Raw genomic sequence first — 57,671 nt, 5'->3', positions numbered from 1 at the left:
TTATCCTAATCCGGTAAATGATAACATAATATTAAATGCTCAAAAAGAGATTTCTAATGTGTCTGTTTATAATATGATTGGACAAGAGGTTTATAAAAACACACCTAACAGTGTTAATAACGCTGTAGATATGTCAAATTTAGAATCAGGAGCTTACTTTATTAAAGTAACTATTGATAATGTAACAGAAACTGTAAAAGTGATTAAGAATTAAGTTTACACTTTAATAGAATTAAAAGCCACCTTTTTAGGTGGCTTTTTTTATGTGATTAACTTACATTTGTTAAATGGAATTACGTTTTTCTTTTATTATCCCTGTTTATAATCGTCCCGTAGAGATTGAAGAGCTTTTAGAGAGTTTTTCAAAATTGAATGGCAACTTTACCTATGAAATTGTTATTGTAGAAGATGGGTCTTCTATTATATCAGAAGCCATTATAGATAAGTACAAGCAGCAGCTGGATATTGCTTATTATTTTAAACCAAATTCAGGACCAGGAGATTCTAGAAATTTTGGGATGCGTAAAGCAAAAGGTAATTATTTTATAATCTTAGATAGTGATTGCTTATTACCTAGTAATTATTTATTAGAAGTTAGTCAGCATTTGCAACACAACTATGTCGATTGTTTTGGTGGTCCAGATAAAGCACATCAATCTTTTACTAATCTGCAAAAAGCAATAGACTTTAGTATGACTTCTGTTATAACTACAGGAGGAATTAGGGGTAATAAAATAAGTTTAGATAAGTTTGAACCTAGAAGTTTTAATATGGGGCTATCAAAAAAGGCATTTGAAGCAACAAAAGGTTTTGGAAATATTCATCCTGGAGAAGATCCAGATTTGTCAATTCGGTTATGGGATTTAGGATTTAAAACAACACTTATCCCTGAAGCTTATGTATATCATAAGCGTCGTATTTCATGGTCTAAATTTTATAAACAAGTAAATAAATTTGGTTCAGTTAGACCTATTTTAAACACATGGCATCCACAAACTAAAAAAGTGACGTATTGGTTTCCTTCCTTATTTAGTCTTGGCGTTATTATTGCTTTGCTATTAGCCGCTTTTAAAATCTATTTACCTATATATCTGGTCTTGTTTTATTACAGTTTAGTTTTTATCTCTGCAGTACTTAAAACCAAAAATTTAGTTATTGCTTTTCAAACGTTGTTAGCTGTTTCTATTCAGTTTTTTGGATATGGCTATGGGTTCTTGAAATCTACACTATTATTAAGTGCAAAAAAGGATTCTCCAGAAAATATCTTTCCACATTTATTTTTTAAGACTAAATGATGCAAAATTTTAAATTAAAAATAATCGGTTTATTTAAAAGTAAAAAAATCAATGTTTTTTTATTGTTTTTTATACTGGCCTTTTCAATTTTGGTATTGACCAAATTATCAAAAGTGTATACTGCTACGCTGCCATTTGGTATTAATCCTATTAATGTAGATGATACTTATGTTATATTAAATAAGGATGATGCAAAGCTCAATATTACTATAGAAACTTATGGTTTTAACTGGCTTAGATATGCTATAAAACGACCTAAATTAGATATCGATTTTAATACAGATGTTGTAAAATTAGACTCGTTATTTATTTGGAGTATGTCAAGAGGTTATCCTAATATAAACAAACAATTTAGTAAACAAAAAAAAATAATTAGTATTAACCCGGATACGTTAGTATTTAAATACGATACTAACAATATTAAATATGTACCCATAGTATTGCATGCTAACATTCAATATGCTCAAGGTTTTAATACCTTGGATAATGTTAAAACAATACCGGATAGCATAAAATTAATAGGTCCAAGTTCTATTTTAAAAAACATTAAAAATGTAACTACGCAACAGTTAGATTTAGATCATGTAAAAACCAATGTCAATACTGTTTTGGAATTGGAATTGGACAGTTTAAGCAATAAGGTTAAGACCAATTTAAAACAAGTTAATTTATCGGTTAAGGTATCTAAATTTTCGGAAGGTGTGGTTAACCTTCCTATTGAAATTATAAATAGTCCGAAAGGAAAACTGATTAATTATTTTCCTAAACAGATTGCTATAAGTTATTCAACGAGTTTAGATAATTTTAATGCTATTTCCGCTAACGACTTCAAAGTAGTTTGTAATTATAAAGATGCTATTGATAATTCGTTTTTAACACCAGAGATCGTAAAACAACCTGATAATGTTAAAAATGTCAGAGTATTACAGCAAAAAATAGAGTTTATTATAAAAGAATGACACCAAAAATTATAGGATTAACCGGAGGTATAGGAAGTGGAAAGACAACAGTCGCTAATTTTTTTAAAGATTTAGGCGTACCTATATACATTGCAGATACAGAGGCTAAAGCTTTAATGAATCGCTCAAAAGTGATAAAACGAAAATTGTTAAAACTTTTTGGAGAACAAGCCTATGTTGATAATAAACTTAATAAACCATTTATAGCCAGTCAAATATTTAGTAATAAAGCATTGCTAAAACAGATGAATGCTATTGTGCATCCTAAAGTCGCTAAGCATTTTTCTAACTGGGTGGAGAAGCAAAAAGCAGCATATGTCATTAGTGAAGCCGCAATTATTTTTGAGAATGGAAGCTATAAAAAATACGATAATATCATTACAGTGGTGGCACCAGAGGAAATTAGACTTAATCGAGTTTTAAAACGGGATGAGTCATCCAAAGAGAAAGTCAAAGCTATCATGAAAAATCAGTGGACGGATAAACAAAAAACAGAGCTTTCTGATTTTGTGATTACAAATACAGACTTAGAAGATACAAAGCACCAAGTAGGAAAAATCCATAAACAACTCTTAAAAATAGCGGCAAATCATTAAAATTTAACGTTTTTGTTAATGTAAGGTTAAATGGGAGGAATGCTAAATGTTAAAATATTAATTTTGACCGGTGAATAAGAGAATTTTCCTAGTCTTAGTAGTTTTAATGAGTTGTTCCTTAATAGGAATAATCTTAGTACAGGCGTATTATATTAATAACTCACTTGAGAATGCTGAAAAGCAATTTAACTTTAATGTTAAAAAAGCACTGAGTTATGTGTCTAAAACTATTGAAAATGAAGAACGCTCAGATCATTATTACAAAATTTCAAAATTAATTAAGGAAGGTGAGACAAAGCCGGACTCCAACGCTATTTTAAATTTTTATATTAAACAAGATAATCCTAATAGTAATCAATCTATAATTTATAGAAATGGGATACTTGAAGAAAATTTTAAAGTATCATCATCGCTCTTTGACATAGGTTTAGATAGCTTGAATGTCAAACGTATTTTAAGCGAACGCGAAACAAAAATCATTGAGAATAGCACATTAGATGGGACACAAAATCTAACATCTATGTTGTCAGAGATTGGTGTAACAAGTGTTAACGAGTTTTTTCTAGAAACGTCCTATTTAGATTATGCGTTTAGAAAACCAATACATAAAAGAGTAGATGTCAATCAAATTGAACGACTGTTAGACTTAAAGTTAATAGAAGACGATATTACTATTGATTATGAGTTTGGGATTTATAGTAATGGTTTAGCCACAAAGGTTAAAACTGAGAGCTTTCAATTAGCACATAATGAGTCGTCAACCTTTAGTGTGCCTTTTTTTTACAACGAAAATGATACTAGTAATTATAGGTTATTAGTTAATTTTCCAGAACGCCAAAAATTTATTTTATCATCGGTTTTAACAATGCTTATTTTGTCTATTGTTTTTACATTAATTATAATCATTGCCTATTCTAGTGCATTGTATCAATTAATAAGACAGAGGCAGATTTCTGAAATAAAAACAGATTTTATTAATAATATGACACACGAATTTAAAACGCCAATTGCAACAATTAATTTGGCTTTAGATTCCATAAGAAACCCCAAGGTAATTGACGACAAAGAGAAAGTGTTGCGTTACTTGGGAATGATAAAAGAAGAAAATAAAAGGATGCATGCTCAGGTAGAGAATGTGTTAAGAATATCTAAACTTGAAAAAAATGAACTAAATATTAGTAAGGAACCACTAGAGTTAAACGACTTAGTAGAAGACGCTATAACACATGTGGAATTAATTGTAGAAGATAGAGGCGGTAGTATTGAAACACACCTTAATGCAGAACAGTCTTCTGTCCTTGTCAACGATACACATTTTACTAATGTTTTAGTCAATATTTTGGATAATGCTATTAAGTATTCTCCAGAAGCGCCAAAAATTATTGTTACTACAGAGTTAGCAGGTAATAATATATTGGTACATATCAAAGACCACGGAAGTGGAATGAGTAAAGTGGCTCAAAAGCGTGTGTTTGAAAAGTTTTATAGAGAACATACAGGAAATATACATAACGTTAAAGGTCATGGTTTAGGCTTGGCTTACGTTAAAAGAATAGTAGAGGATCATCATGGTCATATCTCAGTAGAAAGTGAAAAAGAAAAAGGAAGTACTTTTACAGTAAGGCTTCCGTTAATCTCGTAATATTATGGAAGAACAATTAAAAAGAATATTATTAGTCGAGGACGATCCAAATTTTGGAACCGTTTTAAAAGATTATTTAGCAATGAACGATTACGAAGTAACACACGCCAAAAACGGTATGGAAGGCTTCGAAAAGTTTAAACGTGGTGATTTTGACCTATGTATTTTAGATGTCATGATGCCGTATAAAGATGGTTTTACTCTAGCTAAAGAAATTAGAGAAAAAAATACAGACGTGCCAATTGTTTTTTTAACTGCAAAAGCCATGAAAGAGGATGTGCTTAAAGGTTATAAAGTTGGGGCTGACGATTATCTTAATAAACCCTTCGATAGCGAAGTCTTATTAATGAAGATTAAAGCAATCATGCAGCGTAAAGCGAATGATACTGTTGCTGATAGTAAACAATTTGAATTTAAAATTGGAGGTTTTGATTTAAACTCTAAACTTAGATTTTTAACTTATAATGGAGGGGATCAAGTTAAATTGTCTCCAAAAGAAAATGAATTGCTACGTATGTTAGCTTTACATGAAAACGATTTAATGCCTCGTGAATTAGCGTTGACAAAAATATGGAGAGATGATAATTATTTCACCTCAAGAAGTATGGATGTTTACATTGCTAAACTTAGAAAGTATTTAAAATTAGACCCAACAGTTGAAATTTTAAATATTCATGGAGAAGGCTTTAGATTAGTCGTTAATCAGAACTCGTAACAAAGTTTTTCTATAAAAAAAAATCCAGCGCTAAGCTGGATTTTTTTTGTTTAATATAGTTTCAATTTTAGAAGTAATAGTTTCAATGGGTGAGAGGTAATCAAACCAAATGGTACTAGGATCTCTTCTAAACCAGGTTAATTGTCGTTTTGCAAATCGTCTAGAATTTTTTTGTATTTCAGAAATCGCAAAATCTAAGGTCCAAGTATTATCTAGGTAATTAAAAATCTCTTTATAGCCAACGGTATTCAAACTATTTAAATGTTTAAAAGGGACCAAGGCTTTAACTTCATTAATTAAACCATTATCAACCATAATTTCCACCCGTTTATTAATTCTGTCGTAAATAATGGCACGATCGGCCTCTAAGCCTATTGTTATCGTTTTAAAAGGGCGTTTGTTTTTGTCTTTGTTTAAAAATGAAGCGTAAGGTTGACCACTACCAATACAAATTTCCAATGCACGAATCACACGTTGTGGGTTATCAATCTTTATCGTATTGTAGGACACTTCATCAAGTAATTTCAGCTTAAGCTGAAGCGCCTCCAGGCCCTCCGTTTCTAATTGCGAATTTAGTTGTGCTCTTATTGATTTATCTACTTCAGGAAAATAATCTAATCCTTTGGTTACAGCATCTACGTATAGTCCAGAGCCACCAACCATAATAACAACGTCCTTAGTTTTATGAAGTTCTTGAAGGCAGCTAATAGCTTCCTTTTCAAAAGTGCCGACATTATAAGCCTCTGTAATGGATCTGTTATGTATAAAGTGATGTTTTGCGGCAGCTAGTTCTTCTGTTGTTGGAGCAGCTGTACCAATGGTCATTTCTTTAAAAAACTGTCTAGAATCGGCAGATATGATTTCTGTGTTGAAGTAATTAGCAAGCTTAATACTAAGTGCCGTTTTTCCAATAGCAGTTGGTCCAATAATGGATATGAGATACTTATTAGTGTCTTTCACTTTAATTAGTATTTAAATATAAAATTAATGTAGTGTATGTCCGCAAGCTTTGCAAAAACGTGCATCATCGTCATGATATTCTTCATGGCAATTAGAACAACGTTGTGTATTTAAATTCAGCTTTTTCTGTGGGGCATTATTTTTTTCGTCATCAGACTTTTTCATACTTCTAGAATATTCAGCAGAGACAATACCTGTTGGAACAGCTATAATACCATATCCTAAAATCATGATTATTGTAGTGATAAACTGGCCTAAGGCTGTTTGTGGTGCAATGTCACCAAAGCCGACAGTAGTTAAGGTTACGATACACCAATAAACACTTTTAGGGATGTTTGTAAAGCCATTATCTTCACCTTCTACAAGGTACATGATGGTTCCAAAAATGACGGATGATATTAATACGGCAAATAAAAACACAAATATTTTGACACGACTAGCTATAATCGAATCTTTTAATTGATTAGATGCACCTAAGTATCTTGCTAATTTTAAAATCCTAAAAACTCTTAATAATCGTAAAGCTCTTAATGTTACTAATGCGTGAGACCCTGCAAAAACAAAAGAGATGTACATGGGTAAGGTTGATAGTAAATCTAAGATACCGTAGAAACTAAAGATATATTTGAAGGGTTTATTAACTGTAATGATGCGTAGGATGTATTCGATACTGAAAAATATAGTAATAATCCATTCACCAACGTACAAGGCTTCGTGGTATTTAGCGTCAATATGATTGACACTTTCTAGCATGACTAATAAGATACTGGCTAAAATTAAAATAAGTAAAACAACATCAAATAATTTACCAGCAGGTGTATCTGCTTCATAAATAATTTCATGAAGTTTATCTTTCCAACTTAAAGTTTCTTTTGTTGTACTCATGTGGTAAAAATACTAAATAAAGATTAGTTATTTTTTTCTAAAACAATTACAATGTTATTTTGTATTTTAACAAGTTCATTATAAAAAGATTTTAGTTCAGAATAATAATTTGCCGAGTATATTGTATTATAAAAATGTACTCTAAATGATAACTCTATAATATTATCAAGATGTGCATGTTTAAAAACGAGTAAACCAGAATTATCAGATAATTTAAATGATTTTTCTTCTGGTGTTTCTATGATTTTATAATTGTCGCTAGTTTCAATTTTAATATTGTAAACAAAATTATTTTTATAACCAAAGTCAATAGGGTAAGTCCTTTTGTTTAGTTTTAATGGGTTTTCTGTGAAAATTTTAAAAATAAAAGGATCTAAGTAAACCTTGTTGCCTATTGTTGTTAATGGTCCAGAGATAGACAAAGTTTCAGTAAATACTGATTTACTATTTTTATTTATTTCGACTTCAATATCTTCAAAAGTATAATCAGGATATTTTGAGTTATATTGTTTTAAATTATCTTGATTATTTCTGGTGTAAGTCTGCCTAGCTTTTAAGGCATTATATCCTGTTTTACTAGTTGTTAAGGTTCCTGTAAAGGTGCCGTCATCATTAATTTTTACAATAACCTTTTGTTGTATTGAAGAGTTTGTTTTTGGATTTATATTAACCCATCGACTACCGTTTTTAAAATCAATTTCTCTTCCATATTGATTTAAACATCTAAACGGTATCTCTCCAAATATAAGTGAAGGGTCTGTTGCGTCCAAAAAATAGGATTCTCCATTAATTTCTGCTCTTAAAATTATGTAGTTAAATTCTGAAATAACAGGATAAAGTTTAGTGATAAATCCATTGTCTCTGGTTGACAATAGTACAGGATAAATCTGGATACCATGTTTTTTTAATAGGTTATAAAGAAGTAGATTAATCTCTGCGACATTACCTGATTTTTCTTCAATGACCTCTTTAATAGATACATCTTTAAATATACGGTAATAATTATTCCAATTGTAATTGCTTTTAACAAAATCAAAAATGTAATTCGCTTTTTCTAATTCGCTTTTTTGATTTAGTAATTCAGGATCAATTAGTTTTTTTATAAGACTTTCCTTTTTTAACTGTTTCCCAAAATTGGAATCTGTCCTTAATTCTTTATCTGTAGTCTCCCAATTTTTAGTAATGTTATTTACAGTACCATCAAATCCTTTGACAACTTTTAATTCATATTCAATTCTTGATAAATAATTTTTAGCAGAAGTCATATAATCCTCCTCAATAAAAGCAGGAATATCTTTCATGGTATATTTACCAACTGTACAGTCCGCACGAGCCCCGTTGTTCCTTTCTATACAGGATTTTTTTATAGTACTTTCGTTTGCATCTAATTTCAGTTCTCCAACAAGTTTAATGTTATAGTCATAATTACCTGGGATGCTTGTGTTGTATTCGCTATAAAGTTTTGGAATCTCTTCTTGAAAGCGCCACGTGTTAAATTTATATATAAACGGACTTTCAAAAGTGTAACTATAAGTTATAACGGAACCTTCTTTTATATTTGGAAGTATAAATTTGAATATTGTGTGATTCTCGTCCGCTTTTTCTTCAAATATTTGAGAAGCATCAAGATTTATTCTATTGACCTTACCATCCTCTATATTTGTCGTGGTAGCTATTAAATTTGTTATTTTTTCTTTATTACCTCCTGAATTATATAAATAAATTTTAACGTCAGCTTGATCAAAGCCATTTCGGTTTAAAATTTTAATTTTTTTCTTGTAGTTTAATACTAAATTGAAGCTTTTTTCGTCAATTTTGGCATTGCCATATTCATATAAAACAAGAGCATTGGCAGTTGTGTCTTGCTTAAATTTATTTAATTCTAGGTCTGTTCTAGTAGTCGTTAAATCCTTAGTATTAAACTGGTTTTGTGAGACTAAAAAATTGGTAAATAAGAGGGCGATTACGACTAGTATTCTCATTCTAAATTAAGTGTTTTTATACGTTTATTTTTACGTAAATAGCTTTGTATAATATGTTGTTGGTCTCTATTGTTTTCCATAGGAGTAATAATAGATTCCAAAATCTCAAGATTATTGATTTGATAATTTAGATTGTAAAACCCTAGTCCTTTAAACACTCCGTTTTGTATTAAAATAGCGCTACGCTCATCAATCTCACGTCCTTTATCTACAATAACCATGTTTTTGTTTTTGTAGTTGTACTTATCTAGTAGTTGTTGGACACGTGCATTATAGCTTTCTGGAGTTTCCTTTTGGATACAAGCGCCTTCGCATTTTTTTACTTCGTATTGGAAACAACTTGTTTTAGTTTTATATAGCCCACATAGTTTTTGACACAATTCAAATTGGTCTACCATTTTCTCTAAAAAATGTTTACCACTTTGTCTAGTGCTAAAAGTCGTGATATGTGGTTTTCGGCCATCCGCTTTATCGATTGTTAGGTTTATGTAACCATTGTTATCTTTAAAACTGTATAAAGCATGTGTAAAAATACTGCGTCGTAATGCTCTATTCAGTATCGGTTTATTGCGTTTAATTTCTTCACTTTCTTTTAATAACGCCACTAACTCACTTCCTGTAGCTTCATAAGTAACGGTAAGCACTTGCGTTTGTATTTTTTTGGATTTAGTGGTTGTGCCCGTAAAATGTTGGTTAACTCTATTTTTTATGTTTTTACTTTTACCAATATATATAATTTCTCCATCTGCTTTGTGCATATAATACACTCCTGTTTTAGACGGTAAATTTTCTATTATATCGATTAATCGCGGTTCCATTTGGAATTTTGGTTCTTTCCTAATAGATTCTTTAATAATAGTTTTATTGGTGTCTTTACTTAATAATAATTTGAATAGTTTTACAGTAGCTAAAGCATCTCCAGACGCACGATGTCTGTCTGTAACAGGTATACCAAGCGATCTAACTAGCTTTCCTAAACTATAACTTGGTAAATCTGGAATTAAATCTTTTGATAACTCTACAGTGCATAACGTCTCACGCTCAAACGGAAACCCAAGGCGTTTAAATTCTGTTTTTAAAATGCGGTAATCAAACTTGGCATTATGAGCCACCAAAATAGTGCCTTCTGTAATTTCTACAATACGCTTAGCTACCTCATAAAATTTAGGAGCATTACGTAACATTTTGCTATTTATTCCAGTAAGATTAACTACAAAGGGTTGAATCTCACGTTCTGGATTGACTAAGCTAATAAATTGGTCTACAACTTCATGGCCATCATATTTGTATATAGCTATTTCAGTTATTCCTTCTTCGTTAAACTTACCACCAGTGGTTTCTATGTCGACTATTGTGTACAATACAGTTAAAAGTGAAAAATTAAAAATTAATAGTTGGTTGATTTTGATTTCATAGTATTTATTGTAGCTACTAACATTTTAATTAATTCCTTATTTTGAGAAGTTAAACTCAAAAATAAGTCGCGGTTTAAGTATAAGGAATCATGAAGTAAAGCAATCCAATATTCTGTTTCATTGGCTTCTTTAAGAGCAATGCTCATTTTACTAATAAAATCTTTATTAGATTGAGCAAACTCGGCTTCTCTTATATTGGCACCAACAGAAGTTCCACTTCTTAGAAGTTGTCTAGATAGTGTATATTCCTTATCATTTTTCACAATCAATTGGTAAGACTTAATAATTTGCAGGGCAAAATTGTAACTTTTAGTCTTTAAAATTGATTCTTTCATTATTTAATTAAAACTTTTAGTTATTACTTTTTAACTATTAGTTACGTTTTCCAAAGATACTACTTCCAACCCGAACCATTGTGCTACCGCAGTCAATTGCTAATTGGTAATCACCACTCATACCCATTGATATGGTTTCTAAATCTAAATGTACAGTTTTAAGTGAATCAAATGTTGTTTTTAACACACCAAATTCCTGTTTAATTTGGTCTTGGTTTTCTGTAAAAGTGGCCATTCCCATGACACCAATGACTTTAATGTTTTTTAATGTTGAAAAGTCTTCAGACTGAAGTAATGTTGAAGCATCTTCCGGTGACATTCCAAATTTAGAATCTTCCGAAGCTATTTTAATTTGAAGTAAACAATCGATAATTCTATCGTGCTTTTTGGCTTGTTTATTAATTTCTTTTAACAATTTGAAACTTTCGACACCATGTATTAAATCGACAAACTCAGCCATATATTTGACTTTGTTGGTTTGTACGTGGCCAATCATGTGCCATTTAATATCTTTTGGCATCTCTTGGTGTTTGTCTGCCATTTCTTGGATTTTATTTTCTCCAAAAATGCGTTGACCAGTCTCATAAGCTTCCATTAAGTCACTAACTGGTTTTGTTTTAGAAACAGCAACAAGTGTGACGTGATCAGGAAGGGATTGTTTTATTGTATTAAGGTTTTGTTTGATTGACATGTGCTTTTTTATTTTCTATTCTTATATGAATTATACAATATTGCTTTTAAATTGTAGATTCTTCGCTTTGCTCTCAATAACAAACCAAAATACAACATAGTATGTAAATTAGCGCTTATCTTTAATGCCTTTTTACTTCTGCTTTATTTTAAAACTCATAAATAGTAACGCCACTTCTAATTTTAGGTTCTATGTATGTGCTTTTTGGAGGCATTGTTAATCCGTCGTCAGCAATTTGTTTCATTTGATTAATGGTCGCAGGAACCATGCCAAAACCAACCGTAAATTCTTGACTATCTACTTTGCTTTTAAGGGTTACAATGTCCTTTTTTCCACTAATGTAATGTATGCGGGTATCGTTGCGTAAGTCGGTGATTCCTAAAATAGGTTCTAGAATTGTTTTAAAAAGAACTTGCGCATCTAATTCGTCTAAAGACGTATCAAATGTATATTCTGTTTTTCTAAGGTATAACGAGTAAAATTCGCCATCCAAATACATACTAAAATGATGTGATTTTGAGGGTTGATATGGTATTAATCCTCTGTTTTCAATACGATAGACAGTATCTAATTGTATTAAAAATTCTTCTTTAGTTAATCCGTTTAAATCTTGTACTAATCGGTTAAATTCGTGAATGCGTAATTCCGATTCGGCAATCAAATAACTCATAAAAAAGTTATACGTTTCTTTTCCCGTATGTTTTTTATTTTCATTTTTTAAATCCTCACAAAGTAATTGAGAAGAAGCCGAGCGGTGGTGTCCATCTGCGATATACAGCGTTGGCATATTACTAAATGTAGCTGTAATTGTATCTATGTCTGATTGGTCTTCAATTAACCATAAATAATGCGTGTCTCTATACGTCGTTGTAAACTCAAACTCAGCGCGTTCTTTTTGTTTTTTTTCTATAATTTTAGAAATAGCATCGTTGTCTGGATAAGTTAAAAGTACTGGTTCTGCATTAAAACCTACTGTTTTTAGGTAGTCTTTAAATACGGTTTCGCGAGAAGCGATAGTATCTTCATGTTTTTTTATAATGTTGTTGGTGTAGTCGTCTACGCTTGCTGCTGCAACAATACCATTAAATACCTGATTATCTCTATCTACGATTTTGTAGATGTAAAAACAAGGCTTTTGGTCTTGCATAAAAACACTGTCTTCCTTAAACTCGGAATACCGGTTTCTAACTAGTTTATAACGCGCTTCTCCAGAGATTTCTTTAGCATATTTGTAACCAGGATTTACAATATGTAAAAACGAAAAAGGATTATGATCTAAACGCGCTTCTCTTTCTGCTTGCGTGTAACTTTGATAAGACCGTGACGCCACTAAGCTAACTTTGTCTCTAGTTGGTCTTACAGCTTTAAAGGGGAGTATTTGAGTCATTTTTTTGGGTAATGAGAAGTCTTTTTTAGGCAAAAGGCAAAAGAGGAAAATAGTAAATAAAAAAAGGTATAAGTTTTTAGCGTTATTAACACTACTAACGTATACCTTTTTACTTTAAATTATATAAATTGCTTAGACACTTTTTCTGCCTTTCTACTTTCTGAATAATCGTAAAAACCTTCTCCAGATTTAACACCAAGTTTACCAGCATTTACCATATTAACTAATAATGGGCAAGGGGCATATTTCGGGTTTTTAAATCCGTCGTACATCACGTTTAAAATAGATAAACAAACGTCTAATCCAATAAAATCGGCTAGTTGTAATGGTCCCATTGGATGTGCCATACCAAGTTTCATTACGGTATCAATTTCTTCAACACCTGCAACACCGTTGTATAATGTTTCAATAGACTCGTTAAGCATTGGCATTAATATACGGTTGGCAACAAAACCAGGGTAATCGTTAACCTCCGTAGGTGTTTTACCTAATTGCTTCGATAAATCCATGATGGTTTTAGTCACGTCGTCATTGGTGCTATATCCACGAATAATCTCTACCAATTTCATGATTGGCACAGGATTCATAAAATGCATTCCAATAACCTTTTCAGGTCTTGAAGTAACAGCACCAATTTGTGTAATAGAAATAGAAGAGGTGTTTGTTGCAAGGATAGTATCTTCGCCACAAGCCTCATCTAATTGTTTGAAAATCTTTAATTTTAAATCTAAATTTTCTGTTGCAGCTTCTACTACTAAACCAGCGTATTCCACACCAGCTTCAATATTAGTGTAGGTTGTTATATTACTTAAAGTTTCCGCTTTGTCAGCTTCTGTAATTTTTTCTTTAGCTACCATACGGTCTAAATTTTTGGTAATGGTATCCATTCCTTTTTTTAGAGATGCTTCGCTAATATCTATTAATTGTACTTTAAATCCTGATTGTGCAAAAGTATGAGCAATACCATTACCCATTGTTCCTGCACCTATAACTGCGATGTTTTTCATTTGTATGTTATTCTAAAATTGATCAATTATCATTGTGGCAACACGTAACGCTTCTGTACCATCATGTAGTGTTACAATAGGCGTTGTGTTATTATTTATGGCATCTGCAAAAGATTCTAACTCGTCTAAAATAGCATTGTTAGCAGAGATTTCAGGGTTATCAAAATAGATCTGCTTTTTAACACCTTCTGCATTTTGTAAAACCATATCAAAATCTCCAGGGGTTTCTGGTGCATCTTTCATTTTTACAACCTCACATTTTTTCTCTAAAAAGTCAACAGAGATATAAGCATCACGTTGGAAAAAGCGAGTTTTACGCATGTTTTTTAACGAAATTCTACTGGCTGTTAAATTAGCCACACAACCGTTAACAAACTCGATACGCGCATTGGCAATATCGGGTGTATCACTTATAACAGAAACTCCGCTGGCAGATACGTTTTTAACTTTAGACTTTACAACGCTTAAAATAACGTCAATATCGTGTATCATTAAATCTAAAACGACTGGTACATCTGTCCCACGTGGATTAAACTCGGCTAAACGATGTGCTTCAATAAACATCGGACTATCTAATTGTTCTTTTACTGCGATAAAAGCAGGATTAAAACGCTCTACATGTCCAACCTGTCCTTTAACACCATATTCTGCAACCAAAGCACGTAAACCTTCTGCTTCTTGAACGGTATTAGTAATCGGTTTTTCGACAAATATATGTTTCCCTTTAGATATGGCTTGTCTAGCACAATCAAAATGCGATAGGGTAGGTGTGACAATATCAACAACATCTACAGCTTCAATTAGGCCTTCAATAGTTTTAAAATATTTGTAACCAAATTCGGCTTCAACCTTTTTACCGTTGTCCGCATCCGCATCATAAAATCCAACTAATTCGAATTTTTCTGATTGATTTAATAGTCTAAGATGAATTTTTCCAAGGTGACCAGCACCTAATACACCAGCTTTTAGCATAGTTTGTTCTGTTTTCAACAAAAATAAGTTTTTTTGCACAGTATTTAATATCAATTTGATAATTATATAAGTGATTTAAGACAAAATTATAAATTGATAGAAAATCCTTTTCAGGGTTATATTTTTGAAGTAATTTTATGCTCTAAACTAACGACTACCATTGAAAGATACTTTTAAACATAAAGGCTTACGTCAGCAGCTTGTTGCTGTTTTAAAGAAAAAAGGAATAACTAACGACGCCGTTTTGGGAGCTATTGGCAAGATACCGAGACATTTATTTATGGATTCTAGCTTTTTAGACCATGCTTACCAAGATAAAGCCTTTCCGATTGCAGCGGATCAAACCATTTCTCAACCGTATACTGTGGCGTTTCAAACTGAATTGATGCAGGTTAAAAGGGGCGATAAAGTTTTGGAAATTGGTACAGGTAGTGGCTATCAAACAGCCGTTTTGTGCGAGATTGGTGCTAAAGTATATAGTATTGAAAGACAACAAGAGTTGTTTAAGATTACGAGTCGCTTTTTGCCGAAACTAGGCTACAGAGCTAAAAGTTTAATTTTTGGTGATGGTTATAAAGGGATGAAGGAAGAAGCACCTTTTAACAGTATTATTGTAACAGCGGGTGCACCTTTTGTTCCAAATCCATTGTTAGCACAATTGGCAATTGGAGGACGTTTGGTAATTCCGGTTGGAGAAAATGTGCAAATCATGACGCTTTTTGTGAGAAAAGGACAGAAAGATTTTGAAAAAACAGAATTTGGTGAATTTAGATTTGTGCCGCTTTTAGAGGATAAGAATTGATGTTTGGTTGATTTTGGTTGGGGATAGTCTCGGAATTAGTCTCTAGTAAGAATAAACCAAATGTTAGGGGGATTCGGAGAATTTGTCTGTTCAATTAATTATATGCCGTGCTGTTATCGGTTATTTTATCAAACTTTTGGATCGTTCAAATTCTAAAACGCATTCTTTTAAATTGTTAAAATCCATATCATAACAATAATGCGTATTATTTAATTTGAAATATCGGACGAATTTATACCGATCATCTTCGAAATACAAATATCCGGAATCGTCATGTTCAATTAATTTATAAGTCCAACTTGGTTTATAAATATTAGAGTCAATAAATTTATCAATAATTTCTTCAATAGTACAACTTATGTTTTTATGTTCTAAAACATTTAATACGCCATTAGCTTTATCATTTTCTTCATCAAATTCAACATATAATGTATCTTTTATTTGATATTGAATAAGGTTTTCATCATAAATATCAAAACTAAGAGTATTACACAATGATATGCTGTAATAATCACTAAGTTTTTTATTTATAACTTGGTATTGAGCAGGGAGATTTATGCTAATATTACTGCTAAGATTTAAGGCAGTAACATTATTTTTATTATTTGTAGATCTTATTTCTTTTAGTATAGGTAAAAACTCTTCATTATATGCAATTTCTTTTTTTGAATCTATTTCCTGTAGCACAAATTCGTTTAAGGTTCCATTTAAAGACTTTAATTGCTTTAAGCACTCCTGAAGGTCTCTAATTTCTGTATCATATTGAGATACAACTTTATCTGGGTAAACATAATTAGTTCCATTTGCTAATTCTATTCTGCTAGGCGTTATTTTTACACGTAAATCAAAATCATTTAAATTATATATTGGAGATTCCGCTTGTTCTATTTGTTTTACAAAGCGCTTACTTTTTCTAGTTAATAACGTTAAAGTTCTTGATAATGTAGTGAAATAGTCATCAATTCCTTTAGATATTCCAGCAAGATTAGAATATCCAAGACCAATAGATTCAATGATTCTATCTTGAGATATCGAATATATTTCAATGTCAAACATAAAGGAAGTTATACCTCCTAGGTTACCCTTATTTACAATTTTAACTATAAGCGAAGGGGCATCTAATTTATATTTCTTTATATAAATTTTATTAGGTTTAAAATCATTGAGTATGGTAATTATTGAATCCGCGTTTTTCCTATTTAATTGTAATTCTAAAATTGTATTCTCAATTTTAAGTATTGCTTCTTCATTCTCTTTTTTGATAAAATCTTCGGCAAATTTTATAAGTTTGTCGTAAGTTTTATTGTCAAGAGTATTAAGTTTTATTTTATTTGTTGATGTATCCCAATAAGTACCATAATGATCATTTTTCTCCTGTATGGAATACTTAGTAAGCACACGCAGTGCAATCTCTAAATTTTCTTGCTTATCAATTGATAACTCCTTTAATATTTCGATTTTAGATGTTTGAAATTGTTCTTCAGAGCCACCAACAAATTTAGTTTTGCAACTAATAAGACTCATTGTTGTAAGACAAAATAAGTAAATTTTAAGATTCATTTTTTAAATTGATTACAACGTTTAAAGAATATAATTCCCTTTTAATGAATGACATTCAGAGTTAAACGAAGTTAGTCAAAAAAAACAACAAAGTGAAGGGGTGTCTTTGTACAGAAATAGAATTCCATTCAAATTGTATAAGGGCGACAATGCTTACTGTTGTTGTAAAAAGTTGTTTTTCCTTTTGAACTATTTGAGTAATCAATTCTTTTTTTTTTTTAGGTCATGCTTAGTAGACAAAAGGTAACGATTGTATAGCGGTTTCTTGGTAAGATATAAAAAAGTAAACCAGTTATAATTAATAAAATTACAATTGGTTTTATTCTTTTCTGAAAGTTAATTAAACCTATTAAAAATCTGTTTTTAATAGGTGTGTTCTACACGCATAATCTTAAAGTCTTTTGATAATTTTAAAGGTTTAAAGGCCTCTTTGTTTTGCAACTCTTGCAGTACTGCGTCCATTGCAACAGCATAAGTACTATCCTTTTGTTTATTGGAAGATAGATTGTAATGCGCGTCATAATAATGCTTAATAAACCCTTTGTTAAAAGACGAAAAACCTTGATATTTAAAGTCTCCAGTATTAAATTTTAAATTAATAAGACGTTCTTCGGACGGTATATTTTCATATTCTTTAAGCGTGTTTTTAAGTGCTTTTTCTGAATTTAAGCATAATAATGCACCATCAATAGCAAAGACATAAAAGACGTCGTCTTGATGCGTTTTAGCAAACTCTGCTATGGCTTTAATTGCGTGGTTGACTAGTATTGTTATATCGAATTTTTCAGCTTCGTCAGAAGCTATTAAATGATTTAGTTTGTTTAAATCAATATGTTTTTCGCGATAAAGTCTACAAAACAAGTCGTCGTACTCTTTCGATTTATCATAAGGGGCACCCTTTTTTATAAGAAGGGCGGCAATAGATTCATTATTGGAATAGTACAAAGCAGGTTTGCCATTGTTATCCAGAATATTGAAATCTATACCGCTATGTTCCAATATTTTTTGCAAAGGCGTTAGACTATCATTTTGAACAGCACAATGAAGTGCTGTTTGGCCTTGATTGTTTTGTATATTAATGTTAGAGACAGCTTTTATTAGTTGGGAGGTTAACGTGTTTTGTTTTATGGCAATATGCAACGCTAAATTATCATTAGCATCTTTAATATCTGGTTTTGCTCCATTTTTTATAAGAAATGCGACTAAGTTTTCAGAATAGTCATAACCTCCATCAATAGCAAAATGAAGCGAGGTGATACCTTGCTGGTAACGAGAGTTATATTGATTATTGATATCTGCTCCATTTTTTATAAGGATTTCGGCGCATTCAATGCTATTATTATAAATAGCTTCGTTAAAAGGTGTTTCATTTTCTTCATTTTTTTTATCGATTATAGCGCCGTGTTCTATTAGGTGTTTTACGATTAAAAGCGCACCTTTTCTTGCTGCAATATGAAGGGCTGTCTTTCCGTATGTATCCCCTTTATTTATATCTATTCCGTTTTCTACAAGCAGTTGGACTAGGTTAAGGTGGTTAAAGTTTGCTGCATAGTGAAGCATTGATTGATTAGCATCGTTATCTCTTGTTATATTAATATCGGTACCGTTAGCAAGTGCTAGTTTTATTTTGCTAACATTTCCATTTTGTGCCGCTTGGAATATATCATTATAATTTTCTGCCATATTTTTTTATATTATGTTCTTTTTTTAGGGTTTTATCGGTTAACCTAAGTGATTATTGAAGTCTTATTTTTTAATTGCTTATTTGTAGAGTTCAGCAGAAATAATTCCGTGATAATAAATTGTGTTTACAGTTAAACGAAGTTATAAAAAAATAAGTACAGCTTTTTATAGATCTAAAAACTTATGGGTAGCTATGTGTTAATTAATTTTACACCAATTTAAAAAATCGATAAATACTTGATCCCATTTGTTAATATATTCTTGGTTTTCCGATTGTGGTACTATAGAAAACGAATGGTCTAATTTAGGATAGACCTTAAAAGTCAAATTACTTTTTTTATTCCTAATAAATTCAATAGGAATTAAATAGGCAGACTCTATCGGAACGGCTTTGTCTTTTGCTCCGTGGGCAACATATACTGGGATATCAATTTTTAATAAGTTATCTATTGAGGGTTCTACGGATGAACTCCATTTTTTATAAGAATGGCCTAACCATTGTTTTGTTAAGCTATTAGGATGCTGGTATATGTCTTTTACTTCCTTAAAAATCTTTTCGGTTTCTATAATAGATTCCTCTTCAGTCATTTCTCCGCTTTGGACTAGTTTTCTGACATCTAGTATGAAATCGTAATATTGAGCATTGCCACCGCCTGAAAAATAACCAATGTTAGAAATTTTATTGTTGATTGTTCCTAGTTTAGCAACCACCTCGGTACCTTCTGAATGGCCAAGCACAATAACTTTATGTTGTGCAATGGGATCACTGTTTGTAAGATAATTTATGACTTCATTTGCTTGCCATACTCTATAATTTAGATTGTCATTATCGTAAAATGATTGGGGAGTTTCAAAGTCATTTCCAAATATTTCAAAAGGAATATTCTTTTTAGAAATAGCAACTAACAAGTAGTTGTTTGGAAAGTCTGTTAAATTAAAAGGTAAAGTTTTAATGACTTCGAGATACTTTTTTATTGTTTGATCTTCAGTTTTGGACGTTTTAATTGTATCACTATGCTTAATTAACTTGTAAAAGGGAGCACTTCCAGAGCCTTGAATGTATAAGAGAATATCTTTTTTTAAAGTCTTATCACCATTAGAATAAGTGTGAAAGTTTATTGTATCGTTATTTTTTATAATTGTATGATGGTCAAACTTATGTTCAAAGTATTTTTTTTGAGCAAAACTGTGATTAAACGATAACAACGTAATTACTACTGAAAGAATTAATTTCATAAATGTATTATTTTCTATAGAGACTGAATTAATTTTTAAGTGTTACATTAATTGTTTGCAGTATAGTGGTTTGACTTAGGATTAAGCAATATATTCTAATTTTATTTTGTCCAACGTGTTTTGTGTTTTTCTACTTTAACTAGTTTTCCGTCTATATTGTAAAACTTCCAGTTTCCAGATTTAAAATCTTCTTCCCATTCAGGATTGTTGTAGAATTCCAAAAAAGTTAAATCGTCATAACCACTTTGGTAATGCTTTTCAGCTTTAATGCTTCCATTTTTAAAATACTCTATTAATTTTATATTTACTATTGTTGCATGGCAGCCATCATTTACGTCCTTTAACCAATTATCGTAAGTGAGTGTTCTTAATAAAATGCCTTTAGAATCATAATATTCAAAATCTCCTTGATTCATCCAACATCCAAATTGTGATGCTGATTGCCCTTTAGCTTTTATGTTTCCATTTGAAAAATATTCGATCCATTTTCCTCCTAAGGCTCCTGGACTTTCGTATTCATATTTTGTGGTGACATTAGTGGTAGTATCCAATATAGACTGGTTGTCTAACACGTATTGGTTTTTCTCAATAATTATAGTGTCCTTTTTTATGACAAGTGTTACTCTATTACCGTCTAAGGTATATACAGAATCCATTTTATGTTCCGGTTTTGTTATAATAGTAATCTTATTATTTGCTGTATTAGAGCAATTGTAAAAGGAAAATAAAATAGATATAATTAGTAGTTTTCTCATTTATATTGGGTTGAAACTTTAGCGATGGTTTGTAAAAAAATGTAGAATCATAAGACGTTTTAGGGGAAACAATTTGATTAGTGTTAATTATCGGTTTTATTATCAAATTTTTTGATCCACATCATATATTCATAGTCAACCTCTTTAAGTTCAAAGCTCCCTTTAAGTTCTGTTAAATCACTTTCTATATACATTTTGTTGCCATTACTAATCCATTTTCCATGTGTTTGAATGGTGTCATTTGCTTCAGAAATACTTCTAGTTCCATCTTTATGTCCAAATTGAGTCACTTTGTTTAATTTGATAATTTCGTTGTTATTAAAACTGACGGTTATTAGTCGTCGTATTATACCTTCTGGTAGGTTGTTTTTTCCTGAGGATTTTAAATAGTTGTCAGAATATTGGTCGTACATATAATAAAAGTCATGACATTTTTTAGTTTTACAGAGGTCGTTAAAAGTCGATTTTATAAAACAAATGGTATCCATGGTCTTATTGGTGCTAAAATTCCATTTTGTATTATTTAGTTTTATTTGTTTTTGACGGTCTTCTTTTAAACGGATGGTGTCTAAATTCCATTTTAAACCTTTTCTGCCACTACCTCCAAAAGAGCTAAAAGAATATATGTTTTTATCTTCATAACCTTTTTTATGTATTATTTCAGAAACCATTAAAGGAGGTGCTTCTAGGTGGAAGATAAATTCGGAATAACGTTTTTCCGAAAGTGTAAACATTCCGTTTTGGTCAGTTACGACTTCTCCCACATGACATTGGTTAATAGGGTGTCCATTAAAGTCTGTTATAACACCGGATATTAATGGTCTACTTAGTCTGGAAACGCAAGAGGTTAGGAGTAGGCCAATTGCAATTAAGGTTATATTTTGAAGTTTCATTTTGATTATTGCTGATGTACTATAAATGTGGTTCTATATTAAATACTTTTCAGTATTGTTTAATGATTTCTGTAAGAAGGGTAGAGTAGGTGCTAAGCTTAGTCGTTTGGACTTATTGGATAGCTATTTTTTTTTTTTGCTATAAATGTCAATTTTAGATTGGCTCAAACGCCCGATGTTTTCCATATGTGGTTATCTATTACTTTGTTTAATCATAATATTCAATCCCTTTTCTATTTACCCATCCTTTTTTACCATCGGGGTATTCAAAGCGGGCGAAGTATTCTGTATAATCACTTAAATATTTATATTTCGGAATTAAACCAATATTAGGATAATAGGTGACTAAATTGTTTTTTTCTAACAGTAAGTACGTTCCTTTTTTTGGTTCAATAGTATTATAATCAAAGGGTATTATGGTTTTTTCTTCTTTTAAATCCCAAACACCAAACTTATTTGCTTTTTTTGCGATGATATAACTTGGTTCTAATGGTTTGTAGAAACCAATATAATACCAATAATCTTCAGCACTTATTTTTGAAGTACTATTATTAATAAATCTTACTTTTTTAAATCTTTTAGGTAAGGTTATAATGTCACTAGTACAATCGGATAATAAATAATAACTGATCTCTTGCAGATATTCTTTTTCTTTAAAAATTTTTTTCAAGAAAAATAATTCTTCAACGTGTTTTTTACGCACAATTTCTTCTAGCGCATCTGTAGTTACTCTTTTTTTATCCTCATCAAAGGATTTAGAATCTTCTTGTAGCAAAAACAGCATATAATTAAGACTACCATATTCATCTAGGTTTGTGGCCTCTTTATATCTGTTTAAACTATATGATTGATGTCTGTTTTTAAGAATTATATTCTTATAGGAATAGTAAGTTACGGTACTGTTTGGATCACTATCATTACCCCATCTACTTCTATATTTAACAGGTTTACTAGATTTGTGACCTAAAGTATCTATAAAAAATATGTTGTTTTCTGAGTCAATAACTTGATGGTAAATGGTGGAATAGGGATAGGAAGCTTTTAAGTTGTCTTCAAGTAATTTTCCGTTTAAATTATAGATTGAATTTCTTCCTGAATTAAAAACAGTAGCTATAGTTCCATCTATTTTCAGGGAATCACAAACATTATCAATAATTTTTTTTCCGTTTAGATTAATCCCTATTTTGGCATTTACTATATCAAAACTAATATCAGGATTATAAAAATTTAGCTCTTTGATTATTTGACCATCAATTACAATTTTTTCATCTGTTTTATCTTGTTTGAAAGCTTTGTAGGTATGATTAATATCATCATTCCAGTTAACGTTAAATTTCTGATTATTTTGTTTAAAAATTAAACCCTTGTAATTATCAGAATCAGCTCCGTAGCGGTCTAAAAGGACGATTAAAGGAATATTTTTAACTACTTTAAAGATGTAGGTGCCTAAGGTTTTTTTTCCAGAGTGATCAATTGCTAAATAGTATTTGTCATTTACAAAATAGACGTCGTCTTTAATGTCTCCTTTGTCATTTTCTTGTACAATTCTATGACCAATGAGGGTGTTAGAAATAAATTTAGTATCTATATTTTTAAAGATATCAGCTTCCTCAGAAATTAAGTCCTCGATCTTTTGATATACAGAGTTCTTATCTTGAGCAAGACTAGTGAAGTGAAGAAAAAATAAAAATAGTAAGAGTAACTTATTCATTTTTAACCTATTTTTTAATGATAGATAACGTATTGTGAGTCTAATTCCGTGGGAATACAATATATTAAAAGTGAAACGAAGTTAATTAAAATTACACGGTCAAGTGTCCAAAGTCCTATACTATTACGTTTTCTAAACTTAAATGAAAAAGGCTATAAACCGTTGTTCTATTATAATACTGTATGCAAATTTTATTTTGATGAATCGTCGTATATCTTCCTGAGTTTTGTTGCTAGTCACAATAGATATGAAAGGAGAAACGTAGTTGCGCACGTGCGCTGGTGTGAGTCTGACTACTTTAGTTGGAGCCGTCTATTTGATTAGCAGTTTTACTATTTCAAATCAACCCAATCACCAACACGATTTCTACCTCTGACAAAATCATTATAATCTTTATTAATTATATATAAACGAAAGTTATAATTAGTTTCACTAAAAGAATACTCATCAGTGTCTGATATCAAATTATATACTAGCAAATCAGATACCCATTCAAATGAGTATTTGTTACGACCTAGAGTTCTTATTTTCTTTTTATTTGGTTGTCCATATTTCATAGTTAATTGCCTGTACAATTTTTCAAGGTTCTTTGGCACAGGCTTATTATAATTAGTAAGTGCGCTTAATGCTATAAATTCTCCATTCAAATTCTCTAAAAAACTAACTTTTGGAAAGTATATATCTTTAAAATATGCTGTTGAATCCACACTAGAATATGACATCATATTATAACTAACAGCCCATTTTTTTTTGTTATCATCATTCCATACTTTTTCTTCATCAATTACATGGTAAAGTGAATCAATTTTGAATGTATTTATTTTAGATAATTCAAACTCTATTTTCTTATACTTCAAAGTGTCTTGTTTTGAAGCATTTTTTTTAGTAAAAATTTTATCAAACAATATATTTAATTCTTTATTTAAGATGTTTTTTTGGTCTTCCGAAGGCTTAATATAATCTTTAGGAACAAAGGCATTATTTATTTCTTCAAGATTTATACTGTTTTGAGCATTAGTTTGATAGCCTAAAGTTATTAATAATAATAGTAAAGTAAATGTTCTTTTCATTTGTTATAATTTTATGCGCATTAATCCAATTAAAATAATAGAAGGTAATAGAATGATTATAAAACTAAAAAAACTGAAAACCCACCAATGAATATCGAAACCGTGAGAATAAGCTGTTCCTTCAATTAACCCAGAAATTAAACCTATTAATATTGCTATAATTAATGTTGATTGAAAGTGTTTTTTTGTATGTTTTAGAGCCTTTTTTTTTCGTATACCTAAGATAATTGTAAAAATAGTTGTAAACAAGGTAAGCGTGAGAGATATCATTTTAAGTATTTAGGTTATAATCAGTAAATGTTTTTTAATTGCAGTTAGTCAAAGTCCTGTATAATATTTGTTCCGAACCATTGAAGCGGTGAGTAGTTGTCTTTTTCAAATTCTCTTTTTGTAAGGCAAATCAAATTTGAATTCAGAGCTAATTTTTACCTTCTTCAATCCAGTTGAATTTCGATATTTCTCCAAGTTCTATTTGTCTCATTCGATTTTGTCAGTTACAGGCAACTAGCTATATAATTACTTCTAACCCTGATATCCCATAAATATAACAGGATATAATTAATTTTAAGTACGCATATCCCATAAGGCTACGCCACACAAACCTACAACTAATCCTATACTTATCAAATACGTAGAACTACGTATCTTTATTAAACAGGAATGATTTAGAACTATAACAAAAGTATTATTTTTCGGTAAAGGGGATAAATCGTTGTTAGATTATAGTACTATACGCAAACTTCAATTTGGTGAACCGCCGTATACGTTCCTGAGTTGTATTGCTAGTAGCAATAGAGACGAAAGGACCAACGTAGTTATGTACGTACGGTGGTGTGAGGCGCACTCCGGCTATTTTAGTCTGAGCCGTCTACTCGATTGGCTACAGTTATTTTTCGTTAGTTTAAATTCGGTCAGCGAAATGTTCCGTAAATTTTTTTAATTCCGTTAGAGTAAGCAATTCCGAAACTTGATAAATTCCGAATTCAGATTGGTTTTTAATTCCGATTCCGTATCAATAATAAATTCAGATGATATTTAAAAAGTCAAAACATTTCCCCATTTTAATAGGTAAATAACACATACTGTAATTCCACCACTAATAAATAATGCTCCAGACCAATAAAAAGTTCTCGTTCCCCATTGTTTAAACATCTTTTTACCGTATTCCTTTTCAGCATAGCCATTCGTCAGTTTCCAATAAAGAAAAGTGATTATCAAAAAAAGCGATATTACTATTACTATTATCCCAATATTTTCCATTTTTTAATTTTGTTGCTCTTAATTGTTGCCAACTAGTTATATAATTGCTTCTAATCCTGATATCCCGTAAATATAACAGAATATAATTAATTCTAAGTGCGCATATCTGAGTTGTATTGCTAGTCGCAATAGATGCGAAAGGACCAACGTAGTTACTTGCGTACGGCGGTGTGAGAGGCGCACTCCGACTATTTTAGTTGGAGCTGTCTACTCGATTGGCTTTTAGTGCTTTTTCTCCGCTTATTTATTAGTTTCCTTTTTCGTCAATCCTTAATTCCGTTTTTCATTATAATTTCTCCGATTGTATTTTTAATTAAACTTTTTGTTACAGTAAAATAGATAATTGAAACTAATAAAAAACTCAAAATTTTATTAATTTCAAAAGCAATTTCAAAATTCTTTTCAATTGAAATTGCAACCTTAACATACATAATCCAAATTATAAATAAATCAAATATATAGCCAATGAAAAAGTATTTGTTTTTTTTTTCAAATTTGGATTGATTATTATCTGTTATGAATTTTAAAATTTTAAAAGAAATAACTATTAGAATTGCGTATTGCAAAAATGGTAAAACTCTCCTTTCTAAAGGGAATATTTCAAAATTATAATACCAAACGGAATAAATTAATTTAGAAATAAAACTCAAAATATTGTCAATAAACATTATTAAAAATGATATGAATAGAATATAGAATCTTTTCCATTTAGTTTTTATAGTAACCATTATTCCAGTTAATAAAAATAGATACAAAAATAAATTCACGTATAAGTTTATTCCTAAATTAGGTCTTTGTGTTCTGGGTAATAATGTTTTGTATGAACTGATTAAATTATTAATTAAATAATCTGTTTTATTTCCATTTGTAATTGGTTCGAGAAGTAAACTTAAAACACCTAAAATAAATAATAAAATTCCTATGTAGATTACATTTTTTTTATTCATACTCTTCAATAATAATTTATTTTTAGACCTCAATTTTCAGATTTTAAGACTTGTTTTTCGCATTAAAGCCAACTAGCCATATAATCACTTCTAACCCTGATATCCCGTAAATATAACAGGATATAATTACTTCTAAGTACGCATACTCCATAAGGCTACGCCACACAAACCTACAATTAATCCTATACTTATCAAATACGTAGAACTACGAATCTTTATTAGACAGGAACAATTTATAACAATAGCATAAATATTAGTTTTCAGTAAAAGCTATAAATCGTTGTTATATTATTGTGCTATACGCAAATTTCAATTTGGTGAACTGTCGTATACGTTCCTGAGTTCCATTATTAGTAGCAATAGAGACGAAAGGACTAACATAGTTGCGTAAGTCGGAGCTGTCAATGTGATTAGCAACTGTTTTTTATTTTCGATTCATAATTTTGAGGAATAAAAACATAATTTTCAGATTTTTCAATCATAATTTCAAGTAGTTTTTCAATATCTTCAACATTGTATTCTACTGTTTTTATTGTTACCGCTGATTTTGATTTGAAATTAAGCTCTAGGTTTTTACTAAATCGGTCAAATTGAATTTGAGTGAGTTCATTCAGATTTCTTTTTTGAGTCCAACGGTTGTTTAAAATTAGTTCATTATCTTTTATGAATAGAGTGTATGGTTTTTTGATTTTATAAACGAAATACATACTAAATTTAGTAATTGGATCAGACCATAAAATAAGAACTATAAAAATTAAGTTTTTATAATTCTCGTTCAGAAATATGAGTGTTGTCCAAAATGTTGCAATCACTAATAAAAATCCACCTATTTTCTTTCTTTGGCTTCTAATTCGAAAGTCTGATTCAAAGTTTTTGTTTGCAATAGAATATTCTTCTAAAAAAGATATTAAGAAAATCAAAACGATTAATGAGATATTGAGAAAAAGAGGAAAGTCGGTTTCCATTACTTGACCATAAGTCAAAATCGCAATTAATAATATATATGCTACAAAGTACTTCATTTGTTTTTTTTAGCTTACCTACAACTAGTTATATAATTACTTCTAACCCTGATATCCCGTAAATATAACAGGATATATTTACTTTTAAATACGCATATCCCATAAGGCTAAGCCACACAAACCTACAACTAATCCTATTCTTATCAAATACGTAATATTATGTGTCTTTATTAGACAGGAACAATTTATAACAATACCATAAATATTAGTTGTAGGTAAAGGCTATAAATCGTTGTTAGATTATAGTACTATACGTAAACTTCAATTTGGTGAACCGCCGTATACGTTACTGAGTTGTATTGCTAGTAGTAATGGAGACGAAAGGACCAACGTGGTTGCGTACGTGCGGTGGTTTGAGAGGTGCACTCCGGCTATTTTAGTCGGAGCCGTCTACTCGATTAGCAACTGGGCTTTCTATATGATATCAATAATTAATCTTTTTTAAGATTTTCTTTCTTTTGAGTAACATTTTGTAATTTATGTAGGTCAATAAACTTATTGTATTTATTATATGTAATAGTATCTTACAGAAGTAAGTTTTGATTTTAATGTTTCTGTTAATTGAATGGTGATTTTATTCTTATCCTGTAATTTGTCGTAATAGCAATTACCATATAACGTACCTTGTTTATCTGAATAAAAACCTTCAAGGCTAATAATCTGAGCATCTAGGCTTGAAGATAGGCTTTGACTATAAATTGATGTTAGTGTTGAAACAGAATAGGTGCTGGGATTATTCACAGATTTTTTTTTAAAGCTAAATATACTTATTTTTCTTACTACTAGAACATACCTTTTAATTCCATACAGCGCAATTTCTAGTAGAAGTATAATCCATATAGCTCAAGTTTTTCTTTTATTTAAAAAACTAATCAGACCTCGTTTTTTTAATTTTCATCTTATCTTCTTCAGAAAAAGACCTATAGTATTTTAGATGTTTTTCCTTTAATAATTCTAATTCATAATAGTCATTTTTTTGTAGTTCTGCATTGAATTTATTATTATTCCAAGGTGATAAAAAACGATATATAAATTCACTGTCGTAATGAGGGTCTTCTTTTGTAAATCTACTTTTACATTTATATAAAAATTCTATAACATAGGATAAAACAATAGTCCTCTCTGAGAAAGTAAGATTCTTTGCTGTTCGAACTTCTTTAGATGCTAATTGTGCTGAGTAATAATGTAATATACCGAAATAAAGACTCGAACTTGTTTTGCTTTTCCTGTAGATTTTTTGTAAATTTTTCTTGTGTATAACTAAGGTACTATCTTTGTTTTTTGACCAAATATATTTCCCAAAATTATACACATTATCTATATTATCAGCTTCTACAATTTCATCAGTTATTATCTTATATGAACTGCATGATGAAAAAGCCAATAAAACTATGCTAAGGAAAAAATATAACTTTAGTCTTTTTAATAAAACTCTTCTTACTTTTATTTTATTTGTAGAAAACATTTACTTCCTTTTTTAAGATTTCTGCTTGATATTTATGGGAATAAACCCTAGAAGAAGTGTAATCATCTATATAATTTTAGTTTCCCTTGTTGTGTGCTAATCAGATCTCATTTTTTTTAACCTAACTGTATCTAGTGGAGGAAGATGTGTATATTCTTCTAAATGATGTTTTTTTAAAAACTTTAACCCATAATAATCATGTTTTTTAAATTCTTCATTATATCTGTTTCTATAATTGTATTCAAAAGATAATAATCTGTTTATAATTTTTTTATCTTTATAAAAGTCGTTTTTTGATCTGTTGCGATATAGGAAATCTGTTAGATACCCTGCGATATAAGCTCTTTCAGTAAAAGTAAGTCCTTTATTGATTTTACTCTTTTCATATTTATATGCTATATAATATAGATATTTTTGTAGTGACGAAAAATAATTATTATTACCTTTCGAATACTTTTTTGATATAATTTTTAAGTTCTTTAAATGAAAATAAATTGTACTATCCTTTTTTCTTGACCAAATAAACTTGCCAAAATCGTGAAAACTCTCTAGCTCTATATCTTTTAATAAATCATCATCTGTAATAGTTTTTTCTAGGCTATTACAAGAAATTATTAATAATATTATTATCGTGAATAAGTTCTTTTTCAAGTAAGGTTTAGCTATAATATTTTTTAATTTCATCTTTTAATAATTCAGTCGGTTTCAGATTCAAATATTGTAATTCTTTCTTGCCAATTAAATCAATAATTTGGGTTGGTGTTATCTCTTCAAATTTTTTGTTTTTCATTTTTTATTTTGAATAGCGCACAACTAGTTATATAATTACTTCTAACCCTGATATCCCGTAAATATAACAGGATAGAATTACTTTTAAGTACGCATATCCCATAAGGCTACACCACACAAACCTACAACTAATCCTATACTTATCAAATACGTAGAACTACGTATCTTTATTAGACAAGAATGATTTATAACAATATCATAAATATTAATTTTCAGTAAAATCTATAAATCGTTGTTATATTATAGTACTATACGCAAACTTCAATTTGGTGAACCGCCGTATACGTTCCTGAGTTGTATTGCTAGTAGCAATAGAGACGAGAGGATCAACGTAGTTACGTACGTACGGTGGTGTGAGAGGCGCACTCTGGTTATTTTAGTCGGAGCCGTCTACTTGGTTAACAAATGTTTTTTAATTGCAGTTAGTCAAAGGATTTCCACAAAGCCATTTATTTTCAATCCAACCAACATATTTATTATACTGAATTTTTGTCCAATCTCCGCAAATATCTTTTAATCTAAGTTCAATAACTTCTTCTTTAATAATCGTAATAACTTTTCCATTATTAGGCGTTTCCAAAAGTTTTAAATGTTGATTTCCATAATTTCTTGTATCAACCGAAATTACAGAACCGTGAATCCAACCTTCACTATTAGGGATTTTAATATCGGTTTCCATTCCGTATATTGGACTTTTTATTTTAAACCATCCATCTTTTGACTCCGTTAAAGTTATAAAATAATCGTGATTTAATTCATCGACTATTAACTTTGTAATTATTTTACCTTTTGGAGTTTTACGAATATTAGTTCCCGATTTATCAGGATCATTTAGATATACTCTCAACACACTTGAAGAGCATTTATTCACAGATAAATGATTATTACTTTTTTTTACAATTTTGGTGTCTCCTTTTGATACTAATGAATTTAATTTGTTTTCATTATTTGTATCCTGTTTACAAGAGCTTAAAAGAAATATAAAAATACTACAGGTAATTATTTTTTTCATTTTTCAAAATTTGCTAATGCTTATGTATAAGATTAGTTGCGTGTTTTAAGTACTAAAGTTAGTAAATAATTACAGAATTGAAAGTCTATAAGTACTTTCGTAAGTAAACTAAAAGCTAACAATTAATTTTACACGGTGTGTGTGCTCAGCATGGGCCTCTTTCATTTACGAAAGGTAAATAATTAATCTAGAGGGTGCAAGTCCATTATGCGCAAGAGTAGCCCTTCGGCTACGTTCAGGACAGGCTTATTGAAGCATTAGTAAGTCGCAAGGGAGAAAAGCCCTTTGGTGTGATGATTTACGAACCGCCGTATACGTTACTGAGTTGTATTGCTAGTAGCAATAGAGACAAAAGGACCAACGTGGTTGCGTACGTGCGGTGGTTTGAGAGGTGCACTCCGGCTATTTTAGTCGGAGCCGTCTACTCGATTAGGTGCAGTTTTTTATTTTATTCAGTCCAATCCATTCGTGTTCGATATCTTTCATTAAAAGAGCATTATCAAATTTCACAGAACCTTTCGGGAAAATATTTTCATTCTCAAAAAAGCTTGATTTCACATCCTCAACATCTAAAAGTGATACTTTCCAATTATATGCTTTTAACTCAAGTCCATCGTAGTCATTTTTGTCAGGTGAATATCCAACAGAACCATTTTCAAAGAAATCAGAAACACATTGGAGGTTTTCAAATACACTTCCGCTATTCCAAGTTTCAGTTTCTTTTGCTTTAATTGATAAAGAAGTTTTGTCATCGCTTACAAATCCAACTTCATAATTACCATTATTCTCATTTACTGTAAAATTGGCTAAATGATGAATTCCAGGAAATATCGTTCCGCCAGCTAAAGAATTTAGTTTTGAAGAAGTATCTCTCCTTGGAATATAAACTCCTTCTTTTTGGATGCCATTTTCAGTCCATTCAACTGCAATTCTGTGTGCTCCATTTTCAGAGGAGATTCCAATTTGTTTTGGTAAACCTTTTGGTCTAATCTCTTTTAGTCTGATTAAACAAATGCCTGCAATTCCTTTTCCGTTTACCAATTTAGGTTTAAAAGGTTTCGGTAAAAATTTTTCCAGAACCTCTTTGTCAACTTGATAGTTGATTAAAATCCTTCTGTCTATTATTCCTTTTATTTTCGGTATTTTCATTGATTTTTTTTGCAATTGCACCTAACTAGTCATATAATCACTTCTAACCCTGATATCCCATAAATATAACGGAATATAATTAATTATAAGTACGCATATCCCATAAGGCTACTCCACACAAACCTACAACTAAACCTATACTTATCAAACACGTAATACTACGTGTCTTTATTAAACAGGAATGATTTATAACAATAGCATAAATATTACTTTTCAGTAAAGGCTATAAACGTTTGTTAGATTATAGTACTATACGCAAATTTCAATTTGGTGAACCGCCGTATACGTTCCTGAGTTGTATTGCTAGTAGCAATAGAGACGAAAGGATCAACGTAGTTACGTACGTACGGTGGTGTGAGAGGCGCACTCCGGCTATTTTAGTCGGAGCCGTCTACTCGATTACCACACGTTTTTATTCGTACAGTTTATAATTTTTAGTCCAGTAGTTTTTTATAAAATCCCACTTGTCTGCATAATATTCAGGTTCTCTTTTTACTTTCTTCACTAATTCTTTATTGTCTCCAATCACTTTTGAAATGAATATTCCTGTTTCGTATTCGCCTTCACATCCTATTCCCGAAATATTTCCAATTCTCACAGCTTTTGTTGATTCTAAAAAATATAAGTCACTATCCCAATTTGAGTCAGCACATCCACTTCTATGATAAGAGTAGTAGTAATTCGTATTCTTAATTTTCACAGAAGATGGAAAATTCGAAAAATTCTCTATTTCAAGAAAAGTATTTGATTCAGAGTTGAATATAAGAATTTCGTTTACATCAGGAACGTTTGTTATAAAATGCAATTCAATATCTAAAAAACCATCTTCGTTAAAGTCGGTAAAAACAAATTCGTAGGGATTATTATCATTCCGATAGAGTTCTTTTCCATCCAAAGATTTTAGTTGGAAAAAATCATATTCCTTTAAGCAAGTTTTAAACTCAATTCCGTTTTGAGATTGCTCTTTACAAACAATTATATTCTCTTCTGAAACAATTTCTTTTGGCTCGTTTGTTTTCAATTCCGATTCACTTGTTTTTTGCTTACAAGACAAAATCAAGAGGAAGATTGTTAATATGCAGATTGTTTTTCTCAAATGTGTGGTAACTAGTTATATAATCACTTCTAACCCTGATATCCCGTAAATATAACAGGATATAATTAATTTTAAGTACGCATATCCCATAAGGCTAAGCCACACAAACCTACAACTAATCCTATTCTTATCAAATACGTAATATTATGTGTCTTTATTAGACAGGAACAATTTATAACACTACCATAACTATTAGTTTGCAGTAAAGGCTATAAACGTTTGTTAGATTATAGTACTATACGCAAATTTCAATTTGGTGAACCGCCGTATACGTTCCTGAGTTGTATTGCTAGTAGCGATAGAGACGAAAGGACCAACGTAGTTATTTACGTGCGGTGGTGTGAGAGGCGCACTCCGGCTATTTTAGTCGGAGCCGTCTACTCGATTGTGGGCAGTTATTCCGCCATCTTTAATATTAATTCGTATGGAATAATTCCAGCAATTTCCGATTCCGAAAACCAATGAATTTCATCCCCAAACATATAATTCATTACAATTGTAACCTTTTCTTTTTTAGTTGCTCTCATATTCCATCTCAAACCCCAAAAATAAAGTTCAACATCTACATCTGCATCTGTTGTTGGATGTTCAAATTCTCCTTGTAAACATAAATTTCCACGATTCAAGTATTCGATATTAAACCAACCTTTTGTAATTCCATCTTCTTCTCTTAGACTTACATCGATTGAATAATTGAGTGTGAATTTTTCATTAGAATTAGAAAATTCAGCTTCCCAGAATTCGTGAAGTGGTTCTGTTCGATAGTCAAGTCTATCAACCTTACATTTCGCTTCCCAAGTTCTTTTCGATTCTAATATTTGTTCTTTATTAATTGATAATGTCAAAGAACGTTTTCCATGTGCTAAATCGTGGCATACAGGACAAAGAACAGCTAAATTCTCATATGAATTGTCTTGGGTGTTTTCGTATTCGGTTATGTGATGAATAATAAATGTCTTGCCTTTTTGACCAAGACAACAGCAACAAGTATAATTATTGTTGAGTAATAAACTATTAGCAATTTCTTTTTCAATTGGTTTTCTTGAAATTGCGGACTTTATATTCTTTGCTTCAATCTTTGTGATAGAATACTTTTCGATAAGGTTTTTCTGTGATGTATTTTTTACTGTAGTAATGGTCAGATTATTTTTAAAAAGCTTTTCCGCCAAATTTTGACTTATTCCATACTTCATAAAGTTTGATACAATTCTCTCCATTAATTATCGTGCTGTTTTTAATCCTGTCCAACTCTGAATCTTAGCATTCTTTAAATTTATTTCAAAAACAAATGGATTGTCCACTGTCATTTTATAAAATTATGATGTGTAATCTTCTCTTTTGTCGTAAGAATTCCAATCAAATTCATAATTCCATTCAGAATTTTCAAAGTAATCTTGGAAACGTATTTCGCCATTTGATTTAATGCAGAATACAAAATTCTCAATTCCGTTAACCTTGAAGGTCAAAATATAATAGTCCAATGGTGTAAAATTCAATTTGAAGCCTTTGGTGTTAGTTTCCTTCCCGATAATCGCTTGAGAGTTTATAAGCTCAATTTCATTTACTTTTGTCTTTTGACATATTCTCGAAATAGCAAGAGCGATTGATGCTTCTTTGTCAATAAATCTAGGTTTATTTTTTTTCGAAAAAAGAGATATGATTTTATTGCCAATTTCTTTCCAAGCCTCTAGGTTTTCATTAATATTTTTACCTTGAGAGAATATAGTTCCCGCAATCACAATAATTGTTACCCATAAATCTGCTCCACCACCAATATCCGCATCAGTGTATTCAGTCTTATAATCAATGAATTTTTCCGTTAGTTCTTTTTTGAGTTGGTTGTCATCTTGTGATATAGCAATTCTCATATTTAATTGTATTGAAGGTGTTTTTTTTATGCAATGTAACGTGATTGTGTATGATTTAAGCACTAAAGTTAACAAATAAATGACAGATAAAATATTCCATAGAAATGTTCGTAAGTAGGTTTAAAACAATCAAATAATTATACAATATATTTTAGCCAGTTTATTTTTTATACATCACAAAGTCAAGCCCAGTATCTAGTCGTTTAAAATACTGCCTTACTAGCAATTATTAAAAACTAAATCCAAACATAAACGTATCGTTTACCAAACCGCTACCTTGGTAAGCACGGACATAATCGACACGTAAAAAACGCATTTTACCCCAACCTAGATTGCTCAATCCAAGTGAATATTCGGTGTATGGTTTGTTTTCTTTTGTGGCTGCTGCATTAAATCCTGCAACGAGGTTAAAGTTAAGCTTATTTAATAACGGAATTTTGTTTAAAATGTACCCTTTAAAGTTGTGTTCGGCATGGATTTCGGCGTAAGCCTTATTAGTACTTAAAGCATAATAGGGTAAGATTTTAAAGGCATTAATATAATTACCATCTATAACCAAATTGGTTTGATTACCGCTAAAATGGTGGTAGTCTATAAAGGCTATATTATCGGCATTGCTAAAAATACCTCCTTTGGCCAAATAGGTCAAATCCCCTTTGTTACCAAGATTTAAACTTTGATGAATTAAGCCTTTGAATTGATCAAAATTATAGTTGGAGTTATTGCTTCCAAAGCCTTTTTCGTAACCTAAATAAAGTGTTGGAATTTTACTATTTGGAAGGTTGTATTTTCCAAAAGGATAACTCATATAATTCTGACCAAAGTTAATACGCGTGTTAACATTAAGTTTCATGATGTTGTGTGCATCAAAAGACGCTACGCCATTAGCTGTTGGATCTATGGGATTATTACTAGTGTAGTCTCTGTTATCTTGTGGATACCAAGCTTGGTCTGTGGTGTTAAATAACGGTTTTCTGTCATTATAACTTAAATTAGAATACAGATGTAATCCATTTAGTAGCTCTTGGCTGTAGTTTAACTGGGCAAAATTACGATCGTAAATTTTTAAATAATTTTTTTCTGCGGTAAGCGAGTAGAATGTGTTTAGGAATGGTAAACTAGATAGATCAGGATTAAACTGTTCCACCTTACTACCTCCAGACAAGGATAGGTTTGCTCTGTTTTTTTTGTCAAAATGATAACTGATAGTTCCTGTCGCTCTTAAGCGGTCATCGGACGCGCCATAATTTATACTGGACGACAGTTTAAAAGACTCGGGGCTATCGTCTTCAAAGTACTTTCTGTAATCAGCAGTTAAAGTACCGTTCCAACCTTGAACCGTATTATAGGCTAATTTGCTGATAGGAGAGGAGATGCTGAAATAGGTTTTTTTATATGAGTTGTTATAACTGTAACCGCTTAAAATATCACCAATTTTAAATCTATTATTGACACCGTCAATAGAATCTAAATACGGTTTAGACTCTCTGATTAGTTGTATGCTGTCCCGTCTAACATAATCGTTAGCTTCTAAATTGGTTAATGGGACGGGTCTTTTGGTCTCCCAGTAAATGGAGTCTTTTTTGTTGGCGTTATCTTCAAATGATAAGACTTCTCGGGTAAAATTCTTTTTATCAAAATTTGGGTTAAACTGATAATCGCTATAAGCAGCGGTAAAACGCCCATCGCCATTAAATCCGAAAATACCGAATTTAAAATCGAATAGTTGTGTTGTTTTAACCCATAATTGATCATCTTTATAATAGGTAAATGTCTGTTTGATATTAAATAAATCGACCGCTGGTATTTGGGCTTGTTGTCCTGTTAATGTAACATCTGTACCAAATAGACTCCATTGGTCTTCTACAATATAAATAAAACCTCCAAAGGCTTTGTCGTTTTTACGTTTTGGTAGTAATTGAATTTTATTAATAAGGTTTCCTAAGTCATCATAAAAGGTACCGACTAGCTTATATCTATAATAATTGAATGCAAAATCAGAAATTGGAGAGACAATCTCGCTCCCTAATTCAAACGTATTTTGGTAAAAGTTAAATTCGACATCAGTCGCATTATTAAAACTAAAGCCATTACTGTCGCCACTAACTTTAGACGCTATAATGGTTTCTTTTATTGGTTTTGGAGATTGGTATTCTAATTTAGATATGGTTTCTGATAAGTACACAATACCTGTTCTGGTACTGTCTAATGCACCGTCTAAATCGCCAACTTCTTGGCCCATAACTTTTTCTGGGACATCCACCATTTTTAATAAACCTCTAGAGTAAAAGTCGGCTTTAAAAGACTTGAGCTTATTAAGGTTGTCTTTACGCTTGGCAATAGTTTGTCTGATTATGATATTGGCTGGATTTTCATCCGAATTGATAACGACCTCATCTAAATTAATATCTTCTTCTGAAAGCACAGCGTCTAATACAAATGGTAATTTGTTGATAGTAACTGTCTTTTTTAACGTTTTATAACCTAAATATTGAAACGTAATCGTGTAGTCTCCTGTTTTAGAAATGTCTAATAAATAATTACCATCATTATTTGTTGTGGTCCCAGTATAGGTGTGTTCAATAAAAATATTGACTACAGGAAGTGGTTCGTTTTGGTTGGAGGTTACAGTACCTGTTATTTGAGCGAATGTAAAGGTGCTTACTAAAGTAAATAGTGCCAGTAAAGAATATTTCATTAAAGTTGGTTGTTTATTAGTATAGACGCAATTTTTTACAAAAGGGTTGCCTAGACTTCAAACATATAACTTATTGAAATTGAATATTGTTATAGAAATTATAAATTTTGGATTTCAACTTAAAAAAAGAACACCACAAATACGGTTTTTAATAAATTGAAAATCAGTAAATAAGCGGTCATTTAATTGAAAGATTTTTTAATACGATCTAAATCACGCTTGTTATCTCTGTCCTTCATGGTTTCGCGCTTATCGTAAAGTTTTTTACCTTTTGCTAAGGCAACATCTAACTTTGCTAATCCTTTTTCGTTTAAAAATAAACGTAATGGAATAATGGTTAAACCAGAGGTGTTGACCTCTTTTAATAGCTTTTTAAGCTCTCTTTTGTTTAATAATAACTTACGTTCTGCTTTTGGCCTGTGGTTATAGTAATTACCATAAGCATACTCTTGTATGTTCATGTTAATGACAAATAACTCGCCTTTGTCATTAAACTCACAAAAGGATTCTGCAATAGAAGCTTGACTATTTCTAATAGATTTAATCTCTGTTCCGGATAAAACGATTCCAGCAGTGTATTTATCTAAAATTTCGTATTGAAATTTAGCCTTCTTATTAAGTATGTTTATCTTTTTTTGCATTAGTGCAAAGCTAATAAAATAGAAGTTAAAGTAATTATAATTGTTTAGTCATTTTGTGCATACCCTTAAATTGCTCCCTAATTAATTCAAAATGTAAGGGGTAGGAGTCTATAATTTTAAAACCTGCTTTTTTGTAAAAATGTAAAGCTTGTACCTGTGTGTCCATAGCTTCCAACCAAATAACAGTCGATTGTTGTGCTTTTGCATGGTTTTCTGATACTTGCATTAATTGCTTACCTAAGCCTAGTCCTTGATACTCTTGATCTAAATATAAACGGTGAAGTTTTGTGGACGCCTCTGCTTTATCATGCACTAATCTTAAAATACCGATGGTTTTATTGTCGTATTTAATAAAATAATAAGCGGCAGTTTTAACGTTTAATTCCTGAGTTAAGTTATTTAAACTGTACTGAGAATGTATATACCAATTGCAATCCTTATTTTTCCAAAGCTGTTGGTACGCTGGCGGATAAATACGTTGCATTAGTTGTAATAATACCTCATGATCAGCTAAGGTAATAGGGGTTACGTTTAGCATTATTTTAGGTCTATAACTTGATCTGTAATTTGTCCATTGGTAATGGTTACAATAAACAGTTTGCTATTGATGGTTTCGTCAATATCCTTGTATTTCTCTTGATTTATTATCGCATTTACAAAACGAGGTGTGGTATTGCTGTGTCCAACAATTAACACTGATTGGCCTTTAGTTTCTTTTTTAAAGGCTTCATAATCTGGATCTCTAGGCGAGTATAAAATAACAGGTAATCTTTTATTAGTAGCTGTTGGAAAGGCGGTGCTAAAGGTGCGTTTGTAATTAGTGGTGTAAATAGCATCTATTGGTTTGTGTTTAAAATAACGCTTCCATTGTCTCGCACGACGTTTGCCTTTTCTGATTAATTCTGGATTATGGTTAGTGGCATCGCTTTTATCTTTTTCGGCATGTCTAATAAAATAATACGTTGTCGTTGCTGTTTTTGTATCGTCTTGTGCTTTTACCGAAAAAGTAAACAGCAGGACTAAAATAAGGAGTACTAGTTTTTTCATGAGTCAATATTAAGCTAATTCTAAAGCAATGTCGATCATTTCTTTAAAAGTGGTCTCTCGTTCTTTACTAGTCGTTTTTTCTCCAGTAACTAACGAGTCAGAAATAGTGCATATCGTTAAGGCGTTAACATTATGCTTTGCAGCAACCGTGTATAAGCCTGCGGTTTCCATTTCTACACAAAGGACACCAAATTTACTCCATTTTTTATAGGATTCGAAATCATCAGTATAAAACTCGTCAGACGTAAATACATTTCCGGCTTTTATTGGAATATTTTTGGTTTTTGCTGTTTCTACTGCTTTTTGAAATAAGTCAAAACTTGCAGTCGGGGCATAATCTGAACCTCCAAATTTAAGTTTGTTAACACCAGAATTGGAAGACGCCGCCATCGCTAAAACCACGTCTCTAATTTTAATATGTTCTTGATATGAGCCTGCGCTGCCCACACGTATCAAGTTTTTAACACCAAATTGTGTGATTAATTCATGGGCATAAATTGAAATACTAGGCACGCCCATTCCTGTGCCCATTACAGAGACACGTTTACCATGATAGGTGCCTGTGTAACCAAGCATACCTCTAATCTCGTTAAAACAAACAGGGTTTTCAAAAAAAGTTTCGGCAATCCATTTAGCTCGCAAAGGATCTCCTGGTAATAATATAGTCTCTGCAACATCGCCTTTTTGGGCGCCAATATGTATGCTCATTTTGTGGTGTTTTTAAGTTGAATTTTTTAAGCTTGGAATTAGTATTTGTTTTCTGCGGAAGCATTGCCAGTAACGATTGCAATTCCGTTAGAAGTTCCAATACGTTCTACACCCAAAGCAATGTATTGCATTGCTGTAGTTGTGTCTCTAATACCGCCTGACGCTTTTATTTTGGTGTTGCCATTACCAATAGCATTTTTCATTAAGGTTACTGCATGTACGGTTGCACCTCCTGTACCAAATCCTGTAGATGTTTTAATAAAGTCAGCACCAGCTTTAATGGCAAGTTCACTGGCTTTAGTAATTTCGTGGTCTTCTAAATAACAGGTTTCTAAAATTACTTTTAAGATGTTGTTAGGCATGATTTGTTTTACCGCCTTTATGTCTTGATAAACGGCGTCAAAATCACCACTTTTAAGAAAGCCTATATTTAGGACCATATCAACCTCATCAGCGCCCTCTTTTAAAGCTTGTTTTGTTTCTTCAACTTTGGCCATAGTACTCATGGCTCCTAAAGGAAAACCAATAACACTGCACACGTTAACCTTGCTATTTTTTAATTCGGCTTTAGCCAAACTAACATGACAACTATTTACACAAACGGAAAAGAAGGTATTATCCATCGCTTCTTTACAAAGGGTAATAATAGCTGCTTTGGTGGCTGTTGCTTTTAATAGGGTGTGATCAATATATTTATTTAAATTCATAATCAAATTTACACTTTTTGAAAAAGAGTTTTCATGATTATAGTCATAAAATAAAAATGTTATTAACTTTAGACTTTACAAATAATGTACTATGAATATTGAAAAAGAATACGATTTAATTTGTGTTGGCGGTGGAATAATGAGTGCAACATTAGCACTAATCTCTAAGATATTAAAACCCGATTTAAAAGTTTTAATTGTCGAACGTTTAGATGCTGTCGCTCAAGAGAGTTCTGCTGCTTGGAATAATGCAGGTACAGGCCATTCTGCTTTGTGTGAACTAAATTATTGTCCTGAAGAAGAAGGGCAGGTTGTAATAAAGAAAGCAATAAAAATTTGCCAACAGTTTGAAGAGTCTAAGCAGTTTTGGAGCTATTTAGTGGAAGAAGGTTTGTTGGAAGATCCAGATGGTTTTATTGCTGCTGTACCACACCATAGTTGGGTGTTGGGGCAAGAGAATTCTGATTATTTAGAACAACGCTTTGAGACCATGAAAAAACATTTCATGTTTGATACCATTCAGTTTACAAAAGATAAAAGTAAAATGAAAGAGTGGTTTCCTTTAATAATGCATGATAGGGAAGACAATGAGGTTATGGCGGCTTCTAGAATTGATAGAGGGACAGAGGTTAATTACGGGGCGTTGACTAAGGCTTTATTTAATATTTTAGAAACTAAATTTGACACACCTGTTTATTGTAATATGGAGGTTAAGGATATTGATCCTAGTCCAGATATTGATTGGACTGTAGCGGTTAAAAACTTGAAAACTAAAGCCGAATTTAATTTAGAGTCTAAACACGTTTTTATTGGAGCCGGTGGCGGAAGCTTATTATTACTTCAAAAAGTAGAAATTGAAGAAAAAGAAGGCTACGGTGGTTTTCCGATAAGCGGAGAGTGGTTAGTTTGTAAAAATGAAGATCTTATAAAGCAACACAATGCTAAAGTATACAGTAAGGCCGGGTTGGGAGATCCACCAATGTCTACGCCGCATTTAGACACACGCTTTATTAATGGTAAACGCGAATTATTATTTGGTCCTTTTGCAGGTTTTAGTCCTAAGTTTTTAAAAGAGGGTTCTAATTTTGATTTGTTTAAGTCTGTTAAATTTGATAATATTTCGCCTTTATTAGGTGCTTTTTGGCATAATCTACCTTTAACTAGATATTTGATCGAGCAAGTGACCTCATCTCATGAAGATCGTATGACGGAGTTACGGAAGTTTGTAAAAGATGCAAATAGTGACGATTGGGAAATTTTAGTAGCAGGGCAACGTGTTCAAATTATTAAAAAAGACGAGTTTGAAGGTGGCGTTTTACAATTTGGGACAGAAGTAGTCAGTAGTAAAAATGGAAGTGTTACTTGTTTGTTAGGTGCTTCTCCTGGAGCTTCTACAGCAACATCTGTTATGTTAGAAGTATTAGAGAAAGCATTTCCTGAGGTATTACATTCTGAAGAAGGGAAAAAAATAATGCATAAAATGATTCCTTTTTTTAATGCTGAGGTTACTGAAGACTTGTTTAAAGCACAATTAGAAAAAAGCAAGAAGGCTTTAAAATTATAATAATAAAAACATATTGAATACATTACAAAATTATACAACAGACAAGATTTTTACTAGGCTTTTGACAAATAAATCTAATAAAAATTATTGGAGTTATGTTAGTGAATTGAGGAAGCGCAAAACGGAAGCTGTTTTTAAGAAGTGTGTAGCGCTAACACATTCTATTAGTTTAAAAGACCGAATTTTAGGTGTAGACATTTTGTCTCAATTTGGTTACCCAAGATTACATAAAAAAGAAATTATCAATATTCTTTTTAAACTTTTGGAAACGGAGGTTGATAGAAAAATGGTGTCATCAATTTTTTATGGGATTAGTCATAACAATGAGAAATTGACTAAAAAACAAATACATTTAATTTGTAAATTTAAGAATCATAAAAGTGTGTATGTTAGACATGCTTTAGTTGCTGCGTTAAGCACTGTAGAGGATGAAAAAGCATATGATGTTCTGATAATGTTGTCAACTGATAAGGACTCTAATATTAGGGATTGGGCTACTTTTGGGTTAGGTAGTCAAAATGATACTGATACAGAAAAAATTAGAGCAGCATTGTGGAAAAGAATTTCTGATAAAGATGACGACACTAGATTTGAAGCTATTTCTGGTTTAGCCCAAAGGAAGGATAAACGCATTAAAAATATATTACTAAAAGAACTTGAAAATATTGACGCACATGTTTCGTTAGTATTAGAATCAATTGAAGCCTTAGAGGATCAAAGTTTTATTCCAATTTTAGAACAAAAAATAAAAGAGAATCGAACATTAAAGGAGGTAAATGAAGATGAGCTTCTTGCCGCTTTGAATGCGTTAAAAGTGGCTAATTAAACGAAATCATAGTGTTTTTAATCAATTTGCATATAACTAAAATTTAGATATGCTCTAATCCACTAAAAAATCACTGGATTTTGTTTTATTTTTATCTTTAATAATTTCACTTACCCAATAGATAGCATCACTTAGATTGTCAAAAGTATTAAAAGGTCTATTGTGAAATTTATTTTCAAATATAGATATTTCCCTCATTTTTTCATCAACAGTGATTACTGCAAAAGCGACTAAATTTGGTAGTTTTTCAGCTGCAGTATAGACTAATGGGTTGACAGAATAAGAGTTGATTCTATTGGATATAAAAGCGAAATTTTTATTATCAAAATGCTTTTTAATGATTTCGACAAATAGCTCTGTTTCTTCATCATTTATAAAAGCACCTTCTTTGACTTGTTTGATAAGAAAGTCGTCAAAAACGTAAACATCAGTATTACCTATATCGTAAAAATGGAACAGTCCCATGTAGTATTTTGGTTTTGGTTAGTCGTTTAATTTATTGAAGATACCATTAAATATGGAATAAGTAAAATCTAAAATTAGATTTTACAACTACAGTAACACTATTTAATCGTTAAAATAGCGTACTTGTTTGATATACAAATCTCTGTCATCACTGTCTAATTTAAACTCGATATCTAAACCAAATGCTAGGTATTTCTGCTTAGATTTATAAACGTTATAGTAGTAATGTTTCTTTATTTTTTCCAACTGTTCAGACAGGTTAATAAGTTCTGCTTCTGTCATTACTAAGTCACCATTATTAAGGTTAGAATGAGAAATGATCTCTACAATACGCTTATCGTTATATAATTTGGAAGACGATCCGGAGTAACAAATAACCTGATCGCAAGTCACACCGTCTTCAGGTTGGACGACGCTGGCTTCACCAAGTTGTACGTTTATTACGTTTCCTAAATAGTTTTTTCGATATAAGTTTTTAGTAATGGCTACACCATTAGCTTTTTCGTTAGGGAAGGAGCGATGGACTAAAATCCCCATGGCAATACTATTTTGGTCAATATTAAAGTAATCACGTTCCAAAAAAGCACGTTCGTACCATAAGCTTGACCATACTTTTTTGATCGCTTTTTCAATAGATTTTTTTTCGCTTCCTACAATTCCTGTTTTAGAGTCGTATAAACCGGCACCAGAAAACCCAACAATATCTTCAGCATTAGTCGAACTTCTAAAACGCATACGTGTGTAGTCTCCTAAGCTTTTAATTTTTGCTTCTACTTTGGCTATTAAATCAGGGCTAAGAGGCGCTTTTTTTATTTTTTTCTGAATGGCTTTTAGTTGTTTGGTTAAGGCTTTGGTATCTTGATTGATTTTAAAATCGTAAATCATTTGTTTAATTAAAACATCAGCACCAGAAGCTTTGATATGTGTGTCGTAAAAATGAAAGGGAATAGCAAAGGCAGATTCCGGAATTTTAAATTGTTCTTTTTTAGCTAAATCATACAATACGCCAAAGTTGGCGGCTTTTCCACCAACAGTATTTATGGAATTTTGGTTTAAATCGTCGACATCAATTAAGTGTTTAACACTAATGTTTGTCTCTAAAAACAACGTTTCTTTTTTCTTCTTTTTTGTTTTTCTTTCAAACTGCTCTTTAGAGATTGGTTTGATATAAAAGGTGTCCAAAGTAACTTCAAAAGAGACATATTGATTGTCGAAACTTTTTAAAATATCAGATTGCATGGCTTTGGTATATGCTGCTATAGGAATTTGTCTGTTTTTTCCTAAAACTGAAATATGGCTTAAAGGGGTTTGCAGAATAGTAGTGATTACACCAGCGGTAATCGGTAATTCTAATATGGGTTGGTTGATCACTATAATATCATGCTTGGTAATGTTGTTTTGTTTTAAAGAATCAACATCAACAAATTTTAAGCAGCCATAGCTTTTTTGAGCACTAACTGCTTGATAGGTTTGGTCTCCATACAAATCTGAAGCCGATATTGCTGGAATACCTAAAACTGATCTTAATTTTTCTAATCTAGACGTGTTTAAAAAGAAATTAAAATTTTCGAAATATGTAGCTTCTTTAATAGCGTCGTAAAACGTTTTAATGTCTCCAATCAACATATCATCAATAGGCGAAAGCTCTAGGTTGTAAGTGTCATTGGCTAAATAATGGTTAATGTTTCCGAGTAAAAAACGCTTGTCTTTATGTTGTGCTTTATAATTAGAATTATTGAACTCTTTAAGGGTTTGTGGTATCTCTAAATAGCCTTTACAAAAACGGTAATGGTATTTGTAGGTTTTGCTATTAATAAAATATAGTTGTTTTTCTTCGATATCAAAAACCACTTTTAACGCATCAATGTTACCATATTTATTTGTGTTTGGTGTTGTTTTTAAAGCGTTGAAATCGGAAGCAGAGGTCAAAACACGTTTAAACTTTGTCTGAGATGTAACAAGTGTTGAGGTTACTATAAAAAGAACGACCAGATGTTTTTTAATATAAGATGTAATCAAGCTAAGGTTGGTTTTTGTTAAAGAATTACAATATAAAACAAAAAAAAAGCAACACGCCACTTTTGTAAAGTATTGTGTTGCTTTTCAACTAACCAACCATAATCAAAACGTACTGTTTTACCGTTTATTTTGTGTTAACAGAACTTTGTGATTATACTTCTTCTGTTACTAAGGCCTCTTGATTTCTAAAGACCAATTCGCCATCAAAAGCATCTAGTAAAATAATGCTATCTGTTGTGACCTTACCAGATAATATCTCGCGACTTAATTGATTTAAAACCTCTTTCTGAATCACGCGTTTTACAGGTCTAGCACCATATTCTGGATCATATCCTTTCTCTGCTAAATAAGTAATAGCTTCTGGCGTTGCGTCAAACGTAATACCTTGTTTGCCTATCATTTTAGATAGCCCTTTTAACTGTAATCCCACGATTTGCGTGATACTGTCTTTGGTTAATGGCGTAAACATGATAATATCATCAATACGATTTATAAACTCAGGTCTAACCGTTTGTTTTAGTAATGCTAAGACATCTACTTTTGCACCTTCCATAGCAGTATCTATATCTTTTACAGCATCAAAGCGTTCTTGTATTATTTGACTTCCCATATTGGACGTCATGATTATAATAGTGTTTTTGAAATCGGCAATACGACCTTTGTTATCTGTTAAATGCCCTTCGTCTAATACTTGTAATAAAATATTAAACGTATCTGGATGTGCTTTTTCAATTTCGTCTAAAAGCACTACAGAATAAGGTTTACGTCTAACGGCTTCGGTTAATTGTCCACCTTCGTCATAACCAACATATCCTGGAGGTGCACCAACTAGTCTGCTTACCGCATGACGCTCTTGGTACTCACTCATATCAATTCTAGTCATCGCGCTTTCGTCATCAAACAGATATTCTGCTAATGCTTTGGCTAATTCCGTTTTACCAACTCCAGTTGTTCCTAAAAACAGGAAGGTCCCGATTGGCTTTTCTGGATTCTGTAACCCTGCACGACTACGTCTTACAGCGTCACTCACCGCAACAATAGCTTCTTCTTGACCAACGACGCGTTTGTGTAGTTCGTTTTCTAAATTTAAAAGCTTTTCGCGATCCCCTTGTAACATTTTAGTTACTGGGATGCCTGTCCATTTAGCAACGACTTCTGCAATATCCTCATAGGTGACTTCTTCTTTGATTAAAGAATTCTCAGATTGGTTATCAGCTAAATCTTTCTGTAATTTCTCTAACTCTTCTTGAGCTTCTTTAATCTTACCGTAACGTAACTCGGCTACCTTACCGTAATCTCCATCGCGTTCTGCTTTTTCGGCTTCAAGCTTAAAGTTTTCGATATCTTGCTTTCTGTTTTGTATGTTGTCTACAACTTCTTTTTCGCTAATCCATTTAGCGTTGATTTCGTTACGTTCTTCTTTTAAGTTTGCTAAGTCTGATCGTAATGTTTTTAATTTACTTTCGTCTTTCTCTCGCTTAATGGCTTCGATTTCAATCTCTAATTGCATTACTTTTCTATCCAGAACATCTAATTCTTCTGGTTTAGAGTTGATTTCCATGCGCATTTTAGCAGCAGCTTCATCCATTAAGTCAATGGCTTTATCCGGAAGAAATCTGTTTGTAATGTAGCGTTGAGATAACTCTACAGCTCCAATAATAGCATCATCTTTTATACGTACTTTATGGTGTGCTTCGTATTTTTCTTTAATTCCTCTTAAAATAGAAATGGCGCTTTCAGTATCAGGCTCGTTAACCATTACTTTCTGGAAACGACGCTCTAAAGCTTTGTCTTTTTCAAAGTACTTTTGATATTCGTCTAAAGTGGTTGCTCCAATAGCGCGTAGTTCTCCACGAGCTAAAGCGGGTTTTAAAATATTTGCAGCATCCATTGCGCCTTGTCCGCCACCAGCACCAACTAATGTGTGAATTTCGTCAATAAATAGTACGATATCGCCATCACTTTCGGTTACTTCTTTAATAACCGCTTTTAGACGTTCTTCAAATTCTCCTTTAAATTTAGCACCTGCAATTAGTGCGCCCATGTCTAAGGCGAAAATTTGCTTATCGACTAAATTTTCAGGGACGTCACCATCTACGATTCTATGTGCTAAACCTTCTGCAATAGCCGTTTTACCAGTTCCTGGCTCACCAACTAAGATGGGGTTGTTTTTAGTACGACGAGATAATATTTGAAGGATTCTTCTAATTTCCTCATCACGACCAATAACCGGATCTAATTTTCCATCTCTTGCTAATTTGTTTAAATTTTTAGCGTATTTATTAAGGGAATTGTAGGTTTCCTCTTGACTTTGCGAGGTAACACGGTCTCCTTTTCTTAATTCGTCTATTGCTGCTTTTAAACCTTTTTCTGTTACACTTTGGTCTTTAAGCATTTGTGCTATTTTACTGTTTGATTTAAAAACAGCTAAAATAAAGTGTTCTATAGAGACGTAGTCATCATTCATTGCTTTTGCAATAATAGACGCTTCGTTTAGAGTTTTACTAGCTTCACGAGACAGCATTAAATCTGCTCCTGTAACTTTAGGAAAACTTTCTAATTGCTTATCTAATGCTAATTCTAAAACATTAAGATTGACATTCAATTTTTTTAAGATGAATGGTAATACATTTTCATCAACCTCAAAAATGGCTTTAAAAAAGTGTTCATTTTCAATTTGTTGATGACCATAACTTTGCGCAATCTGCTGAGCGCGTTGTATGGCTTCTTGCGATTTGATTGTATAATTATCTGGGTTCATATAGTGTGTTTATTTGTAGTTCCGCATAAGCGAAAACTTATGTTTATAATTGTTTTATGCTAGCTGTATTTCAATTATCTTACCAAATGTAATTGCAAGACAAAATGTCGCTAAAGTGTTGTTTTTAGCTGACTTTTAGTCAGTTTAGCTTTGTTTCTAATTTCTATGTAAGTTACTTAAAACGTTTCGACATATTCAATGATAAATATCATAAAAGTGATATTTTTGTTTAACTTATGGGCAATGAAAATTGCTAAAATAAAATGACTATGTTTGGAAAATTATTTGGTGGTTCTAAAGAGCCAAAAGAAAAGAAAATACTGCCTTGGAAAAATTTAACGACGGTTAGTCAGTTAGATGACATTGCTAAATTGTCTAAAGGGAAAACGCAAGTTATATTTAAACATTCTACAAGATGTGGTATTAGTAGTATGGTTATGAATCAATTTGTCGCTGCTTTTGATTTGGATATAAATTTAGATTTATACTATTTAGATTTATTAAATTACAGAGAGGTCTCTAATGAGGCTGGCTATAAATTTCAGGTGATGCACCAATCGCCGCAGTTGTTGGTGATTAAAAATGGAGTAGCGGTTGTGCATGCTAGTCATGGCGCTATAAATGAAATTGACTTATTTAAATTTGTTTAAATTATGAAATACGTAGTACTATTTATTATTGTTTTAACGTCTTTTAGTTGCGAAACTAAAGATGAAAACGCTTATGTACCCTCTAATAATTGGAAAGCGATGCAATGGAATAAACCATTAACGGACTCGTTATTAGTGTCGGGATCAAGTTATTTGTCTGTTTATTCTCAAATTTATAGTGTTACGGAACACAAAACACATAATTTAACAGCGACGGTAAGCTTAAGAAACATTAATAAAAAAGATACTATTTTTATAAAGGAAGCAGATTTTTATGATACTAATGGCGATCTAATTAAAGCTTATTTCACAGAGACAATCTATGTAAAGCCTATGCAGACTATAGAGATTGTCATAAATGAAAGAGATATTGAAGGCGGTACAGGTGCTAACTTTGTATTTGATTGGATTGCTTCTAAAGATGTTAAACCACCTTACTTTGAAGCTGTACAGATATCTACTTCTGGTCAACAGGGCTTATCTTTTACAACTACAGGTGTTGAAATAGAATAATGTTTATGAAAGAAATTTTAACCACCTTTTTATTTTTATTCGCAGTTATTGATCCCTTAGGTTCGATACCTGTGTATTTGGAAGCGACCAAAAATTTTGACAAAAAATATAAAAAACGTATTGCTATCAGAGCAAGTTTTGTAGCGTTTTTAGTGCTATTATTTTTTATAGTTATTGGTCAATTAATTTTAGAAGGAATGAATGTGACGCTAGATGCGTTTCAGATTTCTGGAGGAGTGATATTATTTTTGTTTGCATTAACCATGATTTTTGGAGAGGGTAAACCAGAAACAGAAAAACATGGTATTAAAGACTATAAACATGTGACCATTTTCCCGGTGGCTATTCCGTCTATAGCTTCGCCAGGAGCTATTATGGCAGTGGTCTTGCTTACTGATAATCATATTTATAACATTCAGCAGCAATTATTAACTACAGTTTTGGTACTTGTTGTTATTGGATTAACAAGTTTGTTATTATTAGCTGCTAATAAGGTACAGGAGCGCATTGGAGAATATGGTATTACCGTAATAAGTAAAATTATGGGGTTAATATTAGCGTCTTATGCTGTACAAAGCATCTTAAGTGGTTTGAAAGATTTTTTTGCATAGTCTAAAACAATAATTAAAATAGATAACACTATGAAGTTTATGCTTGGATGTTTTATTTATTTTATGGTGTTTGTGAGTTATGGGCAAACCAAGCATGAGAAAATAGTTGATATCATTAAAAAGTTAAAGCTTGTTGACACTCAAAAAGCTGATTTTGAATCTAAGTTTGAAGTTTTAAAACGTATGGCTTCAGATGATGATACTATTAGAATTGCACAATTAGAAGCTAAAATATCTGAAGACGTTATTACTGAAAAATTAATAGTTTCCCTTGCTTATTTTTTAGAGGACGATAGTATCGATGTTTTATACCGATGTAATCATTCTGAAGACTGTGATAAGGATATTGATTTGGAGGGCTTGCAAGAGGCAATTATAGTCGAGTTTACTACTATTAATGCAGCAATTGAAAAAATAACAAATAGTTTTAAGCCTTACTCAGGGAGTTATGGGGCATCAGATGCATTTGCTGCTGTTCCGGTGGATAGGGAAGATGGCTTTTATGCAATACTTGATTATGTTGATAATGCGAGAGATGAAGATGTTGCATTGGAAGCAGTACCAGCAATTGTGTCAGCAGATATTTTAAAAGTGGAGAAGATTTATAGTAATTATGGCAATAACAAGCCAGAAATTGTTATTGCATTTACTAAAGAAGGGACTCACAAATTTGCGCTGTTAACAGCAAATAATATAGGTAAACCTATTGCTATTGTCATTGATAAACAAATAATATCCTTGCCTTATGTTAATAGTAAGATTACAGGTGGCTATGTAAATATAAGTAATGGTTTTTCTGAAAAAGAGATTAATGAAATGATTAGAAAATTAAGAGGAGATAAAAAATAGGATCAAATTTATTTATAATACAAAAAACTCCCAAATCAATTTGGGAGTTTTTTTGGTGTTATAAAACTAGCGTTTAATTTCTAAAACGATACCTAGTTATGATATCTTTTAGTTTGTATTTTAAATCTTCACCGGTATCATAAACCATTTGCTCATTACTAGGGAAGGGGATTTGTCTGTTTCTTAGTAATTGTAAATCCTCATCTAGTAAAGCTCTTTGATCGCCTTTTGCAGTTCCAAAAATGTTTTCAAAGATAAACTCACTGTCTATTGGAAAATTATCTAAAGTTTGGTTCTGTTTTAAATCAGTGTAAACGACTCTAGCCACAACTTGTGTTGATTTTATTTGACTTACTTCTAAAAATCTAGCTGTTATGTTTACAATTTTATCTTGCTTAATATCATTACCTAAACTGTCTTTTTTTACATTTCCATTAGAATCTAATACATATTCCCAGCCATCTACAATGTCTTTTTGACGTACTAGCTCTCTTTCAGTAATATGTTCTGGAGAGATGTTAATACGTTGTAGTTGTAATTTCATGGTGTAGTCGTAATCAATATTTGAGTCAGAACTTGCATGATAAGCTGTCCAAAATTGATCTAAACCATAGGTATCAAAATTCAATAAATCAGATTCTAAGCGGGCTGGTATAATTTGACGCGTTTGGTTTTCAATAGTTACCAATACAAAATCGGTTCCGTTAAAATGGGCATCATTCATTAATAACCTAATGTCTTTATAATTAGGATTAATACTTTCTATATCATTTAATAAAGCATAAGCCTCACGATTATAAAACTTATCATTAGTTTGAATTAATTGTAAAGCTTGCATGTATTTGTAGTCTGAAACTTTAGCTCTGTAATTTACAATCTGATCACTATAATCATTAAACTTAAGCTTTAAAGTCTTTTTTCCAATTTTTAAAGGCAATACAGGTTTAATAGCATTTTGTCTTTGCTCTAAATTAAGATAGGTGTTATAAATGGTTTCGAACGACTCAGGATTACCATCTTTGGTTAAGTGGTTTATAGTATTGTTATCGTTTTCTACAACTTTATAATAGGCTTCTTCAAGTAGTATAACATAGTCTTGTTTACGCTTTTTGTCCTTATTGCTCTCTAATTTTTTTAAAGCATTGGTAATTGCTAAATCGTAATTACCGGTATTTAATTGTTTTTCGATTTGTTTTCTTCCAACACAAGATGTTAATACTAGAAGGAGTACTGTAATAAGTGTAAAGTTTCTCATGTTTTTGGGATTTATTTGGTTTTTGTTATAAAGAAAGCCAATTAGCGTGCCAAACCAAAAAAGAAAACCCTTAAATTTTTAAATTTAAGGGTTAACTATCTGGAATACTATGTGTTGTTATTTTATTTTTTTTGGTTGAAATATTGGTAAAAGCTTCGTTTTAACTTCTCCAAACCCAATTCTAGTCCCTTCTTTTTCGCAATAGCCTCTCATGATAACCGTATCGTTATCATTGATAAACTTACGTTCTGTACCATCTTTCATTTTAACAGGTTTTTCACCTCTCCAAGATAATTCTAACATAGAGCCGTAACTATCAGGTGTTGGACCAGAGATAGTACCACTACCCATCATGTCTCCACTATTAATTGGACAACCGTTTACGGTATGATGCGCCAATTGCTGTGACATGCTCCAATACATGTTTTTAAAATTAGATTTAGTAACGACCGTTTCTTTAGCCTTTTCTGGTTGTATAGCAACTTCTAAGTTAATATCGTAACTCTTTTTACCAGACTGTTGTAGATAGGGTAATTGCTTTTTTAATGGTTTAGGGCTATCTGTTTTAAATGGTTGTAAAGCATCTAAAGTTACAATCCAAGGCGAAATTGAGGATGCAAAGTTTTTAGCTAAAAACGGTCCTAATGGAACATATTCCCATTTTTGGATATCACGAGCAGACCAATCGTTAAATAATACTAATCCAAAGATGTATTCTTCAGCTTCGTTAACAGGTATTGGTTCTCCTAAATCGTTAGCATCTGTAGTTATAAATGCCATTTCTAATTCAAAATCCACTAATTTACTCGGGCCAAAAACAGGCTCTGTAGCTCCAGCAGGTAGCGTTTGACCTTGTGGTCTATGTACAGGGATTCCAGAAGGAATGATAGAACTACTTCTACCATGGTAACCTACAGGAATATGTAGCCAATTTGGTAATAATGCGTTGTCTGGATCTCTAAACATGGTTCCCACATTAGTGGCATGTTCTATGCTTGAGTAAAAATCTGTATAATCTCCAATTTGAACTGGTAATTGCATTTCTATTTCGTCCAAACGGAATAAAACAATTTCTTTATGTTTTAAGTTATTGGTCAATGCGTCATTTTCTACATCAAAAATTTCGGCAATTCTGTTTCTAACCAAACGCCACGTTTTACGTCCATCTGCGATAAAATCGTTTAGTGTGTCTTGAAGAAAAATATCTTCAGTTAATGGGATACCTTCAAAATAACCTAATTGGTGTAAAGCACCTAAGTCAATTGCTGTATCTCCAATACGTGTTCCAATGGTAATTATGTCATCTCTAGTTAAGAAAACACCAAAAGGAATATTTTGGATAGGGAAGTCCGAATTTTTATCGACGTGCAACCATGATTTTCTGTCTGGATTATTAGCTGATAATGGCATATGTATGATTGTTGATTTGTTGTTTATAAATTCTAAGTAAATATATGTTTTTTCAATTATTTACAAAGGTTATTTGTTATTTTTGATAAATATTTAACGATAAAACATTTTTCGCTTAAGCGGAAATAACAAAAACACATAACTATGCTACGTGACGAACAGATTTTTGAATTGATTCAAGCCGAAAAAGAACGCCAACTAAATGGTATAGAACTAATTGCCTCAGAAAACTTTGTCAGTGACCAAGTTATGGAAGCAGCAGGATCTGTACTGACCAATAAATATGCAGAAGGGTATCCTGGTAAGCGTTATTATGGTGGTTGTGAAGTAGTTGATGAGGTAGAACAGATAGCTATTGATCGTGCCAAAACATTATTTGGTGCTGCGTATGCTAATGTACAACCGCACTCTGGAAGTCAGGCAAATACAGCCGTTTATCATGCTGTTTTACAACCAGGAGATAAGATTTTAGGATTCGATTTGTCTCATGGTGGACATTTAACGCACGGTTCTCCAGTTAACTTTTCAGGTAAATTATATAATCCTGTATTTTACGGGGTAGAGCAGGAAACAGGTGTTTTGAATTATGATAAAATTCAAGAAATAGCAACTAAAGAACAGCCAAAATTAATTATTGCTGGAGCGTCTGCATATTCTAGAGATATAGATTTTAAACGTTTTAGAGCAATAGCAGATAGTGTTGGTGCTTTATTACTTGCAGATATTTCTCATCCTGCAGGATTAATTGCAAAAGGAATTTTAAACGATCCAATACCACATTGCCATATTGTAACCACGACAACACACAAAACGTTACGTGGGCCAAGAGGGGGAATGATATTAATGGGTAAAGATTTTGATAACCCATTTGGTATTAAACTTAAAAACGGAAATTTACGAAAAATGTCTTCACTTTTAGATTCTGGCGTATTCCCAGGAAATCAGGGTGGACCTTTAGAGCATATTATTGCAGCGAAAGCGATTGCTTTTGGCGAAGCATTGACAGACGAGTTTCTTACCTATATGTTACAAGTAAAGAAAAATGCATCAGCAATGGCAGACGCGTTTGTAAAACGTGGTTACAAAATTATTTCTGGAGGTACAGATAACCACATGATGTTAATTGATTTACGTAATAAAAATATTACGGGTAAGGATGCAGAAAAAGCTTTAGTAAAAGCAGATATTACAGTAAACAAAAACATGGTGCCGTTTGATGATAAATCACCATTTGTAACGTCAGGAATTAGAATAGGTACAGCTGCGATTACAACAAGAGGTTTAAAAGAAAACGAAATGGAAGCTATTGTCGAGTTAATCGATCAAGTACTAATGAATCATGAAAACGAAGATTTATTAGAAGAAATAGCAATAAAAGTTAATGCAATGATGAGTGAGTTACCATTGTTTGTAGCTTAGTCTATTATAAAATAATTTTTCGCTTTCGCGGAATAAAAGCCTGCTATATTTTAGCAGGCTTTTTTGTTTTGTAGTTTTTACTTTTATGGAGTGATACAAAAAAAAGTTCTCGATACACGTCTCCTTCGTCGCCGCACTCGAACTGACGTGGTGTGCTCACTCAAAACAAAAAATAGAGATGAGTTAAATCAATACTTCAAAGATAACTAGCAAACCAAACAAATCATCATGTAATGCTCTCCTCTTTAATTTCAAAGAGGAGAATGAATTTTGATTTCAATAAAAGGAAATCAAAAGAAAGAGGAGTTCTATTATGCTATATCCGCATCCAATCCTGTAGTTTAAGAAGCAGTTAAAAATTGTATGAAGATGAAAAAAAGTTCTCGATACACGCCTCCTTCGTCGCCGCACTCGAACTGACGTGGTGTGCTCGCTCAATAGAAAAGTTAAAGATCATTTAGATCAATACATCAAAGATAACTAGCAAACCAAACAAATCATTATGTAAAGCTCTCCTCTTTAATTTGAAAGAGGAGAATGAATTTTGATTTCAATAAAAAGAAATCAAAAGAAAGAGGAGTTCTATTATCCTATTATCCGCATCAAATTCTGTAGTTTAAGAAGCAAATAAAAATTGGATGAAGATGAAAAAAAGTTCTCGATACACGTCTCCTTCGTCGCCGCACTCGAACTGACGATATGTGCTCACTAGATATAATAAAACTAGGAATAGTTAAATCAATACTTCAAAGATAACTAGCAAACCAAACAAATCATTATGTAAAGCTCTCCTCTTTAATTTCAAAGAAGAGAATGAATTTTGATTTCAATAAAAGGAAATCAAAAGAAAGAGGAGTTCTATTATCCTATATCCGAATCAAATCCTGTAGTTTAAGAAGCAGTTAAAAATTGTATGAAGATGAAAAAAAGTTCTCGATACACGTCTCCTTCGTCGACGCACTCGAACTGACGTGGTGTGTTCACTCAATACAAAAATGTAAGAATTATTTAGATCAATACTTCAAAGATAACTAGCAAACAAAACAAATCATCATGTAATGCTCTCCTCTTTAATTTGAAAGAGGAGAATGAATTTTGATTTCAATAAAAAGAAATCAAAAGAAAGAGGAGTTCTATTATCCTATATCTGAATCAAATCCTGAAGTTTTAAGAGCAGCTTAAAATGGCAAGAAGATGAAAAAAAGTTCTCGATACACGCCTCCCTCGTCGTCGCACTCGAACTGACGTGGTGTGCTCACTTAATACAAAAATGTAAGGATTATTTAGATCAAGACTTCAAAGATAACTAGCAAACAAAACAAATCATCATGTAATGCTCTCCTCTTTAATTTGAAAGAGGAGAATGAATTTTGATTTCAATAAAAAGAAATCAAAAGAAAGAGGAGTTCTATTATCCTATATCCGAATCAAATCCTGAAGTTTTAAGAGCAGCTTAAAATGGCAAGAAGATGAAAAAAAGTTCTCGATACACGCCTCCTTCGTCGACGCACTCGAACTGACGTGGTGTGTTCACTCAATACAAAAATGTAAGAATTATTTAGATCAATACTTCAAAGATAACTAGCAAACCAAACGAATCATTATGTAAAGCTCTCCTCTTTAATTTCAAAGAGGAGAATGAATTTTGATTTCAATAAAAGGAAATCAAAAGAAAGAGGAGTTCTGTTATCCTATATCCGAATCAATTTCTGTAGTTTAAGAAGCAGTTAAAAATTGTATGAAGATGAAAAAAAGTTCTCGATACACGTCTCCTTCGTCGCCGCACTTGAACTGACGATATGTGTTCACTCATTATAAATAGTAGTGGAATAGTTGTATCAATACTTCAAAGGTAATTAACAAACCAAACAAATCATTATGTAAAGCTCTCCTCTTTAATTTGAAAGAGGAGAATGAATTTTGATTTCAATAGAAAGAAATCAAAAGAAAGAGGAGTTCTATTATTCTATATCCGCATCAAATTCTGTAGTTTAAGAAGCAGTTAAAAATTGTATGTAGATGAAAAAAAGTTCTCGATACACGTTTCTTTCGTCATCGCACTCGAACTGACGATATGTGCTCATTAGATATAATAAAACTCGGAATAGTTAAATCAATACTTCAAATATAACTAGCAAACCAAACAAATCATCATGTAATGCTCTCCTCTTTAATTTGAAAGAGGAGAATGAATTTTGATTTCAATAAAAGGAAATCAAAAGAAAGAGGAGTTTTTATATACTAAAAGGTAACATGCTGATAAGCCCCTAAGTCAGGACTAGCAGTTCTACTAACTCCTAAAATATCATTTGGAACTTGACTAGAAAAAGTAGCATTCCCTTGCCCATTAGCAGCTGAGTTATCACCAA

General features: G+C 31.5%; 54 protein-coding genes (2 of these 54 only partly in view). 14 read left to right on the top strand and 40 right to left on the bottom strand.

Translation table 11 applies throughout. From position 1 onward, the window contains the following. The 6 genes from E9099_RS18925 to E9099_RS18900 form a co-directional block, all read left to right on the top strand. Window positions 1–214 carry the 3' portion of a T9SS type A sorting domain-containing protein gene (locus tag E9099_RS18925; RefSeq protein ID WP_136585063.1) on the top strand. The gene continues 992 nt to the left of window position 1, outside the view, so the window shows 214 of its 1,206 coding nt (coding positions 993–1,206); its start codon lies off the left edge, out of view; the stop codon is at window positions 212–214. Window positions 215–287: 73 nt separating this feature from the next. Next, complete coding sequence (locus E9099_RS18920; RefSeq protein WP_136585062.1) at window positions 288–1,295, top strand: glycosyltransferase; 1,008 nt, start codon at window positions 288–290, stop codon at window positions 1,293–1,295. A 95-nt stretch (window positions 1,296–1,390) separates the two neighbouring features. Further along, window positions 1,391–2,254: a CdaR family protein gene (locus E9099_RS18915; protein WP_168800787.1), complete on the top strand. Its 864-nt coding sequence runs from the start codon at window positions 1,391–1,393 to the stop codon at window positions 2,252–2,254. Then, window positions 2,251–2,850, top strand: a complete 600-nt coding sequence (gene coaE / locus E9099_RS18910) for a dephospho-CoA kinase (RefSeq protein WP_136585060.1) — start codon at window positions 2,251–2,253, stop codon at window positions 2,848–2,850. Before E9099_RS18915 ends, coaE begins: the two co-directional genes overlap by 4 nt. Before the next feature lie 70 nt (window positions 2,851–2,920). Next, window positions 2,921–4,492 (top strand): HAMP domain-containing sensor histidine kinase, encoded by a 1,572-nt coding sequence (locus tag E9099_RS18905; RefSeq protein WP_317130633.1) that lies wholly within the window; start codon window positions 2,921–2,923, stop codon window positions 4,490–4,492. Between the two features lie 4 nt (window positions 4,493–4,496). Beyond that, on the top strand, window positions 4,497–5,207 hold the full coding sequence (locus tag E9099_RS18900; protein WP_101018166.1) for a response regulator transcription factor: 711 nt from the start codon (window positions 4,497–4,499) through the stop codon (window positions 5,205–5,207). Window positions 5,208–5,237: 30 nt separating this feature from the next. Here E9099_RS18900 and miaA read toward each other — a convergent pair whose 3' ends face one another. From miaA to E9099_RS18855, 9 genes are all read right to left on the bottom strand, one after another. Further along, entirely contained in the window at window positions 5,238–6,167 is a 930-nt protein-coding gene (gene miaA / locus E9099_RS18895) for a tRNA (adenosine(37)-N6)-dimethylallyltransferase MiaA (RefSeq protein WP_136585058.1), read from the bottom strand. A gap of 24 nt (window positions 6,168–6,191) precedes the next feature. After that, on the bottom strand, window positions 6,192–7,052 hold the full coding sequence (locus E9099_RS18890) for an ion transporter (protein WP_136585057.1): 861 nt from the start codon (window positions 7,050–7,052) through the stop codon (window positions 6,192–6,194). A 23-nt stretch (window positions 7,053–7,075) separates the two neighbouring features. Beyond that, a complete protein-coding gene (locus E9099_RS18885) occupies window positions 7,076–9,034 on the bottom strand; it encodes a DUF3857 domain-containing protein (RefSeq protein ID WP_136585056.1) in 1,959 nt (652 codons plus the stop codon). Beyond that, window positions 9,031–10,395 carry an exonuclease domain-containing protein gene (locus E9099_RS18880; RefSeq protein WP_136585055.1) on the bottom strand — a complete coding sequence of 455 codons (1,365 nt, stop codon included), beginning with the start codon at window positions 10,393–10,395 and terminating at the stop codon, window positions 9,031–9,033. The genes E9099_RS18885 and E9099_RS18880 overlap by 4 nt, the downstream gene beginning before the upstream one ends. A gap of 26 nt (window positions 10,396–10,421) precedes the next feature. After that, a complete protein-coding gene (locus tag E9099_RS18875) occupies window positions 10,422–10,784 on the bottom strand; it encodes a four helix bundle protein (RefSeq protein WP_136585054.1) in 363 nt (120 codons plus the stop codon). Between the two features lie 37 nt (window positions 10,785–10,821). After that, complete coding sequence (locus E9099_RS18870) at window positions 10,822–11,475, bottom strand: YggS family pyridoxal phosphate-dependent enzyme (protein ID WP_136585053.1); 654 nt, start codon at window positions 11,473–11,475, stop codon at window positions 10,822–10,824. Between the two features lie 148 nt (window positions 11,476–11,623). Beyond that, entirely contained in the window at window positions 11,624–12,862 is a 1,239-nt protein-coding gene (locus tag E9099_RS18865) for a DUF1015 domain-containing protein (protein ID WP_136585052.1), read from the bottom strand. A 119-nt stretch (window positions 12,863–12,981) separates the two neighbouring features. Continuing rightward, window positions 12,982–13,869, bottom strand: a complete 888-nt coding sequence (locus tag E9099_RS18860) for a 3-hydroxyacyl-CoA dehydrogenase family protein (RefSeq protein WP_136585051.1) — start codon at window positions 13,867–13,869, stop codon at window positions 12,982–12,984. A gap of 12 nt (window positions 13,870–13,881) precedes the next feature. Beyond that, the gene (locus tag E9099_RS18855; RefSeq protein WP_136585214.1) at window positions 13,882–14,841 is read right to left on the bottom strand and encodes a Gfo/Idh/MocA family protein; all 960 of its coding nucleotides are present in this window, start codon (window positions 14,839–14,841) and stop codon (window positions 13,882–13,884) included. Between the two features lie 160 nt (window positions 14,842–15,001). Here E9099_RS18855 and E9099_RS18850 point away from each other — a divergent pair, with 160 nt between their 5' ends. Beyond that, window positions 15,002–15,643, top strand: a complete 642-nt coding sequence (locus E9099_RS18850; RefSeq protein WP_136585050.1) for a protein-L-isoaspartate(D-aspartate) O-methyltransferase — start codon at window positions 15,002–15,004, stop codon at window positions 15,641–15,643. Between the two features lie 120 nt (window positions 15,644–15,763). On the opposite strand, the gene E9099_RS18845 is transcribed toward E9099_RS18850, so the two are convergent. From E9099_RS18845 to deoC, 25 genes are all read right to left on the bottom strand, one after another. After that, window positions 15,764–17,203, bottom strand: a complete 1,440-nt coding sequence (locus E9099_RS18845) for a hypothetical protein (RefSeq protein ID WP_136585049.1) — start codon at window positions 17,201–17,203, stop codon at window positions 15,764–15,766. A 363-nt stretch (window positions 17,204–17,566) separates the two neighbouring features. Beyond that, window positions 17,567–18,886 (bottom strand): ankyrin repeat domain-containing protein, encoded by a 1,320-nt coding sequence (locus tag E9099_RS18840; protein ID WP_136585048.1) that lies wholly within the window; start codon window positions 18,884–18,886, stop codon window positions 17,567–17,569. A gap of 198 nt (window positions 18,887–19,084) precedes the next feature. Beyond that, a complete protein-coding gene (locus E9099_RS18835) occupies window positions 19,085–20,122 on the bottom strand; it encodes an alpha/beta fold hydrolase (protein ID WP_136585047.1) in 1,038 nt (345 codons plus the stop codon). A gap of 101 nt (window positions 20,123–20,223) precedes the next feature. Continuing rightward, a complete protein-coding gene (locus E9099_RS18830) occupies window positions 20,224–20,877 on the bottom strand; it encodes a hypothetical protein (RefSeq protein WP_136585046.1) in 654 nt (217 codons plus the stop codon). An 83-nt stretch (window positions 20,878–20,960) separates the two neighbouring features. Further along, window positions 20,961–21,770: a hypothetical protein gene (locus E9099_RS18825; RefSeq protein WP_136585045.1), complete on the bottom strand. Its 810-nt coding sequence runs from the start codon at window positions 21,768–21,770 to the stop codon at window positions 20,961–20,963. A 208-nt stretch (window positions 21,771–21,978) separates the two neighbouring features. After that, complete coding sequence (locus E9099_RS18820; protein WP_136585044.1) at window positions 21,979–23,481, bottom strand: hypothetical protein; 1,503 nt, start codon at window positions 23,479–23,481, stop codon at window positions 21,979–21,981. 332 nt (window positions 23,482–23,813) lie between these two features. Continuing rightward, the gene (locus tag E9099_RS18815) at window positions 23,814–24,551 is read right to left on the bottom strand and encodes a hypothetical protein (protein ID WP_136585043.1); all 738 of its coding nucleotides are present in this window, start codon (window positions 24,549–24,551) and stop codon (window positions 23,814–23,816) included. 1,035 nt (window positions 24,552–25,586) lie between these two features. After that, complete coding sequence (locus E9099_RS18810) at window positions 25,587–25,811, bottom strand: hypothetical protein (RefSeq protein WP_136585042.1); 225 nt, start codon at window positions 25,809–25,811, stop codon at window positions 25,587–25,589. A gap of 263 nt (window positions 25,812–26,074) precedes the next feature. Beyond that, window positions 26,075–26,758 (bottom strand): hypothetical protein, encoded by a 684-nt coding sequence (locus E9099_RS18805; protein ID WP_136585041.1) that lies wholly within the window; start codon window positions 26,756–26,758, stop codon window positions 26,075–26,077. 410 nt (window positions 26,759–27,168) lie between these two features. Beyond that, the gene (locus tag E9099_RS18800) at window positions 27,169–27,780 is read right to left on the bottom strand and encodes a hypothetical protein (protein ID WP_136585040.1); all 612 of its coding nucleotides are present in this window, start codon (window positions 27,778–27,780) and stop codon (window positions 27,169–27,171) included. 507 nt (window positions 27,781–28,287) lie between these two features. Then, window positions 28,288–28,521: a hypothetical protein gene (locus tag E9099_RS18795; RefSeq protein ID WP_136585039.1), complete on the bottom strand. Its 234-nt coding sequence runs from the start codon at window positions 28,519–28,521 to the stop codon at window positions 28,288–28,290. Between the two features lie 127 nt (window positions 28,522–28,648). Beyond that, a complete protein-coding gene (locus E9099_RS18790; protein WP_136585038.1) occupies window positions 28,649–29,245 on the bottom strand; it encodes a hypothetical protein in 597 nt (198 codons plus the stop codon). A 96-nt stretch (window positions 29,246–29,341) separates the two neighbouring features. Next, a complete protein-coding gene (locus E9099_RS18785; protein ID WP_136585037.1) occupies window positions 29,342–29,896 on the bottom strand; it encodes a hypothetical protein in 555 nt (184 codons plus the stop codon). A gap of 7 nt (window positions 29,897–29,903) precedes the next feature. Beyond that, entirely contained in the window at window positions 29,904–30,035 is a 132-nt protein-coding gene (locus E9099_RS19640; RefSeq protein ID WP_262710415.1) for a hypothetical protein, read from the bottom strand. Window positions 30,036–30,446: 411 nt separating this feature from the next. Beyond that, window positions 30,447–31,046 carry an SH3 domain-containing protein gene (locus tag E9099_RS18780; protein ID WP_136585036.1) on the bottom strand — a complete coding sequence of 200 codons (600 nt, stop codon included), beginning with the start codon at window positions 31,044–31,046 and terminating at the stop codon, window positions 30,447–30,449. A gap of 429 nt (window positions 31,047–31,475) precedes the next feature. Next, window positions 31,476–32,195, bottom strand: coding sequence for a DUF2071 domain-containing protein (locus tag E9099_RS18775; RefSeq protein WP_136585035.1), 720 nt, complete (start codon window positions 32,193–32,195; stop codon window positions 31,476–31,478). Between the two features lie 412 nt (window positions 32,196–32,607). Continuing rightward, window positions 32,608–33,249, bottom strand: coding sequence for a hypothetical protein (locus E9099_RS18770; RefSeq protein WP_136585034.1), 642 nt, complete (start codon window positions 33,247–33,249; stop codon window positions 32,608–32,610). 437 nt (window positions 33,250–33,686) lie between these two features. Then, window positions 33,687–34,508, bottom strand: a complete 822-nt coding sequence (locus tag E9099_RS18765; protein ID WP_136585033.1) for an HNH endonuclease signature motif containing protein — start codon at window positions 34,506–34,508, stop codon at window positions 33,687–33,689. 99 nt (window positions 34,509–34,607) lie between these two features. Then, window positions 34,608–35,159, bottom strand: coding sequence for a hypothetical protein (locus E9099_RS18760; RefSeq protein ID WP_136585032.1), 552 nt, complete (start codon window positions 35,157–35,159; stop codon window positions 34,608–34,610). Between the two features lie 229 nt (window positions 35,160–35,388). Continuing rightward, on the bottom strand, window positions 35,389–37,857 hold the full coding sequence (locus E9099_RS18755; RefSeq protein ID WP_136585031.1) for a DUF5686 and carboxypeptidase regulatory-like domain-containing protein: 2,469 nt from the start codon (window positions 37,855–37,857) through the stop codon (window positions 35,389–35,391). Window positions 37,858–38,039: 182 nt separating this feature from the next. After that, a complete protein-coding gene (smpB, locus tag E9099_RS18750) occupies window positions 38,040–38,498 on the bottom strand; it encodes an SsrA-binding protein SmpB (RefSeq protein ID WP_136585030.1) in 459 nt (152 codons plus the stop codon). A 34-nt stretch (window positions 38,499–38,532) separates the two neighbouring features. Beyond that, the gene (locus tag E9099_RS18745) at window positions 38,533–39,036 is read right to left on the bottom strand and encodes a GNAT family N-acetyltransferase (protein ID WP_136585029.1); all 504 of its coding nucleotides are present in this window, start codon (window positions 39,034–39,036) and stop codon (window positions 38,533–38,535) included. Next, the gene (locus E9099_RS18740) at window positions 39,036–39,545 is read right to left on the bottom strand and encodes a SixA phosphatase family protein (protein ID WP_136585028.1); all 510 of its coding nucleotides are present in this window, start codon (window positions 39,543–39,545) and stop codon (window positions 39,036–39,038) included. The genes E9099_RS18745 and E9099_RS18740 overlap by 1 nt, the downstream gene beginning before the upstream one ends. A gap of 9 nt (window positions 39,546–39,554) precedes the next feature. Then, window positions 39,555–40,253 carry a purine-nucleoside phosphorylase gene (gene deoD, locus E9099_RS18735; RefSeq protein WP_136585027.1) on the bottom strand — a complete coding sequence of 233 codons (699 nt, stop codon included), beginning with the start codon at window positions 40,251–40,253 and terminating at the stop codon, window positions 39,555–39,557. 38 nt (window positions 40,254–40,291) lie between these two features. Beyond that, window positions 40,292–40,960, bottom strand: coding sequence for a deoxyribose-phosphate aldolase (gene deoC / locus E9099_RS18730; protein ID WP_136585026.1), 669 nt, complete (start codon window positions 40,958–40,960; stop codon window positions 40,292–40,294). Window positions 40,961–41,051: 91 nt separating this feature from the next. Here deoC and mqo point away from each other — a divergent pair, with 91 nt between their 5' ends. Next, on the top strand, window positions 41,052–42,524 hold the full coding sequence (gene mqo, locus E9099_RS18725) for a malate dehydrogenase (quinone) (protein ID WP_136585025.1): 1,473 nt from the start codon (window positions 41,052–41,054) through the stop codon (window positions 42,522–42,524). A gap of 13 nt (window positions 42,525–42,537) precedes the next feature. Further along, window positions 42,538–43,350 carry a HEAT repeat domain-containing protein gene (locus E9099_RS18720; RefSeq protein WP_136585024.1) on the top strand — a complete coding sequence of 271 codons (813 nt, stop codon included), beginning with the start codon at window positions 42,538–42,540 and terminating at the stop codon, window positions 43,348–43,350. A 54-nt stretch (window positions 43,351–43,404) separates the two neighbouring features. On the opposite strand, the gene E9099_RS18715 is transcribed toward E9099_RS18720, so the two are convergent. The 3 genes from E9099_RS18715 to clpB all read right to left on the bottom strand — a co-directional run bounded on the left by E9099_RS18715 (window position 43,405) and on the right by clpB (window position 48,595). Continuing rightward, entirely contained in the window at window positions 43,405–43,815 is a 411-nt protein-coding gene (locus E9099_RS18715) for a hypothetical protein (RefSeq protein WP_101018197.1), read from the bottom strand. Window positions 43,816–43,917: 102 nt separating this feature from the next. Further along, the gene (locus tag E9099_RS18710; RefSeq protein ID WP_136585023.1) at window positions 43,918–45,834 is read right to left on the bottom strand and encodes a PEP/pyruvate-binding domain-containing protein; all 1,917 of its coding nucleotides are present in this window, start codon (window positions 45,832–45,834) and stop codon (window positions 43,918–43,920) included. Window positions 45,835–45,985: 151 nt separating this feature from the next. Beyond that, on the bottom strand, window positions 45,986–48,595 hold the full coding sequence (clpB, locus tag E9099_RS18705) for an ATP-dependent chaperone ClpB (RefSeq protein WP_136585022.1): 2,610 nt from the start codon (window positions 48,593–48,595) through the stop codon (window positions 45,986–45,988). A gap of 263 nt (window positions 48,596–48,858) precedes the next feature. Here clpB and ytxJ point away from each other — a divergent pair, with 263 nt between their 5' ends. Genes ytxJ through E9099_RS18685 form a run of 4 tightly spaced genes read left to right on the top strand, consistent with a single transcriptional unit; the run spans window position 48,859 to window position 51,218 of the window. Next, window positions 48,859–49,245 (top strand): bacillithiol system redox-active protein YtxJ, encoded by a 387-nt coding sequence (gene ytxJ, locus E9099_RS18700; RefSeq protein ID WP_136585021.1) that lies wholly within the window; start codon window positions 48,859–48,861, stop codon window positions 49,243–49,245. 3 nt (window positions 49,246–49,248) lie between these two features. Beyond that, entirely contained in the window at window positions 49,249–49,758 is a 510-nt protein-coding gene (locus E9099_RS18695; RefSeq protein WP_136585020.1) for a DUF3124 domain-containing protein, read from the top strand. 5 nt (window positions 49,759–49,763) lie between these two features. Further along, window positions 49,764–50,369: a MarC family protein gene (locus E9099_RS18690; protein WP_136585019.1), complete on the top strand. Its 606-nt coding sequence runs from the start codon at window positions 49,764–49,766 to the stop codon at window positions 50,367–50,369. Window positions 50,370–50,399: 30 nt separating this feature from the next. Further along, window positions 50,400–51,218 carry a SecDF P1 head subdomain-containing protein gene (locus tag E9099_RS18685; RefSeq protein WP_136585018.1) on the top strand — a complete coding sequence of 273 codons (819 nt, stop codon included), beginning with the start codon at window positions 50,400–50,402 and terminating at the stop codon, window positions 51,216–51,218. Between the two features lie 73 nt (window positions 51,219–51,291). Here E9099_RS18685 and E9099_RS18680 read toward each other — a convergent pair whose 3' ends face one another. Both E9099_RS18680 and fahA read right to left on the bottom strand, forming a co-directional pair. Beyond that, window positions 51,292–52,473: a hypothetical protein gene (locus tag E9099_RS18680; protein WP_136585017.1), complete on the bottom strand. Its 1,182-nt coding sequence runs from the start codon at window positions 52,471–52,473 to the stop codon at window positions 51,292–51,294. A 117-nt stretch (window positions 52,474–52,590) separates the two neighbouring features. Further along, window positions 52,591–53,883: a fumarylacetoacetase gene (gene fahA / locus E9099_RS18675; RefSeq protein WP_136585016.1), complete on the bottom strand. Its 1,293-nt coding sequence runs from the start codon at window positions 53,881–53,883 to the stop codon at window positions 52,591–52,593. Window positions 53,884–54,027: 144 nt separating this feature from the next. Here fahA and glyA point away from each other — a divergent pair, with 144 nt between their 5' ends. Further along, complete coding sequence (gene glyA, locus E9099_RS18670; protein ID WP_136585015.1) at window positions 54,028–55,302, top strand: serine hydroxymethyltransferase; 1,275 nt, start codon at window positions 54,028–54,030, stop codon at window positions 55,300–55,302. 2,241 nt (window positions 55,303–57,543) lie between these two features. On the opposite strand, the gene E9099_RS18665 is transcribed toward glyA, so the two are convergent. After that, on the bottom strand, window positions 57,544–57,671 hold the end of the coding sequence (locus tag E9099_RS18665) for a hypothetical protein (RefSeq protein ID WP_136585014.1). Its footprint extends 1,426 nt past the window's final position; 128 of the gene's 1,554 nt are visible here — the last part of the coding sequence; the start codon falls outside the window, past its right edge; it ends in the stop codon at window positions 57,544–57,546.

It is taken from the genome of Psychroserpens sp. NJDZ02, assembly GCF_004843725.1.
Lineage (GTDB): Bacteria > Bacteroidota > Bacteroidia > Flavobacteriales > Flavobacteriaceae > Olleya.
This window is presented reverse-complemented; position numbering and strand designations above follow the sequence as displayed.

Coding starts and splice junctions, on each gene's coding strand:
- E9099_RS18920 (WP_136585062.1), top strand. CDS start 288: ATGGAATTACGTTTTTCTTTTATTATCCCTGTTTATAATCGTCCCGTA.
- coaE (WP_136585060.1), top strand. CDS start 2,251: ATGACACCAAAAATTATAGGATTAACCGGAGGTATAGGAAGTGGAAAG.
- E9099_RS18900 (WP_101018166.1), top strand. CDS start 4,497: ATGGAAGAACAATTAAAAAGAATATTATTAGTCGAGGACGATCCAAAT.
- E9099_RS18890 (WP_136585057.1), bottom strand. CDS start 7,052: ATGAGTACAACAAAAGAAACTTTAAGTTGGAAAGATAAACTTCATGAA.
- E9099_RS18885 (WP_136585056.1), bottom strand. CDS start 9,034: ATGAGAATACTAGTCGTAATCGCCCTCTTATTTACCAATTTTTTAGTC.
- E9099_RS18875 (WP_136585054.1), bottom strand. CDS start 10,784: ATGAAAGAATCAATTTTAAAGACTAAAAGTTACAATTTTGCCCTGCAA.
- E9099_RS18870 (WP_136585053.1), bottom strand. CDS start 11,475: ATGTCAATCAAACAAAACCTTAATACAATAAAACAATCCCTTCCTGAT.
- E9099_RS18865 (WP_136585052.1), bottom strand. CDS start 12,862: ATGACTCAAATACTCCCCTTTAAAGCTGTAAGACCAACTAGAGACAAA.
- E9099_RS18860 (WP_136585051.1), bottom strand. CDS start 13,869: ATGAAAAACATCGCAGTTATAGGTGCAGGAACAATGGGTAATGGTATT.
- E9099_RS18855 (WP_136585214.1), bottom strand. CDS start 14,841: ATGCTAAAAGCTGGTGTATTAGGTGCTGGTCACCTTGGAAAAATTCAT.
- E9099_RS18845 (WP_136585049.1), bottom strand. CDS start 17,203: ATGAATCTTAAAATTTACTTATTTTGTCTTACAACAATGAGTCTTATT.
- E9099_RS18840 (WP_136585048.1), bottom strand. CDS start 18,886: ATGGCAGAAAATTATAATGATATATTCCAAGCGGCACAAAATGGAAAT.
- E9099_RS18835 (WP_136585047.1), bottom strand. CDS start 20,122: ATGAAATTAATTCTTTCAGTAGTAATTACGTTGTTATCGTTTAATCAC.
- E9099_RS18830 (WP_136585046.1), bottom strand. CDS start 20,877: ATGAGAAAACTACTAATTATATCTATTTTATTTTCCTTTTACAATTGC.
- E9099_RS18825 (WP_136585045.1), bottom strand. CDS start 21,770: ATGAAACTTCAAAATATAACCTTAATTGCAATTGGCCTACTCCTAACC.
- E9099_RS18820 (WP_136585044.1), bottom strand. CDS start 23,481: ATGAATAAGTTACTCTTACTATTTTTATTTTTTCTTCACTTCACTAGT.
- E9099_RS18815 (WP_136585043.1), bottom strand. CDS start 24,551: ATGAAAAGAACATTTACTTTACTATTATTATTAATAACTTTAGGCTAT.
- E9099_RS18810 (WP_136585042.1), bottom strand. CDS start 25,811: ATGGAAAATATTGGGATAATAGTAATAGTAATATCGCTTTTTTTGATA.
- E9099_RS18805 (WP_136585041.1), bottom strand. CDS start 26,758: ATGAATAAAAAAAATGTAATCTACATAGGAATTTTATTATTTATTTTA.
- E9099_RS18800 (WP_136585040.1), bottom strand. CDS start 27,780: ATGAAGTACTTTGTAGCATATATATTATTAATTGCGATTTTGACTTAT.
- E9099_RS18790 (WP_136585038.1), bottom strand. CDS start 29,245: ATGTTTTCTACAAATAAAATAAAAGTAAGAAGAGTTTTATTAAAAAGA.
- E9099_RS19640 (WP_262710415.1), bottom strand. CDS start 30,035: ATGAAAAACAAAAAATTTGAAGAGATAACACCAACCCAAATTATTGAT.
- E9099_RS18780 (WP_136585036.1), bottom strand. CDS start 31,046: ATGAAAAAAATAATTACCTGTAGTATTTTTATATTTCTTTTAAGCTCT.
- E9099_RS18775 (WP_136585035.1), bottom strand. CDS start 32,195: ATGAAAATACCGAAAATAAAAGGAATAATAGACAGAAGGATTTTAATC.
- E9099_RS18765 (WP_136585033.1), bottom strand. CDS start 34,508: ATGGAGAGAATTGTATCAAACTTTATGAAGTATGGAATAAGTCAAAAT.
- E9099_RS18760 (WP_136585032.1), bottom strand. CDS start 35,159: ATGAGAATTGCTATATCACAAGATGACAACCAACTCAAAAAAGAACTA.
- E9099_RS18755 (WP_136585031.1), bottom strand. CDS start 37,857: ATGAAATATTCTTTACTGGCACTATTTACTTTAGTAAGCACCTTTACA.
- smpB (WP_136585030.1), bottom strand. CDS start 38,498: ATGCAAAAAAAGATAAACATACTTAATAAGAAGGCTAAATTTCAATAC.
- E9099_RS18745 (WP_136585029.1), bottom strand. CDS start 39,036: ATGCTAAACGTAACCCCTATTACCTTAGCTGATCATGAGGTATTATTA.
- E9099_RS18740 (WP_136585028.1), bottom strand. CDS start 39,545: ATGAAAAAACTAGTACTCCTTATTTTAGTCCTGCTGTTTACTTTTTCG.
- deoD (WP_136585027.1), bottom strand. CDS start 40,253: ATGAGCATACATATTGGCGCCCAAAAAGGCGATGTTGCAGAGACTATA.
- deoC (WP_136585026.1), bottom strand. CDS start 40,960: ATGAATTTAAATAAATATATTGATCACACCCTATTAAAAGCAACAGCC.
- mqo (WP_136585025.1), top strand. CDS start 41,052: ATGAATATTGAAAAAGAATACGATTTAATTTGTGTTGGCGGTGGAATA.
- E9099_RS18715 (WP_101018197.1), bottom strand. CDS start 43,815: ATGGGACTGTTCCATTTTTACGATATAGGTAATACTGATGTTTACGTT.
- clpB (WP_136585022.1), bottom strand. CDS start 48,595: ATGAACCCAGATAATTATACAATCAAATCGCAAGAAGCCATACAACGC.
- ytxJ (WP_136585021.1), top strand. CDS start 48,859: ATGACTATGTTTGGAAAATTATTTGGTGGTTCTAAAGAGCCAAAAGAA.
- E9099_RS18695 (WP_136585020.1), top strand. CDS start 49,249: ATGAAATACGTAGTACTATTTATTATTGTTTTAACGTCTTTTAGTTGC.
- E9099_RS18690 (WP_136585019.1), top strand. CDS start 49,764: ATGAAAGAAATTTTAACCACCTTTTTATTTTTATTCGCAGTTATTGAT.
- E9099_RS18685 (WP_136585018.1), top strand. CDS start 50,400: ATGAAGTTTATGCTTGGATGTTTTATTTATTTTATGGTGTTTGTGAGT.
- E9099_RS18680 (WP_136585017.1), bottom strand. CDS start 52,473: ATGAGAAACTTTACACTTATTACAGTACTCCTTCTAGTATTAACATCT.
- fahA (WP_136585016.1), bottom strand. CDS start 53,883: ATGCCATTATCAGCTAATAATCCAGACAGAAAATCATGGTTGCACGTC.
- glyA (WP_136585015.1), top strand. CDS start 54,028: ATGCTACGTGACGAACAGATTTTTGAATTGATTCAAGCCGAAAAAGAA.